Origin of the sequence: Rhodococcus antarcticus, from assembly GCF_026153295.1 — a bacterium.
Taxonomy (GTDB): domain Bacteria; phylum Actinomycetota; class Actinomycetes; order Mycobacteriales; family Mycobacteriaceae; genus Rhodococcus_D; species Rhodococcus_D antarcticus.
Genome location: NZ_CP110617.1, coordinates 55,686 through 99,635 on the forward strand (window position 1 = coordinate 55,686; position 43,950 = coordinate 99,635).

Sequence of the window (43,950 nt, forward strand, 5' to 3'; positions counted from 1 at the left end):
TGGGGCGCACCTACGTCCAAGACCCGCAGTTCAAGACCAGGTACGACGCCAAGGCGCCAGGGCTCGCGAAGTTCCTGCGCGACGCCATCACCGGCTACGCGGCGCAGCACCTCACCTGAGGTCACAAGGCTCTCGACGCGCCAAGTACCTCACTAACGAAGTGGTCGAGAGCCGAGTCGGCCGTCCGGCAGCCGATCGACCAGCGGTCGGCGGCAGGCTCTCCCGTCAGCCCGCGTCGAGCTCGGCGATGAGACGCTTCGCCGCGGTGTTCCGGTAGGAGGCGTCGATAAGCTCCCGCACCTGCGGCCAGGCCGCCCTGTCGGCAGTGAGGTCGACGCCGATCCAGCCGTGGCTGCCGAGGTATCCTGGTACGTACGTCCGGGAGTCCGCGACGAGTGCCGCGCGCTCGTTCGCGTCTGGCAGCACCAGCAGCAACTGGTGGTGCTCGACCCAGACGCCGTCGACCTTCACCGATCCGCCGTAGTAGGCGAACACTTTCGTCGTGAAGAACGTCGGCCGCCCGTGCGAGATCTTCTCGGCGCTGCCCGGAAAGTCGAGCGCGAGCTGCCGAACCCGGGCGAGCACCGGGTCGTCGTCGCCGAACATGATCGGGTGGCCCACGCCGTGACTGTAGGCAGGTGCCAGCGGCCAGTCGATGGCCGCCGCACCAACCACGTGGGTGTGAGCCCCCGGGCACGCGGGGACGGCTACGGCTACGCCCTGCTCGCCGAGGAGTGGCACACAGCCCACGCGCTCACGCACCCTGAGGACTCCGAATACCGATCGCGCCGTGGCGCCTCCAGGGCCTGGCCGGCCCCCCTTTTGCGCCGGTGGGTTCGACGCGGCGAGCGAACGGATGCTTCCGCGGCTTCGTGGTGCTAAGTGACGTGGAACTCGATGCGGTAGACGAGCGTCTCGTCGGTGATCGGGCCGGCGTGAGCGGCGCGACTACGAAGCGTCTCCAGATCGCACTCACCTGCGCGTCGGACATCCTCGGACGTCACAGCAGAGAAGGGCAGCAGCTCGACGGAGTCGATCTCGATGACGACACCGGCGGTCGCGTATCGACCGCCGACCTTGACCTTCAGGCGGCTCCAGAGGCGGATCGAGACAGTAATTTCGCCCCCGGCCACAGGCTCTCGCAGCTCGTGAGCAAACATCACAGTTCGAGGCTACTGAGGACGCCGTCCGTCGCCAACGACCTCAACTAACAGCGTTGAGCGCGTCCCGACAGCCCAACCCTCGATGGTTTGGGTTCAGGTGGACGCCGGGGTTCGGCGGGCGGACCGGTCGGCCTGGAGGGCGACTGCAACCACGCGGGGCACGTGGGGGTTGATGTCAGTTCCGAGGGCGGCCAGCTGCCGCACCAGCGAGCTGGAGATGTGGCTGGTGTCGTGACCGGCGGGCAGGAACAGGGTCTGGATACCCCCGAGGTCGTGGTTGGCGTGCGCCATCGGGATCTCGTGCGCGGCGTCGGTCGATGAGCGCAGGCCCCTCACGATGGTCGCGGCGCCGACGTCGAGGCAGTAGTCGACGAGCAGGCCGGAGGTGAGTACGTCGACCACAACGTCGCCCGCGACGCCGGCGTCCGTGAGCGCTGTGCGGACGAGGTCTGCGCGGACGTCGGTCGGCAGCAAGGCGCTCTTGCCCGGGTTGTGGGTAACAAGGACCTGGACGCGGTCGAACAGGGCCGCGGTTCTGACGATGACGTCGACGTGGCCGAGGGTCACCGGGTCGAACGACCCGGGCACGACGGCGACGCGCAGCATGGGGTCACGGTATCGCCGGGCGCTTCGTCGCCCTCGGACTCCAAGGCCATCCACCCCCGAGCGGCTCGCAAGCCGACCCTGTTCCGGTCACCGATCGGTGCCCCGGGCACCCCGCCGAAGAGCGCACCGGTGGGTCCTTCCTCGGCCGCCGGTTCGGTCGCCGCTGACCTGCCCCACCCTGCTGGGTGACCCGGACCCCGATCCCGGTGACGATGCCCAACGCCACCGCTCATGCCGTTACGTCCACGTCGGACGAGAGCCCTGTTGATGCGCGGCGCAGCGAAGACCAGTACCGCAGGGCCGCCCGAGGTACTGGTCTTCGCTGCGCCGCGGCCGGGGCTGAGCTTTCTCCTACGACGTGACGGGGTTCGGCGACGTCAAGGCGGGTGCGGGTGCGGGCGCTGTTCGCCGGGTCAGCTCCAGTAGGTGAGAGCGGAGAGGCGCCGCTCGTACTCCTCGTCGTCGATCTCACCGGCGGCGTAGCGCTCACGCAGTCGCGTGAGTGCCGGGTCGCCGGACGGAGTGGCCGTGCGCGGGAGGGCCGTGTGCGGGAGGGCCGTGTGCGGGAGGGCCGTGCGATGGGGTCGTGGGGCTGCGAGCCGGTGGTAGAGCCGGACTCCGCCGACCACCACCACCGCAAGGGCGGCCAGCATGACGAGGGACACGAGGAGTCCGAGAGAGCTACTTCCGTTCATCATCATGAGTTGCTCTCCTGCTCGATGGGCGGGTGCGGCTGGACACGGTGGGTGGGTAGGACGTTCCGGGGCACTGGGCGGGCCCGGTGCCGGCACCACGGATCTGATCCGCCGTCACCGCTCTTCGTCCTGTAGAGTTCCGTATGTACGGACATATTCTACCGCTGTTGGAGGTTGACGTGCACGTCGAGACCATCGAGACCCCGTCGCTGGGTGACCGCTCCTACCTTGTCCATGATGGTCGGGTTGCCCTGGTGGTGGACCCGCAGCGCGACGTGGACCGGGTCCTGGATGCCGCGGAGACGGCGGGGGTGCGGATCGGGTGCGTGGCCGAGACCCACATGCACAACGACTACGTGACCGGTGGTCTCGTGCTGGCCACCGACCTCGGGGTGGACTACCTGGTCAACGCCGCGGACCCGGTGGCCTTCGCCCGGCGTGGGGTCACCGGCGGTGAGGTGGTGCAGGTGGGGGAGCTGCGGGTCGAGGTCGTCGCCACCCCCGGGCACACCGAGACCCACCTGTCCTTCGTGGTCACCCACGACGGTCAGGAGGCCGTGTTCTCCGGCGGCAGCCTGCTCTTCGGCTCGGTCGGGCGCACCGACCTGCTCGGACCCGACCTGACCCAGCAGCTGACCCACGCCCAGTTCCACTCCGTGCGGGCCATCGCCGCCGCGGCCGCGGAGGACGCCGAGCTCTACCCCACCCACGGGTTCGGCTCCTTCTGCTCCTCGGGCCCGGCCACCGGTGCGAACCACTCCACGGTGGGGGAGCAGGTCCGCACCAACCACGCCTTTACCACCACCGACGAGGACACCTTCGTCACCGACCTCATCAACGGTCTCGCCGCCTACCCCACCTACTACGCGCACATGGGCCCAGCCAACGCCGCGGGACCGGGCCCGGCGGACCTGAGCGTGCCGGCCCCGCTGACCGCGGCCGAGCTGCGCCGCCGGCTGGACGACGGGGGGTGGGTGGTGGACCTGCGCACCCGCACCACCTTCGCCGACGGCCACCTCGCAGGCGCCCTGAACGTGGAGATGGGCGGCAGCTTCGTGACCTACCTGGGCTGGACCCTGCCCTACGACCAGCCGATCACCCTGCTGGGCAGCGAGGACGACGTCCGCGAAGGAGTCCGCGAGCTGGCCCGCATCGGCCTCGACCACCCGACCGCGGCCATCGGCGACGACCCGAACACCCTGGCCGGGGACCACCGGCTGAGCTCCTACCGCCGGGTCGGGTGGGCCGAGGTCGCCGCCGAGACCCCCACGGTGATCCTCGACGTCCGCCGCACCGACGAGTACGCCGACGGGCACCTCCCTGGTGCGGTCAACATCCCCCTGTCCGACCTGCTGGAGCGGATCGCCGACGTGCCCGACGGGCAGGTGTGGGTGCACTGCGCGTCCGGGTTCCGCTCCTCCATCGGGGCGAGCATCCTCGACCGCGCCGGCCGCCACCCCGTCTACATCGACGCCAGCTTCGACGACGCCGCCGCCGCCGGGCTCACCATCGAGACTGTCCAACCCGCCGGCTGAGTCCGATCTCCCGACCCTACGATGCTGGTTGTACGAGCAACAGAACACAGTGACGTCACTTGTCCGGAGACCCGATGACCCGCTCCACCACGCCGGCACCGCTCGACCGAACGAGTCCTCTCCCGCTGTGGGCCCAGCTGCTCGACGAACTGCGCCGCCGGCTCCGCGCCGGGGCCTTCGGGGAGGCGTTCCCGGGCGAGTTGGAGCTCGTCACCGACTACGGGGTGTCCCGGCACACCGTCCGGGAGGCGCTGCGCCGACTGCGGGACGAGGGCGTGCTCGACTCCTCCCGGGGCCGGGGCACCCGCGTGCGACGGACCGCGATCGAGCAACCCCTCGGCAGCATCTACAGCCTGTTCCGTCAGGTCGAGAGCCAGGGGATGACGCAGGAGAGCATCGTCCTGGACCAGGGCCGGGTCGAGAACTCCGACGCTGCCACCGCCCTCGGGTTGGCCGAGGACGCCGAGCTGTTCCACCTCGAGCGGATCCGCTGCGCCGACGGGGCACCGCTGGCCCACGACCAGGTGTGGCTGCCCTGGGAGCTGGGCAGTGCCCTGATGGAAGCTGACTTCACCCACGCCGCCCTCTACGACGAGCTCGCCACTCGGTGCGCAGTGCGCATCACCCAAGGTCGGGAGCAGATCTCCGCGGTCGTCCCCACCCCGGCGCAACGCACGCAGCTCGCCGTGCCCCGGGGGAGTGCGTGCTTCGCCATCGAACGGACCGGCAGCACCACACGCACCCCGGTGGAGCACCGCCGCTCCCTGATCCGGGCCGACGTGTTCTCGTTGCTCGCGGAATGGTCACCCCGGGGGTACTCGCTGAACTCCGCCACCTCCCGCCACGGCTGACGGCGCTCGCGGGCACCGGTGCAGGGACACCCACCGCAGTAGCGGCGCTCGGCGCTACGCCGAGCGGCCGAACCCGCCGTCCCCAGACCCACGCTGCCCCGCCCGGCCACGGCCACGTCGTCGTCTGCTCCGGGACTGGGGTCGCCGTGCAGGTCCGCACCGCGCTGCTGCAGGTGCACCACTGTCAGGTCAAGACGGGGGACAGGTCGTCAGAGGAGGTCGATGGCGGCACGGACGGCAGGCACCGCGAGCACGGCCCAGGGGGCGACGGTGATGCCCGCGGCCACCACCACCGCGGTCGCCCCGGTGCGGCGATGGGACGCACTGGGGGCGAGCAGGGCCTCCACGCGGGCATAGACCTCGTGAGTGGCTGCGCCCAGGACGCCGGCGTCGGGACGGGAGCCACCGGAAGCCATGGCGACAAGGGCACCCGCGACGACGCGGGGTCCCCACCGTGCGGCGGCGCTCTCGTCGGCGATCCGCTCGCAGGCGAGCTTGAGCCCGGCGTCGGCGTCGGCGAGCAGGCGCACACCGGGGAAGGCCCGGTGCAGGGTGCCCGACACTGCGGTAGCCAGGTGGTGGTGTCCACGCTGGTGGGCCTGCTCGTGGGCCAGGACTGCGGCGAGGGCATCGGTGGGCAGCAGCGCGACGGTGGCGGAGCTCAGGACCACGAGGCCCGCCCTGCCGGGCAGGCAGACCGCGAGGCACTCGGGGTCCTCGACCACCACGGCGGACCTCCCGCCTGGCATCGCGGTGCGGACCCCGTGCTGCGCGAGCCACAGGTGCAGGCCCTGACGTGCCCGCCGCCGACCGCGCGTGGTGGAGACGACCGCCCAGGCCAGACGTCCGGTCAGGGCCACCGCGGTGAGCAGACCGGCGGCGGGTGGTACGTCGACCGTGAAGCCCTGCCCGTAGGTGAGGCGCCAGGCGGAGAGGGCGTGCCGCAGCGGCCCGACGAGCTCCCACCCGCCTGTGGACCACCCGGCGGCAGCGACCGCGGTGATCACGCAGGTCGACACCCATGCCAGCGCGCACGCCCCCCACGTCAGGGCCGCGGCCGCCGGGTCGGCACGGGAACGGGACAGCAGCAGGCGCAGAGCCGGTCCACCCGCCCACCCCGACAGCGCCAGCACCGCACACGTGATCGCCACAGCGGTCATGTGCGGTCGTCGTCCTGGACAGCCTCGTCGTGCTGGTGGAGCAGCTCACGGAGATGGGCGAGGTCGGTGTCGCCGATCTGTCCCACGAACGCGAGGAGAGCGGCGCCGGGTGCGGTGGTGTCGTGCAGCGCGAGCAGCATCGTCTCCGCGGTGGTCTCCGGACGGGCCGCTACCGGGGTGTAGCGCCACACCCTGCCGCCGCGCTGCCGGAGCAGCGTCCCCCGCCTCGTCAGCGCATCCAGTGCGCTGGCCAGGGTGGTGTACGGCGGACCGGGACGGTCCAGCCCATCGAGCACCTCACGCACCGACAGCGGGCGCGGGGTGCGCCACAGCAGGTCGAGCACATCGGACTCCAGGGTCGTCGCGGGCGGTTGCCGCTCCGGTCCGGGTGCCACGATGACCACCTCCCCACGATCTACTACAGACTTCGGAGTAATGTACGGTCAATCTTGTCTGAGGGGAGACATCATGCCGACGAGGTCAGCGCCCAACACCCGGTGGTCGCCCATCACCCTGGTTCTGGCTGCCGTGGTCGTCGTGCTGGCGGTGATCGGGGTGGTCGTCGCTGCTCCCTCCGGCGATAGCAGCAGGGCGGGGGCCGCCGGGTCGGCGGCGGCGGGTACGCCGGTGGTCGGGCCGCTGTCCGGCCTGGAGCGTCGGACACCGGGTGATCCGTACGCGTTGGGCGCTGTGGACGCACCGGTGGTGATGGTGGCGTACTCGGAGTTCCAGTGCCCGTTCTGCGGGCGCTTCGCCCGCGAGACCGAGCCGGCGCTGGTGCACCAGTACGTCGACACCGGGGTGCTGCGCATCGAGTGGCGGGACTTCCCCTACCTCGGTCCGGAGTCGGGCACCGCCGCGCTCGCCGGGCGGGCCGCCGCGGCACAGGGACAGTTCTGGGCGCTGCACGATGCGCTGTACGCCACCGAGCGCAAGGTCAACAGCGGCGCGCTCACCACCACGTACCTGACGGCGTTGGCCGGGCAGCTGGGGATGGACACCACGCGGTTCGCCACGGACATGGCCTCCCCCGAGGCCACGGCCGGCGTCCAGGCGGACTTCACCCAGGGCCAGCAGGTCGGCGTCTCCGGGACACCCGCGTTCATCGTGAACGGCACCCCGGTGTTCGGGGCTCAGCCTCTGAGCGAGTTTCAGCACGCCATCGACGCTGCCGCGAGCACCGCGTCGTGATCGACATCGGGTACCTCGCGGCCTTCCTGGGCGGGGTGCTCGCACTGCTGAGCCCGTGCAGCGCCCTGCTGTTGCCGTCGTTCTTCGCCTACGCCTTCGACCAACGAGCCCAGCTCGTGCGCCGCACCGTCGTCTTCGCCGGGGGCCTGATGACCGTGCTGGTGCCGCTGGGTGTCGGCTCCTCGTTCGCCAGCACCCTGTTCTACGGCCACCGCGGGGCACTCATCACCGTCGCCGGGTGGCTGATCATCTCCCTGGGCGTCGCACAGATCCTGGGGCGCGGATTCTCCTTCGGCCCTGCCGCTCGCCTGCAGGCGCACCTGGCGGGGCGCACCGGCACGGTCGGGGTCTACGGACTCGGCGCCGCCTATGGCCTCGCGGGGTTCTGCTCCGGGCCCATCCTGGGTTCGGTGCTCACCGTGGCCGCCGCCGGGGGCAGTCCCACCCGGGGAGCGCTCTTGCTCGCGCTGTACTCGGTGGGCATGGCCGCACCCCTGTTCGTCCTCGCCTTGGGCTGGCAGCGGCTGCGCCTGGGGGAGCGCCGCTGGCTGCGAGGGCGGGCGTTCACCCTCGGCCGCATCGAGCTGCACTCCACGTCCCTGGTCTCCGGTGCCCTGTTCATCGGCATCGGTGCGTTGTTCCTGCTCTTCGACGGCACCGCGGGCCTCACCGGGACGTTGGGCCTCGGGGTCTCCACCAATGAGGAGTTCTCGGCGCAGCAGTGGGCCCTGGGCCTGGGTCACCTCGTCCCCGACCAGGTTCTGGTGGTGGTTCTGGCTGTGGTGGCCCTGGCCGTGCTCGCCCTGGCCGACCGGAGGCGCCGCCGATCCGCGTACCGCAGCGACGTGCGGGAGGACGCGTGAGCTCACGGTGGGCGCCGCGCCATGCGGTCGCGGTGATCGTCGTGTGCGCGCTGGTTCTCGCGGGGTGCTCCACCGGTCGGGAATCGGTTCCCATCTCGGCGGAGGCGTCGGCGCCGGGTGCCCTCCACCGGCAGGGCCAGGTCCCACCGGCCGGTGGGGTGCCCCCGGGGTTCGCCGCCACCCCGACATGGCAGGTGGACTTCGCGGGTAATCCCGTGTCGGTGGGTGACGGCTTCGTGGGGCTGGTGGACACCTCGTCGCAGACGGGGCACGTCGTCATTCAGGTGGTCAACCAGGACGGGACCCTCCGCTTCGGGGTGGCCGCGCCCCCGATCTGCAGCGCTTTCGTCGTGACCCGCGACGGGGCACGGCGGCTGCTGGTCACCATGTCCACCACCCTCGCGACCGCAACCGTCGGAACCGGCACCGCGCACTACTACGCGACGGCACGTGACCTCACCACCGGGGCGGTGGTCTGGGGTCCAACCGAGGTCAGTGGACCCTGGCGCGGTCCCGGCCTCATCTACGGCCAGCACCCGGTCTCCCAGGTCGGCGCCGTCGACAGCGGTGCACCGATGAGCGTCGTCGACCCCAGGGACGGCTCGAGCGCGCTGACGACCAGCGGTGCGCAGCGGCTGGTCTTCGAGCACGACGGCGACGTCGTCCTCGCTGACCCCGGCTCGTCAGTGTCGGTGTCGGTGACGGAGACGACCTCCGGGCATCGACTGTGGGACAGCTCGACCGTCGACCGCCCCGCCGGGGCTGCCCCCGGCCCCGCCACCGTCACCGCGGCTGCGGGAACAGTTGTCACCCTGGCGTGGACCGCTGCGGACGGGACTGTCCTCACCGGTGCCTACAACCTGGCCACCGGCTCCCTCCTGGCTGACCTGGGAACCACCGCGGTCGCCTCCGCCGTGGCCGACACCACCACCAGGTCCACCGTCCTCGTGGGGCGCGCCCCCGGCGCCGACCTCGTCGTCGTCGACCCCGCCCACGGGACGGCACGGCACGTCTCCTCGGCGGCGCTCCACGGCGCAGCCCCCTCCGTCGCGACGAACGGCCTGCTCTACGCCCGCACCGCGAGCACCACCATCGCGATCGCCCTGTCCGACGGACACACCGTCGCCCACGGCGGCTGGCAGCCCCCCACAGCCACCAGCGCCAACGGGACTGCCCTCGTCCTGCCGACCGACGTGGCCCGCACCTACAACGCACTCACCCCGGGCTGAACCACAGACACGGACAACCACGTGAAGGGCGCGACCGTGTCGAACGGGCGCACGGTGGCCCTCCCTGCGGCCCTCCAGCACGTCGACGCCATGGCCGAGCTCCGAGGTGAGCTCCGTGCTGCTGCGCCGCGCCCCCGACGTCCACGACCGAGTACGTAGCCAGCAGCCCCGCACGACCCGTGCGGCGGGGCTGCCACCCGCGGAGCTGATCCCAGCTGTGGCCCACGATCCGGTGGCTGTGCGGCATCCCCGACTCGGGGTGGGCGCTCAGGCCCGCCCGGACAGGATGGCGTTCCAGTACAGGGCGGGCAGGCCGTAGCGCTTGAGCAGCCACATGTCACGGCGTTCGTGGGTGGTGTCGATGAAGGGGATGCTCGGTGCGGGGGTCATGGTGTAGTCGAACTCGGCCAGCAGCATCTTGTTGCGCGCGGTGGTCAGCGGGCAGGAGGCGTAGCCGCCGTAGCTCGCGGTCAGGGGTGCGCCCTTCATGCTGGCGAGGAGGTTCTCCACGACGACGGGGGCCTGCTTGCGGATCGCGGCCCCGGTCTTGGAGTTCGGGGACGAGCCGGCGTCGCCGAGGGCGAAGACGGTGTCGTGACGGGTGTGGCGCATCGTGTTCTTGTCGATCTGCACGTAGCCCCCGGCGTTGGCCGGGTCGGCCAGGGGGCTGGCCTTGACCCAGTCCGGGGCCGACTGCGGCGGCACCACGTGCATCAGGTCGTAGGAGAGGACCTCCGAGGAGCCCTCGGCGTTGTTGGTGATGGTGGCCTTCTGCCCGTCGGGGTCGATCTCGGTGACCTCGCTGCTCTTGTGGACCTCGATGCCGTAGCGGGCCACGACCCGCTCGAGCTCCTCGGCGAACACGGGCACCCCGAACATGGCGGGGGTGGGCAGCACGAGCACGACCCGGATGTCGTGCAGGACGCCCTGCTGTCGCCAGTAGTCGGCGGCGAGGTAGGCGATCTTCTGTGGGGCGCCGGCGCACTTGATCGGACCCGACGGCATGGTGAACACCGCGGTGCCCGAGCGCAGGGTGCGGATGAGGTCCCACGTCTTGGGAGCGGTCTCGAAGGTGTAGTTGGAGGAGACGTTCGGGGAGTCCATCGCCGCCCGCATCCCGGGGACCGTGTCCCAGTCCAGCTGCAGGCCCGGGCTGACCACGAGGTGGTCGTAGCCCACCACCGCCCCGCCCGTGGTGCTGACGGTCCGGTTCTCCGGGTCAACACCCTCAGCGCGGTCCCGGACCCACCTCACCCCGGTGGGCATCACGCTGGCCTCCGAGCGCATGCTCTCCCGCGCCGGGGCGCAACCACCCCCGACGAGGGTCCACAGCGGCTGGTAGTAGTGCGTGCTGGAGGGCTCGATGACCGCGACGTCCTCGACCCCGGACCTCCTCAGGCGGGCGGCGACGGAGATGCCGGCGTTGCCGCCGCCGACGATGACGACACGGTGGTGCGCGGTGGTGCTCACGAGAGCTCCCTCAGGTAGTGCGGGTGAACGGACCCGACGCGGACGCTGGTGCGACCCCCGCACCGGTTGCCCTGCCAAGCGGATGTCCGTACATTAGTGTCACGGGGCGCGTGAAGCAATGGCACCCCAATTGACCCGCACCAACGCCTGACCCTGATCCCGATCCTTGGAGGTTTCATGAGCAACGCCGCACCGGACGTCCCGCAGGTCACTCCGTCCAGGGCCCGGGCCCTGCTGGACGGCGGGGCGCTGCTGCTGGACGTCCGGGAGGACGACGAGTGGAGTGCCGGTCACGCTGCCGGGGCGATGCACGTCCCCCTCGGCCAGGTCGGATCGGTCGAGCTCCCCCGCGATCGCACCGTGGTCGTCGTGTGCCGCTCCGGCGGCCGGTCATCCAAGGCCGTTACCGCCCTCAGTGCGACAGGGGTGCAGGCCGTGAACTTCGAGGGGGGCATGACAGCGTGGGCCGCGGCCGGGTTCCCCATGGTCGCCGCCACCGGAGCAGAGCCGCAGGTGATCTGAGGTGCTGGTCGTCACCCTGCTCGCCGGGGTGGTCATCGGGCTGAGCCTGGGCGCCCTGGGTGGCGGCGGTTCGATCCTCACCGTCCCGGTGCTGGTCTACCTGCTGCACGAGCAGCCCCGGGTGGCCACCACTGCGTCCCTGGTCATCGTCGGGGTCACCGCCATCCTCGCCGCCACCAGCCACGCCCGCTCCGGCCGCGTCCGATGGAGGGCAGCTCTGGTGTTCGGGGCCCTCGGCATCGCCGCCTCGTTCGGCGGTGCGAAGGTCAACCGGCTCGTCGACCCCAGCGTCCTACTGCTCAGCTTCGCCGCACTCATGCTCGTCGCCGCCACCGCCATGATCCTCCGGACCCGCGGCAGCTCAACAACGACCGCACCCGCGGCACACGAGCTCGCCACGGTCGGTGCGGGCCAACCAGGCCCAGACACCCACCCCCACGCGCGACACGAAGAGCCCACCGGCGGAAGTAGCCGGGCCTCGACCGCGGGCAAAGTCCTGGTCGCCGCCCTGGTCGTCGGGTTCCTCACCGGGTTCCTCGGCGTCGGCGGCGGGTTCATCATCGTCCCCGCCCTCGTCCTGGCCCTGCGCTACGAGATGGCGGTGGCGGTGGGGACCTCCCTCGTCGTCATCTCCATCACCAGCCTCGGGGCGTTCCTCGAACGCCTCGGAACCACCGAGATCCCCTGGCACACCATCGTCCCGTTCACCATCGCCGCGGTCCTGGGGTCCTTCGCCGGCAAACGGGTCAGCGACACCGTGTCCGGCCCGACCCTGACCCGGGCCTTCGCCGGGCTCCTCGTCCTCGTCGCCGCCTACGTCGCCGTCCAGGCCGGCACCTCCCTCTGATCGTGTCGACCCGGCTCGACCTGGAACCCCACCGAAAGCCGAGACACCGCTTCTAGCGAGATGAGCCGCACGTCCCGCGAGCTGCTCGACCTGTCGGTGCGCTCACCCTGTCCCCGTGCGGTGCGGCACCACGATCAGTACTTCCACGTCCAGCCCAGCAGCGTCTGCTGCGGTACAACCGACTGGACGTCCTCCGTCACCCCCGGCCAGATCAGGGTCACCTGGCACAACAGCCTCATCACCCCCGTGTCCTGACGCCGGACCGCGTCCTTGGGCGTGCCCCGAGGCGTGCGGTGAGCACCACCTCGTGACCGTCCGGTGAGCGATGGGTGTGATGCTCGGGGGCGGTCGTGGTCGGGAGCTACTGGTCAGACATGGACCTGGTGAGCACGACGACGGAGTCGGTGAGGGTGCCAGCGTGCCCGTCGGGACCGGTCGCCTGCCGGGCGGTGGTCTCTGCGCGCTCGGTCCGCCACAGCTGCGGGGGCAGGGCGAGGTCGGCGAGGACGTCCTGGGGGCTCGGGAAGGCGATGTTGGCCGTGGGGTCCGGCGCCCACGGGGGCAGTGCGGCGTGACCCACGATGAGCAGCGTCCCGCCGGGGGCGACGGCGAGGGCGGCGCGCCGCAGGATGTCGGCGCGGGGAAGCTCGGCCGGGGAGTGCAGGTACTGGGCCGAGACGAGGTCGAACTCTCCGGTGGGGAACGTCGCGGCGAGGTCGTGGCGCTCGATGGTGACCCGGTGGGCGAGCCCTGCCTCGGCGGCGTGGGCCCGGGCCCGGTCGACGACGGTGGCGGAGATGTCGACCCCGGTGACGGTGAAGCCGCGCTCGGCCAGCCACAGGACGTCACCGCCCTCACCGCAGCCCAGGTCGAGGGCGCGTCCCGGGGGGCGGGGTCCCACCACGTCCACGAGGACGGGGTTGGGCCGGCCGCTCCACCGTGGAGTGGACTCCCGGTAGAAACCCTCCCAATGGGTGGCGGCGTCCCCGGCCACCGGGGCGTCCCCGGCCACGGGGGTGTCCCCGGCCACTGGGGTGTCGCTGGTGGTGTCGCGGGGTGTGGGGTCGGTCATCAGGGCTTCTCCTCGGGTGGGTTGTCAGGCGGATGAGCGCCGGCGCGGAGACTGCCCGGCGTCGTGAGCGGGGGGTCGTGGTCGGCGAGGCGGCGCAGACCGGACAGGACGGTGGCGTAGGTGTCGCCGCCGAGCAGCTGGCGCAGCTCCTGCTCGCTGCCGACGGCGCGGTCGGCGACCACGAGGGCGAGGGTCTGCCCGGCCGGTGTGGGGTGCAGCGGGCGCCGCCGCGCGTCCTGGGGGTCGGGTCGGTTCTCGCACAGGCCCGCCTGGATCAGGGACACCGAGAGTCGTCGGGCGTTCATCACGTCGGTGACGAGGGCACGGGAGAGCTGACGCAGACCGATTCCGGGGTGGGCGGTGATGGCCCGCAGTGCCGCCGCCTCAGGCGCGGTGAGGTCAAGGTCGACCAGGGTCGCCTCCCACACCCGCCGTCGCGTGCGGTGCGCAGCCCCGAGCAGGAACCCCAGCCCGGCGGGTGCCACGTCCCGGCCGGGGGGAGAGCAGGAGCCCGGGGACGGTTCTGGTGGGGTGTCTGTGGGGATGTGGGGGGAGGGTGGTTGCCCCTCCGCCGGAGGGTGGGTGCTCATGGGCCCGTCAGCGCAGCCCGATCCTGCTCGGCGACGATGCTCACGGCGAGCGAGTAGGCCGGCATCCCCGCCGTCACCAGGGACGTCTCGGCCACCCCCACGAGGTCGACCACCGACGCCCCGGCGCGCACAGCGCCCCGGGCGTGCAACCGGGCCGGGCCGGCATGGCCCAGGGCCACGAGCTGGGCGAAGTGCACCAGCTGCTGGACCCGGGGCTCGAGGGGGTTCTCCCGCAGCAGGACCCTGCGCAGCTCCTCGACGGCGTCGACCGCGTCGAGCCGACCGGTCGCCGTCGCCACCGTCAGACGCTCCTCGATCCCGACGGGCACACTGCCGAACGTGCGGCGGTAGTGCTCCCGGACGGCCTCTGCGCGGGTGCCGTCCACCCCCGAGGTCACGACCGGGCCCGGGTCATGGACTCCACCACAGCCTCCAGCGCACCGTCGGGGAAGTCGACGGCCCCACCGAGCGCGGCCGCGGCGAGCTCCGCCTCGGCGGACTCCTCGATGGCAACGACCAGTCGCGCCGCAGCGACCGGGTCAGGCCCGAACGCCAACAGGCCGTGGTTGGCCAGCAGCACCGCCGACGTCGTGGGCTGGGTGGCCAGGACAGCGGAGATCCCCCGCACCGACGCACCCGACCCCCGAGGACCCCAGGGCACCACCGGGACAGGTTGCGCCTGCCCGAAGCGCAGCAGCGGCTCCGCACGGCACGGCAGCTCCTGGTTCGCGAGGGCGAAACCGGTCGCGGCCGGGGAGTGGGTGTGGATGATCGCCCCCACCTCCGGGCGCGCCCGGTAGACCACGGCGTGCATGTCCACGATCTCCGCGTTCTCCGCGGTCAGCTCACCGGCAACGACCTCACCGTCGAGGGTGAGCGTGGCCAGCTGGTCGGCGCGGAGGTCACGAACCGTGCCGCTGGTGGTCAGCAGGAAGGTGTCCTCGTCGATGCGGGCGCTCAGGTTGGCGTGCCCGGAGTGCGACATCACCGCAGCAGCGAACAGCAGGTCGACCGCGGCGAGGACCGACCGCCGCCCCTCGGCGTCGAGGGACGCCGCCTCAACCACTTCATCTGTAGTCATGTCTACAACTGTGCCAGGGTCGCTCACCCGGTGCCACCCCGGGAGACGACCCGGCACCAACGCCACGCGACGAGGACGACAGCCGCCTCACGAACGCGACGACGCCCAGCGCGCCGTCGTCCACTCCACCGGTCGCAGGCGGTCCCGACGGGCTCGACCCATCGTCGGGCACCCGGTCAGCCGCCGAAGAGCCCCGCGCGGGCGAACCAACGGACTTGCCCATAGAGGCAATGGGGCACGTCAACGAGCAACGGTGGTGGACGCACCACCCGGTGCGGCAGCCTCACCCGGCGACGCGACGACGACAAGCCACGCCGCCGCCAGGGCACGACCCGGGTCGCTACGGACGTAGGTATGCCCACCCGTCCCACTGACGCTGCGCGAGGTGCACCACGGCTGCAGGCACCACCTCGGTGGCCGGGTGAAGATCTCCAGCGGTGACACCGCGACCGGCCATGGTGTTGGCGCACGCGCTGAACATCACGAGCCCAGCGCCGTGCAGCTCGCTGACCTGCTCCCGCAGATCCGAGTCGGCAAGCACGAGATCCAGAGCCGGGCCATGGACCACGACGTCGACCCTCCGTGTGCCGTCGCCCGCTGCGACAAAGTTCGCGGCGTAGCGCAACACGGCGCGCAACGCATCCGGTTCGCCGCTGCTGGCGTGGATGACCAGACCCGGTCGCTGCTCATCTGTTCGCACGCTGCCCCTCCCCGTTACCCACCACGACCTTCCACTCCGAATGTACGTGCGCCTGTGTGGCCCATGGTCCAGGACACTGATCTTGCGCGCTGTCCTGCTGCGCGTGGCCCACGACTACCAGGAGTCTGCGACCCAGGCCGGCGCCTTATGGCCACAGACACTGCCGCACAACATGATTCGAAGCGCCGATAAGTGACGTTATGTCCGAAAGAGTGCGGCGGGTCGCATCTGGTGTGCTTCTCGCCCTCCTCTGATCGTGCGCCGGGGTTAGGCGATGGCTTCGAAGTGCAGCCGCAGCCCGAGGGCGTGGGAGACCTTGATGACGGTGGCGAGGCTGGGGTTGCCGTCGGCGGAGAGGGCCTTGTAGAGCCCTTCGCGGCTCATCCCCGCCTGCCGGGCGATCTGGCTGAAGTTCCGGGAGCGGGCGATCGAGCCCAGCGCCTGGGCGATGACCGTCGGGTCGTCGTCGGCCTCGTCGATGATCGCTTCCAGGTAGGCAGCCACGTCGTCGACGGTGTCGAGGTAGTTCGCCGTGTCGAACGGGGTGAAGGTTTCGGCGTCGGTGCTCATGGGTGTTCTCCTTGGGTGCGGTGCCAGCTGCGAGCAATGTCGTGGGCGGTTCTGATGTCCGCCTCCTGGGTGGACTTGTCCCCGCCGGTCAGCAGCACCACGAGCTGGGTGACGGAGCGCAGGTAGTACAGCCGGTACCCGGGGCCGTAGTCGATGCGCAGCTCGGAGACACCGTGGCCGACGGGTTTAACGTCCCCGGGGTTTCCGGCGGCCAACCGGTTGACCCGGACCAGAACACGAGCTGCGGCCCGACGATGCGGCCCGACGATCGGTGAGCTTGCGGAGCCACCGGTCGAACGTTGCTGACGTCACGACCTCCACCACATGTCAACCATAGTTAACAGTGCGGGGTGGGGCAACCCCGCCAGCACCAGAAACACCTGGTCGAGTCCCCGGTGGGGGTGCCCACGGTCCCGCGTCCTCGGCGAGGACGGGTGCTGCCAGCCCCCAGCCCGGCAGCGGCACCCCCTGCGGGGACCGCCGTTCTAGCGGGGCGCTGGCGGTTCCGTGCCGAGGACCTAGCGGTAGGCGCTGACCCAGTCGCTGGCAATGGCGTTCTGGGCGTCGGTGAGGGTCATGCGGTGGGCGCAGACCAGGTCGTGCAGGGCGGTCTCGAGCTTGTCCTTGGGGTTGGGGGCGGCACCCGGCTCGGGCCACAGGTTCTTCCTTCGTCGAGGCGAACAGGACGCAGCAGCGGTGGACGGGGCCTTCTCCCGCCCGCCGGTGGGGCTACCGGCCCATGTCGCGGGTCTTCGCCGCCGTCCGCCCCGGCGTCTTGGGGCGACGTTGTGAGCCCAAGCCCGGGGTGATGGTGCGGCCCGGGGTGCGGGTGTAGGACAGCCCGGCCTTCGCCACCTCCGGTGACCCGTCCTGCCACACCCCCTCGTGCTGGACCCGGTCGGTGCTGCGCCCGGCGGGCTCGGCCGACGCCCGCCCCGCGTCCTCGACCGCGCTCGGGCCGAAGTCGACCTCGGGGTGCTCGGCCCGCACCTGGTCGGGGTCGACTCCGCTGTCGCGGACCTGCTTGTCCAGCTCCACCCGCTGCGCCGGGTCGGCGTCGGGCTGCTGCGCGGCCGCCCATCGTTGCGCGAGCTCCACTGGGTCCTCCATCGCCACCGCCACCGACACCGACATCCCAGCCCCGGCGGCTGTGGTGGTCGTGTCCAACCTGCCGAGGGTGGCATCGAGCTGCCCCCGCTGGTTCGCCTCCCGCTCCCGGTCGCGGGCCTCGGACTCCATCCGCCGCATCTCCCGCACCGCCCGCTGCCGCTGCGCATCCGCGACCACCAGCGCCGCCGACAGCAACGCCTTGAAGGCTTGGCTCGTGTGCCGACCCGCTTCGACCGACTCGTCCTCGCTCAACTGCCCATCCCCCGCTCCGTGTCCCGCTCGTTGTTCCTGCGTACCCCGGGAACCGGCTGGTCCCCGGAAGCCACTCCGGGACTGATCCCGGTCCGTGCCGCCTGCCGCGCGGTGTCCATCACCCGCGCCATGGCCACCTGCTCCGGGGTCAGGACCGGGCCCAGCTCCACCGGTCCCCCAACCCGGGCCAGCGCCGCGGTGTTGCGCTCGGCCGCCGCCGCGGCGGCCCGGGCGAGCACCAGCCGCCCGGCCTGGGCGTGGGCCTGCGCGATGGACTCCGACAACCGCAGCACCTGCGTCAGCAGCACCGCCGTCCCCGCCCCCTCGGTAGTGGCCGCGGCGACCGAGAGCATCGCCCGCGCCGCCGTCTGCAACCCGCCCTCACCCACCGACGGACCCACGTGCCGGCCGGGGGTCTTCTCCACCGCCGCGCCCAGGGCATGCGCCGCCTGACCCACCCGCGCCCAGGTACCGCCGGGGCGTCCCTGGGCCGCGGCCGCGAGGACCCCGGCCCCGTCCCGGGCCGCCGCCGACCACGCTTGCGCGTCGCCCACCGGGACCGCCCGCAGCGCTTCCCGCACCTGGTGCACCGCCCGCGCCGCCGCCACCTCCTGGGTGTCGCCACCCGCGGTCAACCCCGGCCCCGGCCGTACCCGCCCCAACCGTGACGGGCCCGGCCGTGCCGCAGGGCTGTCGACGGCCCGCCACGCCGGCACCGCACCCGGGTCCGCGGTCCAGCCCGCCCGGAGTGCGGGCAGGGTCAGGTCGCGGCCGAGCTTGCCGCCCCCGAACCACACCAGGTCCTCCCCCGACCCCGGCGTCGACGGCCGCGCCACCGAGTACCCGACGACCGCGGTGCGCCCGGTCCCGGTGTCCCACCTCGGCCGCACGATCACCCCATGCTCACCGGCCATGGTCACGAACTCCGCCTCGGTGCGGGACGCGGTCCCGCAGGCCCGCACCACCCGGCGGAGCTTCTCCCGGTCGGACTCCTGGCGTGTGGTGTTCTGCCGCTGCACCTCCACCCGCGACAGGGGTGGGGTGCCCGCCCCCACGTCCCGGGTCCGGACCTCCAACCCGAACCGCGCCCGCATGTCGGTGGCCACCTCGCGCAGGGTCCGGTAGTCGTTGGACAGGTGCACTGCCCGCCCGTCCTCCCGGACCAGGGTGGCCTGCAGGTGGATGTGGTCGCGGCCCTCCGACGCCGCCCCGTGGTGCACGGCGATCCACCGGACCCCGGCCCGGGTGTCGGTCTCGGAGAATCCCAGCCGGTCAGCGACGGTGTGCGCAACGACCGCCCACTCCTCGTCGGTCAGGGTGCGGTCCTCGGCGTGGTTGCTGATCGACAGGTGGTAGACGTGCCGGGCCGGTCCCTGCTCCCCCACCAACCCGCGCAGCGTCTCCAGGGGTGCGTCGAGCTCGGCGGCGAGCAACGCCCGCTGCACCTCGTCCGGCCGCTCCAACCCCTCCCACGCACCCGACCACGCCGCCGCGATCCGCTGGTCGGTGTGCTCCTCCGCCCGACCCGGCCCGAACAGGTACTCCACCAGGCCGCGGGTGCGGGAGCCCTTCTTCGCCGCGGTGATCACCGCCGCACCTCCAGCCCAGGGAAGTACTCGACCAAGCCCTCGGCGTAGACGTCCAACCGCTCCAGCTCGGGCAGCAGAGCCGCGAGCACCGCGGCCGCGTTGCCCCGCACCTCACCGGTGCCCAAGGCAAAACGCGCGATGTCGTTGACGTTGCGACCCACCTTGTCCAGGCCCCGCCGGATCGCGAACAGCTCCACCAACAGCTGACGGGCCGTCGCCGGGTCCAACACCGGCGACTGAGCCGGGGCCAGCACCAGATCGGCGAGCAGCGCCGGCACCGTGCGCTGCACCGCGACCGCCCGGGCCTGCACCCGGGCGAACTCCTCATCACTGAACTTCACCACCGTCTTGTTCAGCCGCCCACCCTCCTGCCGGCGACGCCGCTTGCCCACCTGCGACACCCGCACCACCGCACACCCCCTGCCCTCGTCAACCCACCGGCTCCGCCGGCCTCCCTCGGCCCAGCGCAGCGTTCACACCCCAGTGTGACCCCACCCGGGCCCCCTGGCCAGGGGCGCACACCCTTTAGGGGTGCTGTTTGTATATCTTGCTCCGTGATGTGACGCCCCGGCGGCTCATCACGGAGCACTGGGCTCGTGGGCCAACCCAAGGGCTTGGTTCTGCCACGATGACCTCCCCGCGCCGGTAGTCTCCGCACAGACGACCCCGCATCAAGGGCGCCTCCGGCGTCGCTGCGTGATGGACCTACGGCCCACCCTGGACCCGGTGTCGTCTGCTCAGGAATGGCTTCATACGGGCAGGACGGCGGGCCACGGTTCTGACGCTTCACACACCAGGGGCGGGACCCATGACACAGACCGAGCAGCAGACCACTGGCAAGGCAGCCGCCGCGGCAGCGGCCAAGAAGATGCTGGTAGTGCGCATCGCGCTCGTTACCACCCTCGGCGACGCCATCGGCAACTACCGCCGAGCTGGTGACGCAGTGGCCACAGCGAAGTCCGCCCAGGAGACCGCCGCCCGGACCGCGCGTGCTGCCGCTATGGCCGGCGGCTGGACCGCCGCCGAGCTGCCCGACGCCGGACTGGTCGTTCCCGCAGAACCACGGCGCAGGAACTCGCCCAGTAGCGCCGAGAGCACGGTGGTTGAGCACGACCTCGGGTCTCAGGAGTGAGGCCGGCTAGGCCACGAAGTCCACGGGCGGGTGCGTCCACGCAGCCGTCATCTGAGGAACTTTCACCGTGGCGGGACGTTCTCGATGGTGCTCGTCAGGCGGCTGGTCAACCGACCTCAGTACGGCGTGTGGCGTGGGAGAAGAGTGCTGGCAGTTGCTCGTACTCACCCCACGACGACACTGTCCACATCGGCACCGTGTTCGCCGCCCGCAACGACCCTGAGTCGCCGGTCGCGCACGGTGTCCTGCTGCACGAGCTCGGTCATCGTCATCTGGGCCACCAACACCGGGCCGACTCCCTGCGCGCAGCGGTGCCGCCGCTGGCGATCTCGACCGTGGCCGTTGCTCTCGTTGCCGCCTCGATGGTCCAGGACCAGGCCAGCGCGTTTTGGACCATCCTCGTGTCCGGGATGTTGGTGGTCGGCTTGTGGATCCTGAGCCTGCAGGTGGGGCAGATCCTCGCATCGGATGCCACCGCAGGTACGAGCACGCCGCCGACGACGACGCCACCGACGTGTCCGCCTCCGACTCCCTGGCGGCGCTCTGCACCTACACAGCCCTGCGCCGGCCAGCGGCATGGCTGAGCCCGCACCCCACGCCGGCCGAGCGAGTTGCGCGGCAGAGCACACGCCTCCGGAACGACTAGTGTCCTACGCCGGTAGTACGCTCGTGGCCCTTCACGACTGGGTGCCTCAGCACCAACCAGTCGCGAAGGGTCGCGAGCCCCACGCGGTCAACGCCATACCCTCACCGGGAACCGCGAAGAGCCCCCACAGCAGCCGGAGGCTAGCCATGCAGCGACACCCACGAGTCCGCTCCCAGCCACCCCAAGGACTTCCCTGGTCGCTGCCCGATGAGCCTGATGTCGTCGCCGTGGACACGACGTGGGGAGAGGTGCAGCCCTGGGAGGCGGCGCCCGGGGTACGCACCATCGGCGAACTGGAACTTGTGGAGCTGGCAGGCAATGGGGCTGCGCTCATCGACTGCCGGGTGCCTGACTCCACCGGCGGCGTGAGCATCCCCGGAGCCGTCAGCGTGCCGCACGGAGAGGTCCTCGCCCGCCGCGCCGAACTCGACCCGGCGGGTTTGTCCATCCTGTTCTGCAACGGCCCGCAGTGCCCCCAATCACCGTGGGCGATCCATACCTTGGTCGAATCCGGCTTTCCGGCGCACGCCCTCATCTACTACCGCGGCGGCATGCACGACTGGGTCACCCTCGCCATGCCGACTCAGCCGACAGCCCTCCCGCCGGCATGATCGCGCTGGCCACCGCGCTAGTCGCGTTGTGGTACGCGCTCAGGGCAGCGGCGCGCTGGTCACCCCGCGCTGGCTCGGTGGTGACCCAGCTGAGTCCACATACTCGGAGGCTGCATGCCTGGGTGCTCTCGGCACCGGCAACGTTCACCTATATCGCTGTCTTTTCGGCATCGACCGTCATAGCCCGCGACGCACCCTCACACCTGATCAGCATGCTGACCGTGCGCCAGGGCACCAGCCCGACACGACTAGCGGCCGACCCCACGGTCCTGCTGACCAGCGCGCTGTGGGTCGCCAACGGAGGTGCCGCCTCGGGCCTGTACGCGGCGGTGTTCGCCACCGTGGTGGCATGGGCCGAACGCCGGTACGGGACACCGAGGATTGTGCTCATCGGCGCGGCCGGACACGTACTGGGGTCGCTGTTGACCGCGGTGATCTTGCAACGGGCGATCGCCAGCGGCTACCTATCCGACCGGTTGGCCCGCACCGCTGACGTCGGGGTGAGCTATGTGCTGGTCGCAGGCGTCGCCGCCGCCGTCATCCTCGTGCACGGTTGGCGCCGAACCGCGGGGGCAACGGCGCTCGCCGCTGCCTTGCTGATCCCGCTTGCGGTGAACCGCACCATCTGGGACCTCGGCCATGTCCTGGCCGCGCTGTGCGGCCTCGCGGCGGCCATGGTGTCGCTCGCCATCGCCCCCACCCGAGCCAGTAGCTGGCGTGAACCACCGCGCGGCGACCTCGACGCTCGTCCGCTCAGCGGGACACAGACCCCCTGAGGGCCGCAATGGCCCGATCTACGTCCGTGCCGGTGGTACTGATGTGAAATGCCAGGCGCAGCCGTCCCGCGCTAGGGTCGGAAGCATCCGTATCGAGTAGTGATCTAGTGACGTAGTTGGTGAGGATGCGGAAGACGGGGGCGGTGCCGCGGAGGTGCTCGAGGCCTCCGTTGACGGCCTCGGTAGGTCCGTGGACGCGCCGGGTCGGTCGAAGTAGACAGGGTCAGAGGTGGCGGCGGATCCGACGCCCGGTCACCTCGTCGGCCACGAGGCGGACCGCGGTCGACCGCTGCGCACCGGCCCAGGACTGGATGCCCAGCTCGTGGACCCCGGCGAGGGCGGTGGCGTCGGTCAGGAGCGCGCCATGGCCCCGCACCAACACACTCCACCCTTCACCGAGAGCATCGTCGAAGTGGTCCACCTCGACGGCAAGCGGGTGCCCCGACGTCATGGCCGCTGCCAGAGCACCATGACCGGTCTGGAACACGATCGCGTCGGCGACCGTCCGGAAGTTCATGGGCAACGCGAGCGGACCGTGGTCGTCGTCGAAGACCACCCGGCCGATGCCACCCCCACGAATGAGGTCCCAGCACGCCGCGGTGTCCAGGACCTCCAACCGGGGGGTTCCAGCGGGACGACCACCGCTGCCCACCGGGTGCCCGAAGCCGTGGCCCTGCAACGCGGCCACCGTCGTCGCGAGCACCGCAGCCAACCGGGACAACCCCCCCAGAGGGGCCACCGGCGACGACCCTTCCTCGAGGTAGCGCAGATACCCCGGGGCCATCCCCGCCCGATGAGCAACTTCTTCTCGGCTCAGCCCACGTTCGTCACGACGCTGCACGATCCGCCGGCCCAGGTCCCCCGCCTGCCCCCCAGCCCCGCCCGCAACACCAGCCCCGCCCGCAACACCAGCCTCGCCAACGACACGCACCGCGTCACCCGACGGACCGGGGTGCCCACCCGGTCTCCCGGTGTCGTGCAACGCGGGGTGTGCGTCGTTGGCGATGTCCAGCTCGTGCTGCAGCGCGAGTAGCGCAGCGATGCTCTCGTGCGGCGGTCCTGCTCCGGGCTGCGGTGGTGGGTTCGGTGCTGGTCTGGTCATGGGGTCGGCCTCCTCCGCTTGTGGTGCCTCTGTCAGTGTCCTCGCGCGGGGCCCCGAGGTCACAGAGCCGTTGGACCCCGATAAGGGCACACCGTCGCCGCTCACGTGCGGACACACCCCCCGCCCCGCGACGTCAGCCCGACACAGCCGCGAGCACGGCGTTCAGGCGGGTCGAGGCCTCATCAGCGAGGGTCGCCATGGCGGGCAGGGCGGTCACCGCGGCCATCAGCTGGGGGTCGAGGATCTGCACGGTGGAGCCGGCCCCGTCGCCACGGACCACGACGTTGCAGGGCAGCAGCACCCCGGTGGCGCGGTCGGCGTCGATCGCCTGCTCGGCCAGCACCGGGTTGCAGGCACCCAGGATGATGTAGGGCTCCATGTCCCTGTCCCGCTTGGACTTCATGGTGGCCTGCACGTCGATCTCGGTGAGCACCCCGAAGCCCTGGTCGGTCAGGGCGGCGCGGGTCGCGGCGAGAGCCTCGGCGTAGGGCAGGGCAACGGACACACTGTTCTGGTAAGTGAGCACGGTAGGGCCTCTCGTTCGGGTCGGACGCGGGTGGTACCGGGAGGCACGGGCGGAGACAGTTCAGCGCGGGCCGGGCGACGCACGCCAGGGCTCACCCCTGGTAGGACAGAACATCCATCATCCCGAGCTCGGCGTGGTAGGCGTTGTGGCAGTGCACCATCCACTGGCCAGGGTTGTCGGCCTGGACCTGTATCGCCATGGTCTGCATGGGCGCCACGATGATCGTGTCCTTGCGCACCCCGGGCCCCGAGGACGTCGCGGCCGCGAACGTGTGTCCGTGCAGGTGCATCGGGTGGAACATCATCGTCTGGTTGCGCAGCGTCAACGCGACCCGCTCCCCCGCGGCGACCAGGAGCGGCTGGTGGTCGGCGAAGGTGGCGCCGTTGATGAGCCACCGCCGCCCGCCGTCGGCCATCCCCAGCACCACGTCGTGCTCACGGTCAGGGGCGTGAGCCGGCAGTACGGCTGAGACGGTCGGGGCAAGATCGGCGTAGCTGAGCATGCGCCCACCGAGCTCGACCGGACGAGCCCCGACCACCGGTGCCGGGCCGCTGGCGCTGCGCAGCACCGCCAGGGCGGCCGGGTCACCCTTGCCCTCGGGCACGGCGACGATGGGGAACGCACCGTCCGCGACGGTAACCACCACGTCGTAACGCTCCCCCATCCCCAGCAGCAGGGTGTCGACCTCGACGGGCACCACCGGGAACCCGTCGGCGTGGGTGACGGTCAGACGGTGCCCACCCACGGCGAACCGGTAGGCGGTGTCACCACCGGCGTTGATCAACCGGAACCGGATCCGGTGCCCGGGCACCGACGTCACCGTCACCGGGTCCCGGGGCACGCGACCGTTGATCAGGTGCGCCGGGTACACGACGTCCCCGGTGTCAGCACCCAACGGCTGGGACGCAGACACACCACCCATCCCGCTGCCACCCATGCCGCTGCCGCTGCTCATGCCGTTCATGCCGCCGCCGCGCATGCCGTCGCGGCGCATCCGGTCGAGGTTGACCTGCGGGGAGTCACCCCAGCCGTCGGTCCAGTCATCCAGCACCATCACGACCTCCTCGTCATACCCGCCGGGCTCGTGGGGGTCGGCCACGATCAGCGCCGCCTGCATCCCCATGTCCAGCTGGATCCCGACGTGCGGGTGGAACCAGTACGTGCCCGGGTCTGGGACGGTGAACGCGTAGTCGACCCTGCCCCCGGGGGCAACAGGGTCCATGGTCAGCCCGGGCACCCCGTCCATGTCGTTGCGCAGGGCCACCCCGTGCCAGTGCACCGTGGTCGGGTCGGGCAACCCGTTGACCAGGGTCACCGCCAACCGGTCGCCAGCGTTCACCCGGATCTCCGGTCCGGGGACCGTGCCGTCGTAGGCCCAGGTGGACACGGTGCGCCCCCCGAGGTCCACCGTCACCGGGGCCGCGGTCAGCCGCCGGGTCACCGTGGTGCCCGTGAAGTGGCGGGCGGCTTCGGTGGCCGCCACCACCGCTGAACTAGGCCCCACCGGTGCACCCAGCCCCACCAACGTGGGTGCGGTGGGCTCGAACACCCGGACCCCGGCATAGCTACCACCGACCACCACAGCCCCCGCCGCGCCCAGCTGCAGGACCCTGCGTCGGGTGAGCCGCGGACTGGGGGTCGGCGGCGAGGACATCGGTTTCATGGGGCTCCTCAGCGGGGTTCAGGGGTCACCGCGAACCGCCCGTGACCGTCGGGGGATGACCCGAGGGCGCGGTATCGGACCCTGCCCGCGCCGCGCCTGGAGGCCGCAGCGCCGTGGCGCGGGCGGCGAGCCTAGAGCTGTTTCTGACCGTGCAGGGCGGCGAGGCGACCGGTGAACTCGGTCTCGTCGATGTCCCCGCGGGCGAATCGCTCAGCGAGCAGCTGCTGGGCGGTGCGATGCGCGGGAACCATGCCCCCCGCGACCCGGTCACGGCGTTCGGGCTGGCGGAACACCACGACGAGACCCGCGATGACCAGCCCCCAGAACACCAGCATGCCAACACCCATCAGCAGGTAGCCCCACCCGTTGCCGACGCCACCATCATTGCCGTACCAGAACATCATCGAACCTCCTCCTCGAAAGCACCCCGCGGGGGGCTACCGAACTCGCCTACCAACCGTTGATCGCGGCTGGCGTTGATCGCGGCTGGCGTTGATCGCGGCTGGCCACACACCACGGTGCCCGCAATGGTGCCTCGCAGGCAGAGCCCTACGTCCTGTCACCACGAGACCCAGGACACCGCAGGCTCACCCCGCCGCAGATAGCAAAGACGACCAGCGGGGTCGGACCTTGCCGGCGCGGTCCGAAGCCCGGTGTACCGCGCCCCGGTTTCCCTGCTCAGCTCCAGGCCCTGGCGGGGTCAGCCGTTGCTGCCGCCCACGCTGCCTCCTGGGCCACCGTTGCTGCCGCCGACGCTACCCATCATGGCGCCGGTTCCGTGCTGGCCGTTCATCATGGCGCTCATGCCGCCGGCCCCGGACATCATCTTCTCCATCTGGGGGCGCATCTGGTCGTGCATCTGCTGGGCGGCGGCCTGCTGGTCGGCGGGCAGCGTCGCGATCATCGTGGTCATCTGCGTGTCCATCTGGGCCTGCTGCTGCGTGTCCGTCGAGCTCGGCGGGGTAGGCGCCGGGGACGCCGAGGCGCTCGTGGCGCCGGCGATCAGGCCGAGGCCCAGCACTGCTGTCGCTGCTGCGGCCGCCAGACCTGTGCGTGTCCGCGTGTTCTTCATGGTGGTCACTCCTCATCGATTGGGGGTGGTGCTCGAACACCCCTGACGGTAGGTCCCGGTCATGGAGATCCTGTGAACCTGAGATGGGATTTGTGTGCGATCACGGGCAGGCGCACCAGGAACCGGCTGCCGTGTCCGGGGTCGCTGGTCACCGAGATCTCCCCGTCGTGCGCGGCGACGAGTCCGGCGACCACGGCCAGCCCGATGCCCGAGCCGCGACCGGTCGAGGTGGCACCCCGGAAGAACCGCTCGAACACGCGGGGAATGTCCTCGGCCGGGATACCCACCCCGGTGTCGGCCACCACGAGCTCGGCGTCCCCGCCAACGACCTGCAGGGTGACGGTGATGGTGCCACCGGTCGGGGTGAACTTCGTCGCGTTGGTCACCAGGTTGGTCACCACCTGCCGCAGCCGCACCGGGTCGGCCACCACGCTCACCTCGGCGAGGTCGCTGCGCATCTGAAGGCCCGACTCGGCGACATGAGCTCCCAGCCCGGCCAGGGTGTCGGCGACCAGCGGGGCCAGGGCCACCTCGCGCCGGTCCAGGGTGAAGCCGGCGGCGTCGGCGTCGGCGACGGTCTCCAGGTCCGCCACCAGGCGACCCAGCCGCAGCGCCTCCTCGTGCAGCGAGTCGATCACCTCAGGTTCCGGGGCGACCACCCCGTCCTGGACGGCTTCGAGGTGGCCCTGCAGGATGCTCACCCGGGCCCGCCGGTCGCGGTGACCGGCGGCGAGCTCGTCAGCCGCCGCGGTCAGCTCCAGGACCCGGGCGGTGATGCCCCGCGCGATCAGCAACCCGACGCCCAGCGCGACCACCCCCGCGGCCAGGGCCCCACCGAGCAGCGCCTGGTTAACCGAGGTGCGCAACGCCGACTTGCGGTGGGCGTGGTCACGTGGCGCTGGACCTGCGCCGGGGTGAAGGGTCGGCAGAGGTTGAGGTGGTTTTGGCGCGGCCAACTCGTCGCCGGGGGTAGAGCCTTCGGCAGTTGCGTTGGCCTCTTGACGCTGCCAGTGTCGAGGTTGTGCGTTGGCCCCAGGACGATGACGGCCCTCGACGCCACTACGACCTCGCCCGCCGCGACCACGCCGCTGACGAACGAGACCGGCTCGCCGACGACCGGGACCAGGATGCCTCCGGCCGTGACCAGGTCGCCGACGACCGGGACCGAGCCGCCGATATCCGCGACCACAACGCCGAGCTCCGCGACGACGACGCCGCCGACCGCGATACGGCCGCTGCCCTGACCGAGGCCGGGCTCGGGGCCGCCGTCACGGCCAACGCCGATCCACCAGGCCGAGGCCGGGCGTGAAGCCTCCGCCGGGGACCGGCGACACAGTCGGGACGACCGCGGCGACGGGGCCCGCGGACGCTTCGAAGCCGAGCGGGACCGCATGGCCTCCCACATTGACCGTGGTGCCGGCGCCCACGACCGCACCGCCGCAGCAGCCGCCGCCGCCGAGGATGCCGATGCGGATGCGGATGCGCCTGACCCCTGATCGGGCCGTGTGCACCCGGTGAACCGGACCAGCACCGCTGTGGCCCGCCCCCGTAGCGCGATCAGGTGCCGACGTGAACTGGAACAACCCCACACCCGCCGACATCGTCGAGCTACACCAGCTGAGGATCTCCTACGGGGGTCGGCGGGCGGGAAGCACCGTTCGGTGCGCACCCGTTTTTCTTACAGAACCCGCGGTGGCGGGAACCCCCGTCGCTACACCGACACCGCTGCCCCACGTCAAGGAGACGACGCGGGTTGCCGACACGGCGGTCGCCATCCGTCCTGTTCCGACGGAAAACGATCGAATACCGACATCTCCCGTCCGCACGATAACGACAGTTATCGTCCTGTTCGTCGTGGGCCACCGCCGCGATCAGTTCGCCTACGGACAGCCCGGCCCTCCAGAGGGCTTGGCCGAGCTGGTCGTTCTCTGCGGGTCCTCAAAGAATTCGACGATCACCGTGGCTGAGCTTGACGAGGCCCATCGCGTGGCCCTCAGTCGACGACCCGGAGGTTGCCGCGGCGACCCCGTGAGCGGGGGTCTGCCGGGAGCTGGTTCCAGTTCTCGATGTCGACCTGCACGAGCCGTTCCCCGACCGTCAGCTTGTCCGGGAACACCACCAGGGTGTGGCCTCGGCCTGTGGCGGCCGGCGCTACCAGGCCGTGAAGTCCGAGCTGGTGGGCGACGGCACTGACCTCCTGGCACCGGCGATAAGCACCACGGTCGTCTGTTGATGACTGGAGGACGTCCATGGGGATGTCAATCGTGACGCGCGCAGCGGCGGAGCGGAGGTCGAGCACCTCGTTGATCGCGACCGTGGCGCTCACGCACACGCGGGGCACGAAGGCACTGGCCGGCATCGGGTCCTCGACGGGGTCGACGAGGTGCCGGTAGGCCTCGACCACCACGGACTCCCGCGGGCGACCCAGGTACAACACCGGGAACCCGTCGGCTGTCCCCCACCGGCCGAGCGCCGTGTACCCCTCCAACGCGGTAGCGACGTGACGAGCGGCGAGGTGCCGCTCCCACGTCCCGTCGACGGTGGAACGAGGAGCTTCAGCGATGCGGTCGGCCAACGAGTCCATCGGTCATCTCCCCCCTGCGACCCAGCGGGCCTGGTCCAGGACCTCGTCGGTCCGGCCGTCCATCAGAAGCTCGATGGGGCGCTGCATGTCCAGGTTGCGGTTGCGGGACCGCAGCCAGATTTCCATGCCTTCCGGGGTGTAGGTGTCTCGCAGCACATCGATGATCGTGTGCAGATCCAAGAGCTTGTCGGCGCTTCTGCCCCTGGGTGAGTTCGCACCACTGGCCCAGTTCTGCACGGTGCGCGCCGACGAACCGACGACCTTGGCGACCTCGACCTGCGTCACCCCAGCAGAGCCGATCTTCTCCAGCACCCCCAGGAAGCTCAGCGACTGCGCTCGTTGCCCCGGCGGGGCCTGGTGCTCCCGGTGGGCGGCGGTATCAGGCATGCGGGCTCCTCTTGCGTAGGTAATTGCACATCATGCTGCGCTATCAGTTGCTTGACAACTTGCGTGTCGAGTTGCGTGTCTGTGCTACCGTCGACACTACGATCGAGAGGTGTAGACGATGGCCGAGCTGCTCATCAGGGTGGGTTCACAGGACGTAGCGCTCATGAACCGTGTCTTCGGCCTGGACGGTGCCCGAGCGGCAGCATGGCGCCCCGACCGGCTCGTCGTGGACGCTCACGTTCCCGCGAAGACGTCCGAACTTGCCGCCATAGCTCGCCGCGCGGGGGTTCCGTTCCTCGTCGATCCCCAGACGTACTTCCTGCAGGGCGCCCAGCACTCTGGAGACCCCTGGGCCCAGCTGCCCTTCGGCGACCCTCGACCCCTGACCGCCGCAGACTTGGCGAGCACTGCCACCCAGGACGCTCTGATCGCGACGTGCATCGACTACCAGATCGCGGCCGGCGCCACCGCGATCATCGCGCCGTACCTGCACCTCGAACGACTCGGCGACGGCCTCGTCTTCGTTCAGGCAGCTCTCTGGAAGCGAACAGCTGCCCTGCTGGCCGCCCGCGGCAATCAGCTCCCGGTCATCGCGGTCGTAGCCCTCGGATGGCGCCTGCTTGACCCGTCTACGGACAAAGACCTGATCCCCGTCTGGGAAGCACTCGATGCTCTGCACCCCACCGAGGTGGCGATCGCCGCCACCAAAGCGCACATGGGGTCCACCGCCGTAGACCGCCTGCACCACCTCGTCATGCTCATCAACAAGCTCACGCCCGCCTACCCCGTGCTGGCCTGGCAGCAAGGACTACTCGGCGAGGCCTGCGTCGCAGCGGGCGCCCGCGGATACGAGACCGGGATGGCGATGCGAGAGCACTGTGACCTGCAGACCGCTCAGAACTCCCGCCGCACAGCGCCCACCGGTGGCCGAGGTGCGCCACCGGTGTACATCCCGGCCCTCGGCCGCGGCATCCCCAAAAAAACCGTGAGAGAACTACACACAGACCGCACGGTGTGGAGCTCCGTTCTCTGCGCAGACCCTCGGTGCTGCCCCTCAGGCGACCACGTCCTCAACGACGCCCGACAGCACGCCATCGTCTCCCGCGCACGAAGCCTCGCCGAGCTGACCCAGATCGATCGCGCCACCTGGCGATGGGCTGAAGTCTCCCGGCGGTCAGCCCACGGCATCCGGCTCAGTCAACGGATCAACAAGATCGCCGACCGAACCCCGGGCATGGCCCGGGTAGACACACGAGCACTAGAAGCCATCCACACCGTGTCCGACCAGCGCAGGCACCTCAGGCGACGACGCAAGGCCGCTTGATCTGACCTCGCACCAGCCCCCGATGGTGCAGACGGTGCGGGCGCGTGGATCGAGCTCCCCTCCCTACGTACCCGACCTGCCGGGCCTCCGTCTCCCCCGCCACCGCTGCGTCGCGGGGGAGACGGAGGGCTAGGACGTTGACGCGGCGGTTGCCACAGCACGGCCCCGCGCGCCCACCGGTGCGTTCTGCGATGCGTTGATCGTCAGGGCGGTGCCGGCGAGAACGACCTGGACCCCGGCCAACGCCACGCCACCCCACATCCCCACCTGCATCCAACCGACACCGTCACCCATGTCGGCTTGCATCTGGTCCGCGCTCATGGTCGACCACGGCGCCGCCAGCAGAAGCACGTGTGCCAGAAGCATCCCGGCGTACATCAGCCCGGTCATCGCCCACACGCGGTCCGAGGGGCCACGCGAGAGAGCCCGCACACACGGCAGGCAGCCCATGGCCATGACCACGAGTAGGCCTCGAACCAGGGTGCCACCGTGCCCTGGCATGACGGCCGTCAGCAGGTGCAGGACCACGCAGAGGCCACCGACAACGACGGCCGTCCCAGCGAGCACCGGAACCAGCCGGCCCGGCCGGGACGCACCGTGGTCTGCGGTGCGCCCCGGCAGAACAGCTGACCGCCTGCCACGAGCTGGGGAGTGGTCGCCTGTCATGGGTGAGTGGTGGTTGGCCGGACACTGCTCGCCTGAACAGGGAGCGGGTCCTCCTCCATCATCCCTACCTCACGCACCCGCGCCGGGTCGGTGATCCGGACGTAGAGGAACCAGACCAGTCCGAGCACCACCACGCCCACGAAGATGTAGGGCAGCAGGTCGTAGGGCGGTTCCGGCACCGGGACAACGTTCTTGTAGGCGATGTACAGCAACGCGAGCACGACCATGACGGCAACGACGGTGAACATCGGATTCGCCTCCCGGCGCCGCCGCAGGAAGATCGGTAGTGCCACCGCCATGAGGAGGTAGGCGAGCATGTATCCGAAGGTGCCGATGGTCCCGGTGTAGGCGTAGATATTCAGGGGCGTGGTGCCGGTGGCGACCATGACGAGCGGCACTGCCGCGACGACGGGGGTGCCCAGCCAGATCGCCACGTGCGGGGTCTTGTGGACGGGGTGTGCTCGCGCGAACACCGACGGGAGCAGACCCTCCTCGCCCATCGTGTACAGCACCCGGGATGCCGCGTTGATGCTGGCGACGATGACCGCGAAGAACGACGAGGTGATCCCGAGGTCGATGACCCACGAGACACTGCCCAGGCCGTTCTGGGTGGCCAGGTCGCTGATGGGGGCGGCACTCGTACCCAGTCCGTCAGGGCCACCAAAGCCCAGCACCGAGGTGTACGCGGCGAAGATGTAGAGCAGCCCCACGAGGACGGCGCTGCCGAGCACCGCCCGGGGAATTGCCCGGTGCGGGTTGCGTGCCTCAGCGCCGAGAGACGCTGAGCTCTCGAAACCGACGAAGCCAAGCACCGCGAGGACGATCCCGAACGTGACGCCATCGAACGTGACGCCCTGCAGCTGGACCTGGGAGGTGTCCAGGGAGAACCCGTTTCGGGCCAGGACGACGATGAGGACCACCAGCACAGCGAGAACGGAGAAGATCTCGAGCACAAGGCCGAGCCGGGTGGAGATCTTGATGCCGGTGACAGCCAACCGCCCGGCGGCGGCAGCGAGCACCACGTAGATGATCACTTGGGTGAGGGTGGCGCTGCCGGAAAGCCCCATCGTGGTGAGGAGGTTTCCGAGGTAGATGCCGGACCCGGCGAGACCGACCATGGCGATACAGGTGTAGCCGATGACCAGGCCCCATCCCGCCGCAAACGCCCCGGCCGGCCCGAGCCCTCGGGCCACGTAGCTGTAGAGCGAGCCCGAGGAGGCGAACCGCCGGGCGAACTGGGCCACGCACAGCCCGATGAGAAGAACAACGACCATCGCAACCAGGTAGGAGATCCACGCACCGGAACCGGCGTAGAGAACGATCAACGCGGGTCCAGTGGCCATGACTGCGCTCGGCGCGATCCCGGACACGGACTGCGCGAGGACCTCAATCTGGCTCATCGACTCGTGGGCGAGTCCACGGTCGGTGTGGGTGGCGGGGGGAACTTCCGCCGCGGACCGGGTCACGGCATGACCTGTTCGCGCGCACCCTCGCCGACCTGCGCACCGCCGGCGTGGCACGCGGGGATGGAGCGGGGCATGTCCAGAGCCGGGTTGCCGTCGAAGAACCCGAACGGCTTGAGGTGGAACCCGGCATAGCCGACGGGCATGATCGGCCAGTCCTCCGGGCGAACTGCGTGGTGGGCGCCGAAGGAGTACCACACGACGACGTCCTGGTCCTCGAGGGATCGGTCGGCCTTGGCGAACTCCGGCAGGCCTCCTGGCGTGTTGTTCTGGTTGGGGTAGTCACCGGCGGCGTACATCTCGCCGGGGTCATAGGCGGTGACCCAGAGGTGCTTGTAGGCGAACTGGGCGCGGGACCAGGCCTGCGAGCCCTCACCCTGCATCGGGAGCACGTTCTCCCCCGGCATCAGCTTGTACCCGACAGGTTGCCCGAGCTCGTTGACCTCGGTGGGGTTGACGACCTGCCAGGTGCGGGCCACGAGCGGGTTGATCAGCCGCTGGGCCTCGCTTTCCCGCGCCAACAGCGTCTTCTGCGACACCCAGGCGTTGCCGTAGGGGTTGTCCGCACCCGGGGGCAGCGCGACCGCGTCGACCTCGTAGACGGAGTTGCCGACGCCGTCGAGCTGCATGTCCAGGCGCACGTTGAAGAAGTGCTGGTGGTTGGGGCCGTACAGCCCAGGAGCCACCAAGTTGCCGAAACGTGGCTGCTCACCGACCGGGATCGCTCCCGTGGAGATGACCCCGGACAGCTTCACCTCGTACTGGATGGTGCCGTCGGTGTAGAGGTACCAGAAGAACCCGTACTCATAGTTCCCGACGGTGGCGAAGCACGAGATGACCAGTCGACGTGAGCGCCGGACCTCGACCTTCTCGGTCCGGAAGTCGGTGTGCTTCCAGCCGACACCGAAATCTTCCTCGTGCATGCAGATGGCGTTCGGGATCGTCAGCGGGTGACCGTCCTGGTCGTTGGCGACCGCATCGAAGTAGCGGATCTCGCCCAGGCAGTCGCAGCCCAGCTGAAGCGGGTTCAGCAGGAGTCCGACCCCGTACTCGCCCTCGTCGAAGACGTTCTTGATGCGATGGGTGGGGGCTGGGTCGCCGTAGGGGATGTACATCTCCGACAGTGATGCCCGGTAGATGATCGGACGTACCCGGCCCCGGTCTTCGTAGCCGATCTGGTGCAGAACAAGACCCTCCCTCGGGGAGTACCCCACCCGCAGCCGCCACTTCTGCCAGCTCACGGCATGGCCCTCGACGGTGAAGCTCGCCCCTTCGGGCTGGGTGATCTCGATCGGCCGAACGTCCCCACGGAGCCCGGTGTGCGCCGGCCGGTTGTCGTCGTCGAACATCAGCTCCGGCATGTAGTTGCCGGCCTTCTCCGGAACAGCCACCACACCATGGTCACGGACGTCGATGACCTCCATGAGGTCTAGGTCGACGAGCACGATGAGTCCCTCGACCGGCCGGGCGTAGCCGTTGTCGTCCTCCCGGGACCGGAGGAAGGTCAACGGCCGTATGAGACGGCGGCCCAGCGGGTCCTCGATGTCGTATCCCGCCGCCCAGGGATCGATCATCGCCAGCGAGAAGTCCGTGACGCCGCGCTTCCGCATCGCCTCCTGCCACTCGGGGTTCGCGCGGGTGACCTCCTCGGTCTGGAAGAACTCCTCCAGCATGATGCTGGGCTGCGCACCCTCCACCACACGCCACGAGCTCACTGCCCGCGAGGACAGGGACACCACCGTCTCTACCGTCTGCTGGTTCGAGCGGTCGTACAGCACCACGAACGCCGACCGCTCAGGAGCCTCGGCACTACCCTCCACGAAGCCCAGGACCTCCCGCTTGGGGGGCTCGTGCAGCGCAATGGAGACGAAGCGAACCCGAGCATCGAGACTCCGCTGTTCCCGGAGGATGGCCGACACCTGGTCGATCTCGGCCGCGCTCAACGGTTCCAGCGGGTGATTCACAGTGGTTCTGACGTCGGACAACCGTGCCGTCATCGGGTCTCCTTCAAAGCGCAGGGGCTCGGGCGAAACCTGGGTAACACCTCGCCAGTAGACTCCCTGCCATGACGCAAGTCACGCATCAGTTTGAATGAGAATGTCCTCCTAACTATTCTCATTTCAAGCAGACGAATCGGATCTACTCGGCGCTGCACGATGGGGTTGCCTCAGCCCCCTCGTAGACAGCGGTCGCGCTAGTTCAGTTCTCAAGGACCAAGCCGTGGGCGTCGGCCAGATGACCGACCCGGCCCTGGTGTGGTACGAACCCGATCCAGGCAAGTAAGAACCCGGAAACCCGCCTCGCCACCGCTGTTCTCCATCAGCCCCCGGCCGCAGACCACGACTACGGGTTACCCTCCGAACGCAGCCACGATTATTTTTGCCTGCTTACCCCAAGGAGGGCGATGGTCGTGACGCCACCGCAAACGGGTTGGACACGCGCGGAATCACCCGTCGCAGGCCTGCGTCGACGCGGGCTGACACTTACTCAGGTTCTCGCCCAGTCCGTGGCGGCGGTGGCACCGTCCGCGGCAATGGTCACGTTGCCGGGCATCGTCATCGCCGAGGTCGGTAGCGCCGCCATCGCGTGTTTCGCTGTCGCCGCCGCAATTGTGTTTTTAGTGGGCTACTGTCTTTCCCACTTCGCACGGCGCATGGCCTCGGCCAGTGGACTCTACAGTTATACCGCTAAAGGGCTTGGTCCGGTGGCCGCGTTCACAGCAGGTTGGGCGCTGATGATTGGCTACCTAGGCATCGCCCTCGCCAGCGTCCTCGCCAGTGCGTTGTACTTCACGTCGTTGATCGAACTAGTTGGTCTTGCCGCTGCCGGTTCGACCGTCGTGTTATCGGCTACGATACCGGTCCTCGCCGGCCTGGCGGCCTTACTCATGGTGCGCGGGATCAAGCTGTCGGCGCGCGTAGCTCTTGGCCTGGAAGTTACGTCAATTGCCTTGATCTTGGCGGCGTTGGCCATACTGAAGATCAATCAGGCTGAGGGCATCACTGCCCCGCCGGCTTCCACGGGCCGGCTCACCATCGATGCCGTCGGCCTCGGAGTCGTGCTCGCCGTGACCTCGTTCGTCGGATTCGAGAGCGCCGGAACGTTGGGGGTCGAGGCGAAGCGTCCGCTTGTGTCGATCGCGCGAGCCATGCGATGGCTCCCCCTGGTACTCGGGGTCCTCTACCTGGTTGCCGTCACTGCGCAGGTAGCCACCTTGGCCGCCGCGCCGTTGGACATTGGGCGCAGCCCGACCCCGGTCGCCGACCTCACACGCTTACGCGGTGACACTGCGCTCTCGGCGGTGATTGATATTGGCGTCGCTGCGTCTTTTTTCGCTTGCATCATAGGCTCAGGCAACGCATTCGTGCGCATCGTCTTCAGCATGGGCCGGGAAGGCATATTCCCTACCGTCCTGGGCCGTACCCACCGCCGATACGCCACTCCCCATATTGCGACAGTGGCCCTGTTGACGTTGTTGGTCTTCGTACCACTGATCATGGTTGTGGCCCACACTGCTCCGAGAACCTCTCTCGTTGCACTGCTCACTCTCTCCGCGTTCGGATATCTCACCTCGTACACCTTGGTGTGCATCGCAACACCAACATTTTTATGGCGCATCGGCGAACTCACCGCCCGCCCCTTACTCGCCGGAATTGTTGCATCCCTCACGATGGGGACCATCATCTACGCCGCCTTCGCCGCCACTCTCTCCGCCGATTCGAGCGTCCCCATCGCATTCCTCCTGACTATGGTGACTGGTTGGCTTCTCCTGGGCGCAATATGGCTCAACGACAGATCAAGACTCCGGAACATTGGGGTCTACGACGAAACGCTCACCCGTGACGTCTATATCGGTGTGACGCCATATGGAAACGACATGGCGGAGACCGATGGGCGCTAGCCTCTCGGGTCGCCAGCCCAAGGCGGTAGTGACCGCGCTCGAAGTTTTGGAAAAGGTGGCCACGAGCGGTACCGGAGTCACGGCGAAGGAGATTGCCCATTCACTGGGTCTACCTCCGGCCACGACGTACCGGCTGCTGAACATCTTGGTCGCCGAGGGGTACCTGGTGCGCCTGGCTGACCTCACCGGTTTTGCACTCGGCCAACGGATGGGCAGGTTGCTCGGGCCCACCCGGCCGCCGACGGTCTGCCACGCGGCACATCAACTTGTCACTCAGTTGCGGGAGAACATTCGCTTTGCGATCTGCCTCGTGTGCTACTACCCCCCCACGACTGTGCAGGTCGTCGACGCAGACCCCGACCATGCGCTTCAGGCTGACGATACGTGGGTGCGTCACCTTCACGCGTCGGCCGTGGGCAAGCTGCTCCTCAGCGAACAGGGCGACTGGCGTGACATCTTCCCCGAACGTCATTTAGTGGCGATCACTGCTCACACCATTACCAGCCCCGCCGACATGGACAGCCAAGTCGTTAAATTCAGGGAGCGCGGGGTAGCCCACCAACTGGGTGAGCTGCGCTCCACCACCGCCTGCTACGCCGTCCCTGTTCGATCGGTGTCCGGCGCCCTGGTCGGCGCGCTAGCAATCTCGGGGCCGCTGGAACGCCAGGAAGCGCTTGCCGAACTAGTGCAGCCCATGCGCGACTGCGCAGACCAACTAGGACCGCTCTTGGCCTGACTCGGTCACCCGCGAAAAATGACCCTCACTGGGAACCGCCAGGGCGGTCACCGCAGCTGCCGGCCCCCGCGCAGGGTCAGTCGGGCAGGTCGGTAGCGGCGGGCACCACCAGGCCGAACATGTCGGTGATCGAGGCCAGGCTGGCCGCCTGCAGCGCCGCGGCGGACACCACCTGGTCGTCGAGGCCAGGAAGCGCCCGGGTGGCCGTGGCCCCGGCGACGATGGTCGGGCGGTACCCGAGGCTGAATGCACCCCGCGCCGTCGAGTTGACGCACATATGCGTCATGAAACCGGCAATCACCAGGTCCCGTCGCGACGACTCCGACAGCAGCGCGAGCAGCTCGGTCTCGGTGAACGCGTTGGGATACCCCTTGACCACGACGGGCTCATCCTTCCGGGGTGCCACCCGGGCTACGAACGCACCACTCTCCGCGGTCACGTCGAAGAGAGAGCCCACTCCATCGTCATGCTGGATGTGCACCACAGGGATCCCCGCGGTGCGGGCGCGCTCGAGCAGTGCCGCACCCTCGTCCAACGCGGCCTGCGCCCCCTCGAGCTCCAACACCCCGCCGGTGTAGGTGTTCTGCATGTCCACCAAGATCAAGATTGACTCCGCCAACGATGCTGGCACCGAGGGAAGACCGGACAACGTGCGCAACGTCGGATTCACAGCCATGGCGATCTCCTCAAAGACTCAGCCGACCCGGTAGCGGCAGATCCACAATCGTAGTGAGCGCTCCGCGCACCACGCGGTGGTGGGGCGACCACACCCGGCAGCTGACCTCGCCCAGTCATCGTCCCTTCCCGACAGCACGTCCTCGTCGGGGGTTGGCGCCCTGGTGGCGTGGTGCGTCAGCTGACGATCCCACTAACGTTCATGCGGCTGTCCGCAGGGCCCGGACCCGGTTGTTGCGGGCCTCGTGGGTGAGCTCGGCGAGGCCGAGGTGTTCCAGAAGCGGTGGCAGGTACATCCCGAACCGGCCCCGGTAGCCGTTGCGCTGGCCGTACCAGCCACCGACCGGGTTGCTCGGTGAACGCCCCCACGCCTCAACGGTGCCCTCGACCGCCGGCTTCTTCTCATCAGCGGCACCCAACGGCACCCAGTCGTCGCGCTCGAGCAACCACGCATGCAGATCCTCTACCGCCCGAGCCTGGTACCTCAACGTGGTGGCACCCACGACGCACACCAAGGTGGTCCCCTCGCGGTACATGCTGTACGTGGAGGTGCCCGGTGGCGTGCTCAGCTCCCACGGGTCCGCACGGGTTCCGATCTGCATGACTGCCTCTCCCCAACTCCCAGGACGACCCGGCTGCGCGGAGTCACGCTGCCCCATCGAAGCCAACTGGGGTACCCCACAAAACACAACGGGGGCTGCGGAACTCAGTGCTCGGGGCAGACCAGATCGGGGGCCGTGGTCCACCCCGCGGCCACCAGCCACCTCCGCGCCGGGTAGGCTACCGACCCCTCCGCGCTGTCCTCGGCCAGTGCCCCGGTGATGATGGGCCCGTCCCCGCAGCGGCTGCACTCCACGTTCACGACCGGGCCCCGCGGCTGGCAGGTGCGACAGTGCCCGGCCTCAACGACTGCACCGGGGTTGTCGGGGTCCGGCTCAAGCCAGCGCATCGCAAGATCAGCGCGGAGCTGCATCGCCTCCTCCCGGGTACCGGGCTCATGACCGCACGAAGGGCACGCCCGCGACGACCGCCCCGCGCTGGCAGCGACGGGCGGTGGCCGCACCGGCGCCGGTGCGGCCCCCGCCGCCGGCGTCATGGCGGGTTGGGTCTTGAGGTGGCGGTACAGGGTGGTGCGGCTGACCCCCAACACGTCGGCGACCTCCGTCAGCGGGGTGCCGGCGGTGACCATCCGTTGGGCCTGCTTCGTCTTGGCTGCGGTCATCACCGTGGGTCGGCCCCCGACCCGGCCCCGACGACGGGCCGCCGCCAGGCCGGCCATGGTCCGTTCCCGGACGAGGTCACGCTCGAACTCCGCGAGCGAGCCGAAGATGTGGAAGACCAACCGGCCCCCCGGGGTGGTGGTGTCGATCGCCTCCTGCAGCGACCGGAACCCGATCCCCCGCTCGGCCAGACCCCGCACGGTCTCAATCAAGTGCGGCAAGGACCGACCCAGGCGGTCCAGGCGCCATACCACCAAGGTGTCCCCCGGACGCAACGCGTCCATCAGGCTCGCGAGCTCGGGCCGGTCCGTCAGAGACCCCGAGGCGGTGTCGGTCCAGGACCGGAAGCACCCCGCGGCGCTCAGAGCGTCATGTTGCAACGCAGCGTCCTGCTCGAGGGTGGAGACCCTCGCGTACCCCAGCAGCTCACCCACGAGGACGCACTGTTCCACAACTCACCGTCAGGCCGTCTCGCGACACAAGGGTTTCGGGCACCAGTTCTGCACCCTCCACTCCCCCACCCTGTCGGGAGCACCGCTTGGGGTGGGGGCGTGTGCCAGAACCGACCCTGAGCGGCGCATTCACCGCGAGCTCCGCGGCCGGCCTCTGGGTCGGCGACTCGAGGGTGCCGTTGGGCGTCGCCGGGTGTTTCACAACCGCTCGAATGTGGCGCTCTCGACGTCGTTGCCGGCACCCGGCAACACGCGGCGGGGAGACGGGTGCGCCGCACCCGGCCCTGGACGGAACGTGCTCAGGTGAGAACGATGGTGACGCCCATCATGTGACGTCCTAGGAGGAGCTTGTGAAGACTGCGCAGATCGACGGTGGCGAGCTCGCCTACCGCGACGACGGCCCGCCCGACGGTGAGCCGGTGCTGCTCGTTCACTCGCTGTTCTTCGACCACACCATGTTCGACGCGCTGTCCGCCCGGCTGGTAGCCGCCGGGCACCGGGTCGTTTCCTACGACCACCGCGGCCAGGGCGCCAGCTCACCAGCCCCCCGGCAGGAGGTCAGCGTCGACCGCCTCACCACCGACGCCGCCGCCCTCATCGAGCACCTGGGCCTCGCCCCGGTGCACGTCGCCGGGAACTCCCTGGGCGGCTTCGTCGCACTGCGGCTGGCCGCCCGCCGCCCCGACCTGCTGCGCACCGCCACCGCCATGGGCTCCTCCGCGGAGGAGGAACACTCCCTGGCGGAGTTCGAGCCCCTGGTCGCCCAGCTCGGCGAGCTCGGTGGCGCACCCCTGGTGGACACCCTGATGTACATCATGTTCGGGGACACCTCGCTGCGGGAAGCCGGGCCGACCGTCGAACACTGGCGTTCCAAGATGACCGCCCTGGGCACCACCATCGCCGACGCCGCGTGGCAGACCATCCACCGCGACAGCATCGTCGACGAGCTAGCGGGCACCACCGTGCCCGTGCTGGCCATCGCCGGCACCGAGGACCACGCCTACCCACCCCCGGTGTCCGACGCGCACATCGCCACGGCAACCGGCGGGCGCAGCGTGACACTGGAAGCCGCCGGGCACTCGGTGGCCCTCGAACAGCCCGACCGCGTCGCCGACCTGCTGCTCGAACACTTCGCCGCCTCATCAGGATCAACCACGCCCAAATAACCGGCCGCCCGCTCAGGGTCTACCCGGTATTCCACAACCGACCGAATGTGAACTCATGCAATTCTGTGCATGAAGATGCAGCGACAACAATTGAGGCCGCAGGCTCTCCCAAACTGACCTCGGCCGGCGACGACCAGCGAGCGGTCACCTCCACTGGGGCCTGGAAGACTTCCCCACATGCACACCTTCATCCCCACCGGGCTCTCCACCGCGCGGCGATGGGTGCAGGCCAACGGCCACACCGCCTCCAACCGCCGCCGCCTCCCCACCGCGGTAAGACAGGCCTACAACACCGCCCACTGACCCCTCCCCCGCCCGATAGACCGCGGCCGGCCGAGGGCAAGGGCCACGCGCACCTGGCCCGGTTCACCCCACCGACAGGGCATCACCTCAGCGGGCGAGAGCCGCAAACGTGGTGGACAGGCGCTACCCGCCCGATGCGTTCCCCGCGTCCTTCGGCACAAGGAGCCAAACCGCGGGCACGCTGACACGCAACAAGCGAGAGGGAGTCACCATGGGCCAGCCGGGAGCGGCGCAGACGAACAGGCTTAGCGCCGACCCCGGTGAACGTCCCGAACCGGAGGTGGAGGAAGCCTTCGACCGGCTCGTCGGACAGGGCCCCGAGCGGCTGGTCCGCCCGCTGCTGCCCCTGGTCGCCACGGGCCTGCTCGGGGGCATCGACGTCGGCGTCGGGGTACTCGCCTACCTCGTCGTCGAGCACGACACCGGCAGTGCGCTGCTCGGGTCGTTGGCCTTCACCGTGGGGTTCGTCGCCCTGCTCATGGCGGGCAGCGAGCTGTTCACCGAGAACTTCCTCGTCCCGGTCGTCGCCGTGGTCGCCAAAGAGGGCACCATCCTGCAGCTGCTGCGGCTGTGGGTGGTCAGCCTGGCCGCGAACCTGCTCACCGGCCTCGGGATGGCCGCGATGATCGTCTACGCCCTGCCCGACGTGCAGGACACCGCGATCGCCGCCGGCGCCCACTACGCCGAGCTCGGAATCACCGTCCGCTCGTTCCTGCTCGCCGTCCTCGCCGGTGCCGTCATCACCCTGCTCACCCGCATGCAGAACGCCACCGACAACCTCGGTATCAAGATCGTCCCCGCCATCATGCTGTCGTTCGTGCTCGTCGCGGCGAAGCTGTTCCACTGCGTGCTCGACTCCATCCTCATGTTCGCCGGCCTGCTCACCGGCCGCGCCCCCTACAGCTGGGCCAACTGGGCCAGCGCCCTCGGATGGTCAGCCACCGGCAACATCATCGGCGGGCTCCTCCTCGTCACCGGCATCCGACTCCTCCGGGTCCAACACCGCGTCGCCGAAGAACGCCACCAAAGCTAAGACACACCACGCCCATGTTTCACAACCGAGCGAATATGTCACTGCTTGCTCAACGGTTGATCTTGCTAACACCCGTAGGTGATGTGGTGCCAGCCCTCAGCAGCCTGGGTCGGCTTCGCGTGACCCGGCTGGGCCAGCTTCACCGGTGTGCAGACCAACGTGCACAAGCAGCTGTCGGGTGGCGAAGGCAGCCCTGGGACGGGGATGCTCAGCACCGTGACTAGGGGCGCCTACCCACCCGACACCGCGGGGTTCGAGACCGGTGACCGGGTGCTCGCCGCCCACGACATCGGAGGCATGTTCCGTCCCCGGATACCGCGCGGCACCGGGGGCATCATCATCGAGCTCACCCCGCACGGACGTCTCGTCGTCCACTTCACCGGAGGACACCGCGTCACCATCGACACCGACGACGTCACCATCGCCCCACCCTGACATCACCATCGCCACACGGTGGCCCCACCCGCAGCCCGGGTGGTGTTTCAGAACCGGCCGGTTCTGACCCATCGTAGTTCTGTCACGGGCAGTAGCGACGGGTCGATGCGTCCGCCGAGTACTCATGCGCTGCGCGCAGGCCCTCGGTTGTCAGGGGCCACCGTGGGCGCCGCCACCCTCTGACGCTCCTCGCGCCCACTGGTCGCCCCCGGGGGCCACACTCGGTGCGTGGCCCGCGGCGATCACCCGATGCGCACCCCGTTCTACGGAGTGCTGCTCATCGTCGCCGCCATGGTGAGCTCCACGCTCGTCTCCGTCGCCGGCCCGACGTGGCTGCGGGTGGTCGTCTACATCCTGGCCGCGCCCGCCGCACTGGTGGGATTCGTCATGACCTTCCGTGACTACAACCGATGATTCCCCCGACTCCCACAACGTGAGGCCTCAGACCGGGCGGGCGCCGCGACCGACCCTTCAGACCGGCGGTACGTGAGGCGAGGGCGCCCGCGGTCGACGATCAACACGCTGAAACCCCGACCACGGTCGTCATAGACTCGATCGCGTTCGTGCACAACAGGTGTGGTCGAGTCTCAGGTGCGGTAAGCAGCTCCAGCCGACCGGTCCCGGGTGCAGCCGGAAGACCACGTCGCAGACGACGAGGTGTTCCACAACCGAGCGAATATGAACCCACCCCGCTCGACTGTCGGGTTCTCCAGTTCGGCCCCGGACCCCGGCCATGCGCGTCGGTGGACAGCGGCGGCGCCCAGCTGGCAGCTCCGCCCGGGTTCGCCGCCTTGGTAGCGCGCCCTCGCTCCGACCGGGGGTCAAGCGCGAACTTGGCGATCCAGACGGGTCGTGAGGTCAGAGTCAGTAGCCGCGTCGGACGGCAAGGAGTACTGCCTTCGCGAGACCACACCGCAGCCGGGCTCGCCTCGGCTGAGCGATCACAGTCCATCACGCCACCGTCTTGTGCAGACTGCGGTG

General features: G+C 69.9%; 53 protein-coding genes and 3 pseudogenes (1 of these 56 cut by a window edge). 23 read left to right on the forward strand and 33 right to left on the reverse strand.

What is annotated here, in order from left to right:
- Positions 1-119 carry the end of a MerR family transcriptional regulator gene (locus RHODO2019_RS18780; RefSeq protein WP_265385039.1) on the forward strand. Its footprint begins 640 nt before the window's first position, so 119 of the gene's 759 nt are visible here — the last part of the coding sequence; its start codon lies off the left edge, out of view; the stop codon is at positions 117-119.
- A 106-nt stretch (positions 120-225) separates the two neighbouring features.
- Here RHODO2019_RS18780 and RHODO2019_RS18785 read toward each other — a convergent pair whose 3' ends face one another.
- The 4 genes from RHODO2019_RS18785 to RHODO2019_RS18800 form a co-directional block, all read right to left on the reverse strand.
- On the reverse strand, positions 226-621 hold the full coding sequence (locus RHODO2019_RS18785) for an MmcQ/YjbR family DNA-binding protein (RefSeq protein WP_265385040.1): 396 nt from the start codon (positions 619-621) through the stop codon (positions 226-228).
- Positions 622-878: 257 nt separating this feature from the next.
- Positions 879-1,163, reverse strand: a complete 285-nt coding sequence (locus tag RHODO2019_RS18790) for an ASCH domain-containing protein (RefSeq protein ID WP_265385041.1) — start codon at positions 1,161-1,163, stop codon at positions 879-881.
- A gap of 93 nt (positions 1,164-1,256) precedes the next feature.
- Positions 1,257-1,769, reverse strand: coding sequence for a pantetheine-phosphate adenylyltransferase (gene coaD, locus RHODO2019_RS18795; RefSeq protein ID WP_265385042.1), 513 nt, complete (start codon positions 1,767-1,769; stop codon positions 1,257-1,259).
- Between the two features lie 413 nt (positions 1,770-2,182).
- Positions 2,183-2,470 carry an SHOCT domain-containing protein gene (locus RHODO2019_RS18800; RefSeq protein WP_265385043.1) on the reverse strand — a complete coding sequence of 96 codons (288 nt, stop codon included), beginning with the start codon at positions 2,468-2,470 and terminating at the stop codon, positions 2,183-2,185.
- A gap of 173 nt (positions 2,471-2,643) precedes the next feature.
- Between RHODO2019_RS18800 and RHODO2019_RS18805 the strand changes: the two genes are divergently transcribed.
- Together RHODO2019_RS18805 and RHODO2019_RS18810 are read left to right on the forward strand one after the other, a co-directional pair.
- Complete coding sequence (locus tag RHODO2019_RS18805) at positions 2,644-3,999, forward strand: MBL fold metallo-hydrolase (protein WP_265385139.1); 1,356 nt, start codon at positions 2,644-2,646, stop codon at positions 3,997-3,999.
- Between the two features lie 74 nt (positions 4,000-4,073).
- Positions 4,074-4,850, forward strand: a complete 777-nt coding sequence (locus tag RHODO2019_RS18810) for a GntR family transcriptional regulator (protein WP_265385044.1) — start codon at positions 4,074-4,076, stop codon at positions 4,848-4,850.
- 209 nt (positions 4,851-5,059) lie between these two features.
- Here RHODO2019_RS18810 and RHODO2019_RS18815 read toward each other — a convergent pair whose 3' ends face one another.
- Both RHODO2019_RS18815 and RHODO2019_RS18820 read right to left on the reverse strand, forming a co-directional pair.
- Positions 5,060-6,010 (reverse strand): M56 family metallopeptidase, encoded by a 951-nt coding sequence (locus tag RHODO2019_RS18815; RefSeq protein WP_265385045.1) that lies wholly within the window; start codon positions 6,008-6,010, stop codon positions 5,060-5,062.
- Positions 6,007-6,405, reverse strand: coding sequence for a BlaI/MecI/CopY family transcriptional regulator (locus tag RHODO2019_RS18820; protein WP_265385046.1), 399 nt, complete (start codon positions 6,403-6,405; stop codon positions 6,007-6,009). Before RHODO2019_RS18820 ends, RHODO2019_RS18815 begins: the two co-directional genes overlap by 4 nt.
- Before the next feature lie 73 nt (positions 6,406-6,478).
- Here RHODO2019_RS18820 and RHODO2019_RS18825 point away from each other — a divergent pair, with 73 nt between their 5' ends.
- From RHODO2019_RS18825 to RHODO2019_RS18835, 3 genes are all read left to right on the forward strand, one after another.
- On the forward strand, positions 6,479-7,201 hold the full coding sequence (locus RHODO2019_RS18825) for a DsbA family protein (protein ID WP_265385047.1): 723 nt from the start codon (positions 6,479-6,481) through the stop codon (positions 7,199-7,201).
- Entirely contained in the window at positions 7,201-8,064 is an 864-nt protein-coding gene (locus RHODO2019_RS18830) for a cytochrome c biogenesis CcdA family protein (RefSeq protein ID WP_265385140.1), read from the forward strand. The genes RHODO2019_RS18825 and RHODO2019_RS18830 overlap by 1 nt, the downstream gene beginning before the upstream one ends.
- A gap of 158 nt (positions 8,065-8,222) precedes the next feature.
- Complete coding sequence (locus RHODO2019_RS18835; RefSeq protein ID WP_265385048.1) at positions 8,223-9,293, forward strand: hypothetical protein; 1,071 nt, start codon at positions 8,223-8,225, stop codon at positions 9,291-9,293.
- Between the two features lie 267 nt (positions 9,294-9,560).
- Here the strand turns inward: RHODO2019_RS18835 and RHODO2019_RS18840 are convergent, their stop codons facing one another.
- On the reverse strand, positions 9,561-10,763 hold the full coding sequence (locus tag RHODO2019_RS18840; RefSeq protein WP_265385049.1) for an NAD(P)/FAD-dependent oxidoreductase: 1,203 nt from the start codon (positions 10,761-10,763) through the stop codon (positions 9,561-9,563).
- A 177-nt stretch (positions 10,764-10,940) separates the two neighbouring features.
- Between RHODO2019_RS18840 and RHODO2019_RS18845 the strand changes: the two genes are divergently transcribed.
- The 3 genes from RHODO2019_RS18845 to RHODO2019_RS18855 are packed head-to-tail and all read left to right on the forward strand — an operon-like array spanning position 10,941 to position 12,387.
- Positions 10,941-11,285 carry a rhodanese-like domain-containing protein gene (locus tag RHODO2019_RS18845; RefSeq protein ID WP_265385050.1) on the forward strand — a complete coding sequence of 115 codons (345 nt, stop codon included), beginning with the start codon at positions 10,941-10,943 and terminating at the stop codon, positions 11,283-11,285.
- Position 11,286: 1 nt separating this feature from the next.
- Entirely contained in the window at positions 11,287-12,132 is an 846-nt protein-coding gene (locus RHODO2019_RS18850; protein ID WP_265385051.1) for a sulfite exporter TauE/SafE family protein, read from the forward strand.
- A 60-nt stretch (positions 12,133-12,192) separates the two neighbouring features.
- Entirely contained in the window at positions 12,193-12,387 is a 195-nt protein-coding gene (locus RHODO2019_RS18855) for a hypothetical protein (RefSeq protein ID WP_265385052.1), read from the forward strand.
- A 106-nt stretch (positions 12,388-12,493) separates the two neighbouring features.
- Here RHODO2019_RS18855 and RHODO2019_RS18860 read toward each other — a convergent pair whose 3' ends face one another.
- The 10 genes and pseudogenes from RHODO2019_RS18860 to RHODO2019_RS18905 form a co-directional block, all read right to left on the reverse strand.
- On the reverse strand, positions 12,494-13,204 hold the full coding sequence (locus RHODO2019_RS18860) for an SAM-dependent methyltransferase (RefSeq protein ID WP_265385053.1): 711 nt from the start codon (positions 13,202-13,204) through the stop codon (positions 12,494-12,496).
- Complete coding sequence (locus tag RHODO2019_RS18865) at positions 13,204-13,689, reverse strand: MarR family winged helix-turn-helix transcriptional regulator (RefSeq protein ID WP_265385054.1); 486 nt, start codon at positions 13,687-13,689, stop codon at positions 13,204-13,206. The genes RHODO2019_RS18860 and RHODO2019_RS18865 overlap by 1 nt, the downstream gene beginning before the upstream one ends.
- Positions 13,690-13,790: 101 nt before the next feature.
- Entirely contained in the window at positions 13,791-14,180 is a 390-nt protein-coding gene (locus RHODO2019_RS18870) for a carboxymuconolactone decarboxylase family protein (protein ID WP_265385055.1), read from the reverse strand.
- Between the two features lie 8 nt (positions 14,181-14,188).
- Positions 14,189-14,875 (reverse strand): class II aldolase/adducin family protein, encoded by a 687-nt coding sequence (locus tag RHODO2019_RS18875; RefSeq protein ID WP_265385056.1) that lies wholly within the window; start codon positions 14,873-14,875, stop codon positions 14,189-14,191.
- A 340-nt stretch (positions 14,876-15,215) separates the two neighbouring features.
- Complete coding sequence (locus RHODO2019_RS18880) at positions 15,216-15,575, reverse strand: DsrE family protein (RefSeq protein WP_265385057.1); 360 nt, start codon at positions 15,573-15,575, stop codon at positions 15,216-15,218.
- A gap of 267 nt (positions 15,576-15,842) precedes the next feature.
- Positions 15,843-16,145: an addiction module antidote protein gene (locus RHODO2019_RS18885; RefSeq protein ID WP_265385058.1), complete on the reverse strand. Its 303-nt coding sequence runs from the start codon at positions 16,143-16,145 to the stop codon at positions 15,843-15,845.
- Positions 16,142-16,469: pseudogene (locus RHODO2019_RS18890) on the reverse strand (type II toxin-antitoxin system RelE/ParE family toxin). Before RHODO2019_RS18890 ends, RHODO2019_RS18885 begins: the two are co-directional and overlap by 4 nt.
- A 405-nt stretch (positions 16,470-16,874) precedes the next feature.
- On the reverse strand, positions 16,875-17,507 hold the full coding sequence (locus tag RHODO2019_RS18895; protein WP_265385059.1) for a hypothetical protein: 633 nt from the start codon (positions 17,505-17,507) through the stop codon (positions 16,875-16,877).
- Entirely contained in the window at positions 17,504-19,096 is a 1,593-nt protein-coding gene (locus tag RHODO2019_RS18900; RefSeq protein WP_265385060.1) for a relaxase/mobilization nuclease domain-containing protein, read from the reverse strand. The genes RHODO2019_RS18895 and RHODO2019_RS18900 overlap by 4 nt, the downstream gene beginning before the upstream one ends.
- Positions 19,093-19,503 carry a hypothetical protein gene (locus tag RHODO2019_RS18905; RefSeq protein WP_265385061.1) on the reverse strand — a complete coding sequence of 137 codons (411 nt, stop codon included), beginning with the start codon at positions 19,501-19,503 and terminating at the stop codon, positions 19,093-19,095. Before RHODO2019_RS18905 ends, RHODO2019_RS18900 begins: the two co-directional genes overlap by 4 nt.
- A 401-nt stretch (positions 19,504-19,904) precedes the next feature.
- Between RHODO2019_RS18905 and RHODO2019_RS18910 the strand changes: the two genes are divergently transcribed.
- The 4 genes from RHODO2019_RS18910 (at position 19,905) to RHODO2019_RS18925 (ending at position 22,261) form a co-directional block, all read left to right on the forward strand.
- Positions 19,905-20,228 (forward strand): hypothetical protein, encoded by a 324-nt coding sequence (locus tag RHODO2019_RS18910; protein WP_265385062.1) that lies wholly within the window; start codon positions 19,905-19,907, stop codon positions 20,226-20,228.
- Positions 20,229-20,425: 197 nt separating this feature from the next.
- Positions 20,426-20,812, forward strand: coding sequence for a hypothetical protein (locus RHODO2019_RS18915; protein WP_265385063.1), 387 nt, complete (start codon positions 20,426-20,428; stop codon positions 20,810-20,812).
- A gap of 289 nt (positions 20,813-21,101) precedes the next feature.
- Entirely contained in the window at positions 21,102-21,485 is a 384-nt protein-coding gene (locus tag RHODO2019_RS18920; RefSeq protein WP_354005616.1) for a rhodanese-like domain-containing protein, read from the forward strand.
- The gene (locus RHODO2019_RS18925) at positions 21,482-22,261 is read left to right on the forward strand and encodes a rhomboid-like protein (RefSeq protein ID WP_265385065.1); all 780 of its coding nucleotides are present in this window, start codon (positions 21,482-21,484) and stop codon (positions 22,259-22,261) included. The genes RHODO2019_RS18920 and RHODO2019_RS18925 overlap by 4 nt, the downstream gene beginning before the upstream one ends.
- A gap of 73 nt (positions 22,262-22,334) precedes the next feature.
- Here RHODO2019_RS18925 and RHODO2019_RS19450 read toward each other — a convergent pair.
- The 3 genes and pseudogenes from RHODO2019_RS19450 to RHODO2019_RS18935 form a co-directional block, all read right to left on the reverse strand.
- Positions 22,335-22,477: pseudogene (locus RHODO2019_RS19450) on the reverse strand (ISL3 family transposase); the annotation flags it as partial.
- Positions 22,478-22,484: 7 nt separating this feature from the next.
- On the reverse strand, positions 22,485-23,000 hold the full coding sequence (locus RHODO2019_RS18930; RefSeq protein WP_265385141.1) for a pyridoxamine 5'-phosphate oxidase family protein: 516 nt from the start codon (positions 22,998-23,000) through the stop codon (positions 22,485-22,487).
- A 3-nt stretch (positions 23,001-23,003) separates the two neighbouring features.
- A pseudogene (locus tag RHODO2019_RS18935) lies at positions 23,004-23,102 on the reverse strand (helix-turn-helix domain-containing protein); the annotation flags it as partial.
- On the opposite strand from RHODO2019_RS18935, the gene RHODO2019_RS18940 reads away from it, so the two are divergent.
- Entirely contained in the window at positions 23,055-23,294 is a 240-nt protein-coding gene (locus RHODO2019_RS18940) for a hypothetical protein (RefSeq protein ID WP_265385142.1), read from the forward strand. The pseudogene RHODO2019_RS18935 and the gene RHODO2019_RS18940 sit on opposite strands and share 48 nt — an antisense overlap.
- 202 nt (positions 23,295-23,496) lie before the next feature.
- On the opposite strand, the gene RHODO2019_RS18945 is transcribed toward RHODO2019_RS18940, so the two are convergent.
- The 5 genes from RHODO2019_RS18945 to RHODO2019_RS18965 form a co-directional block, all read right to left on the reverse strand.
- Positions 23,497-23,868: a DUF302 domain-containing protein gene (locus RHODO2019_RS18945; protein ID WP_265385066.1), complete on the reverse strand. Its 372-nt coding sequence runs from the start codon at positions 23,866-23,868 to the stop codon at positions 23,497-23,499.
- Between the two features lie 112 nt (positions 23,869-23,980).
- Positions 23,981-25,543, reverse strand: coding sequence for a multicopper oxidase family protein (locus tag RHODO2019_RS18950; protein WP_265385067.1), 1,563 nt, complete (start codon positions 25,541-25,543; stop codon positions 23,981-23,983).
- A gap of 140 nt (positions 25,544-25,683) precedes the next feature.
- A complete protein-coding gene (locus RHODO2019_RS18955; RefSeq protein ID WP_265385068.1) occupies positions 25,684-25,956 on the reverse strand; it encodes an SHOCT domain-containing protein in 273 nt (90 codons plus the stop codon).
- Between the two features lie 296 nt (positions 25,957-26,252).
- Positions 26,253-26,624 carry a hypothetical protein gene (locus tag RHODO2019_RS18960; RefSeq protein ID WP_265385069.1) on the reverse strand — a complete coding sequence of 124 codons (372 nt, stop codon included), beginning with the start codon at positions 26,622-26,624 and terminating at the stop codon, positions 26,253-26,255.
- Between the two features lie 59 nt (positions 26,625-26,683).
- A complete protein-coding gene (locus tag RHODO2019_RS18965; RefSeq protein WP_265385070.1) occupies positions 26,684-27,490 on the reverse strand; it encodes a sensor histidine kinase in 807 nt (268 codons plus the stop codon).
- A 155-nt stretch (positions 27,491-27,645) separates the two neighbouring features.
- On the opposite strand from RHODO2019_RS18965, the gene RHODO2019_RS18970 reads away from it, so the two are divergent.
- Positions 27,646-27,933, forward strand: coding sequence for a hypothetical protein (locus RHODO2019_RS18970; protein WP_265385071.1), 288 nt, complete (start codon positions 27,646-27,648; stop codon positions 27,931-27,933).
- Between the two features lie 684 nt (positions 27,934-28,617).
- On the opposite strand, the gene RHODO2019_RS18975 is transcribed toward RHODO2019_RS18970, so the two are convergent.
- A complete protein-coding gene (locus tag RHODO2019_RS18975; protein ID WP_265385072.1) occupies positions 28,618-29,208 on the reverse strand; it encodes an RES family NAD+ phosphorylase in 591 nt (196 codons plus the stop codon).
- Positions 29,209-29,211: 3 nt separating this feature from the next.
- Entirely contained in the window at positions 29,212-29,595 is a 384-nt protein-coding gene (locus RHODO2019_RS18980) for a helix-turn-helix domain-containing protein (protein ID WP_265385073.1), read from the reverse strand.
- A 118-nt stretch (positions 29,596-29,713) separates the two neighbouring features.
- On the opposite strand from RHODO2019_RS18980, the gene RHODO2019_RS18985 reads away from it, so the two are divergent.
- Entirely contained in the window at positions 29,714-30,919 is a 1,206-nt protein-coding gene (locus RHODO2019_RS18985; RefSeq protein ID WP_265385074.1) for a hypothetical protein, read from the forward strand.
- A 129-nt stretch (positions 30,920-31,048) separates the two neighbouring features.
- On the opposite strand, the gene RHODO2019_RS18990 is transcribed toward RHODO2019_RS18985, so the two are convergent.
- From RHODO2019_RS18990 to RHODO2019_RS19000, 3 genes are all read right to left on the reverse strand, one after another.
- A complete protein-coding gene (locus tag RHODO2019_RS18990; RefSeq protein ID WP_265385075.1) occupies positions 31,049-31,309 on the reverse strand; it encodes a hypothetical protein in 261 nt (86 codons plus the stop codon).
- Between the two features lie 272 nt (positions 31,310-31,581).
- Complete coding sequence (locus RHODO2019_RS18995; RefSeq protein ID WP_265385076.1) at positions 31,582-32,985, reverse strand: APC family permease; 1,404 nt, start codon at positions 32,983-32,985, stop codon at positions 31,582-31,584.
- 62 nt (positions 32,986-33,047) lie between these two features.
- Positions 33,048-35,045: a primary-amine oxidase gene (locus tag RHODO2019_RS19000; protein ID WP_265385077.1), complete on the reverse strand. Its 1,998-nt coding sequence runs from the start codon at positions 35,043-35,045 to the stop codon at positions 33,048-33,050.
- A gap of 407 nt (positions 35,046-35,452) precedes the next feature.
- Here RHODO2019_RS19000 and RHODO2019_RS19005 point away from each other — a divergent pair, with 407 nt between their 5' ends.
- The gene (locus tag RHODO2019_RS19005) at positions 35,453-36,949 is read left to right on the forward strand and encodes an APC family permease (protein WP_265385078.1); all 1,497 of its coding nucleotides are present in this window, start codon (positions 35,453-35,455) and stop codon (positions 36,947-36,949) included.
- A gap of 28 nt (positions 36,950-36,977) precedes the next feature.
- Positions 36,978-37,685, forward strand: coding sequence for an IclR family transcriptional regulator (locus tag RHODO2019_RS19010; protein WP_265385079.1), 708 nt, complete (start codon positions 36,978-36,980; stop codon positions 37,683-37,685).
- Between the two features lie 76 nt (positions 37,686-37,761).
- Here the strand turns inward: RHODO2019_RS19010 and RHODO2019_RS19015 are convergent, their stop codons facing one another.
- The 3 genes from RHODO2019_RS19015 to RHODO2019_RS19025 form a co-directional block, all read right to left on the reverse strand.
- Complete coding sequence (locus RHODO2019_RS19015; RefSeq protein ID WP_265385080.1) at positions 37,762-38,361, reverse strand: cysteine hydrolase family protein; 600 nt, start codon at positions 38,359-38,361, stop codon at positions 37,762-37,764.
- Between the two features lie 199 nt (positions 38,362-38,560).
- Positions 38,561-38,962 (reverse strand): DUF6855 family protein, encoded by a 402-nt coding sequence (locus tag RHODO2019_RS19020; protein WP_265385081.1) that lies wholly within the window; start codon positions 38,960-38,962, stop codon positions 38,561-38,563.
- A 104-nt stretch (positions 38,963-39,066) separates the two neighbouring features.
- Positions 39,067-40,032 carry a recombinase family protein gene (locus RHODO2019_RS19025; protein WP_354005617.1) on the reverse strand — a complete coding sequence of 322 codons (966 nt, stop codon included), beginning with the start codon at positions 40,030-40,032 and terminating at the stop codon, positions 39,067-39,069.
- A 350-nt stretch (positions 40,033-40,382) separates the two neighbouring features.
- Between RHODO2019_RS19025 and RHODO2019_RS19030 the strand changes: the two genes are divergently transcribed.
- The 5 genes from RHODO2019_RS19030 (at position 40,383) to RHODO2019_RS19050 (ending at position 43,383) form a co-directional block, all read left to right on the forward strand.
- Complete coding sequence (locus RHODO2019_RS19030; protein ID WP_265385083.1) at positions 40,383-41,198, forward strand: alpha/beta fold hydrolase; 816 nt, start codon at positions 40,383-40,385, stop codon at positions 41,196-41,198.
- 177 nt (positions 41,199-41,375) lie between these two features.
- Positions 41,376-41,501, forward strand: coding sequence for an Lsr2 family DNA-binding protein (locus tag RHODO2019_RS19035; protein WP_265385084.1), 126 nt, complete (start codon positions 41,376-41,378; stop codon positions 41,499-41,501).
- A gap of 211 nt (positions 41,502-41,712) precedes the next feature.
- Positions 41,713-42,534: a formate/nitrite transporter family protein gene (locus tag RHODO2019_RS19040; RefSeq protein ID WP_265385085.1), complete on the forward strand. Its 822-nt coding sequence runs from the start codon at positions 41,713-41,715 to the stop codon at positions 42,532-42,534.
- Positions 42,535-42,750: 216 nt separating this feature from the next.
- Positions 42,751-42,969 carry a hypothetical protein gene (locus RHODO2019_RS19045; RefSeq protein WP_265385086.1) on the forward strand — a complete coding sequence of 73 codons (219 nt, stop codon included), beginning with the start codon at positions 42,751-42,753 and terminating at the stop codon, positions 42,967-42,969.
- Between the two features lie 228 nt (positions 42,970-43,197).
- Positions 43,198-43,383 carry a hypothetical protein gene (locus RHODO2019_RS19050; protein WP_265385087.1) on the forward strand — a complete coding sequence of 62 codons (186 nt, stop codon included), beginning with the start codon at positions 43,198-43,200 and terminating at the stop codon, positions 43,381-43,383.
- Positions 43,384-43,950: the final 567 nt, after the last annotated feature.

Bases quoted from the DNA above. Each gene is read 5' to 3' on its own strand.
- coaD (WP_265385042.1), bottom strand. From the start codon at position 1,769: ATGCTGCGCGTCGCCGTCGTGCCCGGGTCGTTCGACCCGGTGACCCTC.
- RHODO2019_RS18800 (WP_265385043.1), bottom strand. From the start codon at position 2,470: ATGATGATGAACGGAAGTAGCTCTCTCGGACTCCTCGTGTCCCTCGTC.
- RHODO2019_RS18810 (WP_265385044.1), top strand. From the start codon at position 4,074: ATGACCCGCTCCACCACGCCGGCACCGCTCGACCGAACGAGTCCTCTC.
- RHODO2019_RS18815 (WP_265385045.1), bottom strand. From the start codon at position 6,010: ATGACCGCTGTGGCGATCACGTGTGCGGTGCTGGCGCTGTCGGGGTGG.
- RHODO2019_RS18825 (WP_265385047.1), top strand. From the start codon at position 6,479: ATGCCGACGAGGTCAGCGCCCAACACCCGGTGGTCGCCCATCACCCTG.
- RHODO2019_RS18845 (WP_265385050.1), top strand. From the start codon at position 10,941: ATGAGCAACGCCGCACCGGACGTCCCGCAGGTCACTCCGTCCAGGGCC.
- RHODO2019_RS18855 (WP_265385052.1), top strand. From the start codon at position 12,193: ATGAGCCGCACGTCCCGCGAGCTGCTCGACCTGTCGGTGCGCTCACCC.
- RHODO2019_RS18860 (WP_265385053.1), bottom strand. From the start codon at position 13,204: ATGACCGACCCCACACCCCGCGACACCACCAGCGACACCCCAGTGGCC.
- RHODO2019_RS18875 (WP_265385056.1), bottom strand. From the start codon at position 14,875: ATGACTACAGATGAAGTGGTTGAGGCGGCGTCCCTCGACGCCGAGGGG.
- RHODO2019_RS18885 (WP_265385058.1), bottom strand. From the start codon at position 16,145: ATGAGCACCGACGCCGAAACCTTCACCCCGTTCGACACGGCGAACTAC.
- RHODO2019_RS18910 (WP_265385062.1), top strand. From the start codon at position 19,905: ATGACACAGACCGAGCAGCAGACCACTGGCAAGGCAGCCGCCGCGGCA.
- RHODO2019_RS18925 (WP_265385065.1), top strand. From the start codon at position 21,482: ATGATCGCGCTGGCCACCGCGCTAGTCGCGTTGTGGTACGCGCTCAGG.
- RHODO2019_RS18940 (WP_265385142.1), top strand. From the start codon at position 23,055: ATGAGCAACTTCTTCTCGGCTCAGCCCACGTTCGTCACGACGCTGCAC.
- RHODO2019_RS18950 (WP_265385067.1), bottom strand. From the start codon at position 25,543: ATGTCCTCGCCGCCGACCCCCAGTCCGCGGCTCACCCGACGCAGGGTC.
- RHODO2019_RS18955 (WP_265385068.1), bottom strand. From the start codon at position 25,956: ATGATGTTCTGGTACGGCAATGATGGTGGCGTCGGCAACGGGTGGGGC.
- RHODO2019_RS18960 (WP_265385069.1), bottom strand. From the start codon at position 26,624: ATGAAGAACACGCGGACACGCACAGGTCTGGCGGCCGCAGCAGCGACA.
- RHODO2019_RS18975 (WP_265385072.1), bottom strand. From the start codon at position 29,208: ATGGACTCGTTGGCCGACCGCATCGCTGAAGCTCCTCGTTCCACCGTC.
- RHODO2019_RS18980 (WP_265385073.1), bottom strand. From the start codon at position 29,595: ATGCCTGATACCGCCGCCCACCGGGAGCACCAGGCCCCGCCGGGGCAA.
- RHODO2019_RS18985 (WP_265385074.1), top strand. From the start codon at position 29,714: ATGGCCGAGCTGCTCATCAGGGTGGGTTCACAGGACGTAGCGCTCATG.
- RHODO2019_RS18990 (WP_265385075.1), bottom strand. From the start codon at position 31,309: ATGACCGGGCTGATGTACGCCGGGATGCTTCTGGCACACGTGCTTCTG.
- RHODO2019_RS18995 (WP_265385076.1), bottom strand. From the start codon at position 32,985: ATGAGCCAGATTGAGGTCCTCGCGCAGTCCGTGTCCGGGATCGCGCCG.
- RHODO2019_RS19000 (WP_265385077.1), bottom strand. From the start codon at position 35,045: ATGACGGCACGGTTGTCCGACGTCAGAACCACTGTGAATCACCCGCTG.
- RHODO2019_RS19005 (WP_265385078.1), top strand. From the start codon at position 35,453: ATGGTCGTGACGCCACCGCAAACGGGTTGGACACGCGCGGAATCACCC.
- RHODO2019_RS19015 (WP_265385080.1), bottom strand. From the start codon at position 38,361: ATGGCTGTGAATCCGACGTTGCGCACGTTGTCCGGTCTTCCCTCGGTG.
- RHODO2019_RS19020 (WP_265385081.1), bottom strand. From the start codon at position 38,962: ATGCAGATCGGAACCCGTGCGGACCCGTGGGAGCTGAGCACGCCACCG.
- RHODO2019_RS19035 (WP_265385084.1), top strand. From the start codon at position 41,376: ATGCACACCTTCATCCCCACCGGGCTCTCCACCGCGCGGCGATGGGTG.
- RHODO2019_RS19040 (WP_265385085.1), top strand. From the start codon at position 41,713: ATGGGCCAGCCGGGAGCGGCGCAGACGAACAGGCTTAGCGCCGACCCC.